The organism is Candidatus Methanoperedens sp., assembly GCA_027460525.1.
Taxonomy (GTDB): Archaea; Halobacteriota; Methanosarcinia; order Methanosarcinales; family Methanoperedenaceae; genus Methanoperedens.
Map to the genome: position 1 here is coordinate 54,296 of JAPZAS010000003.1, position 57,671 is coordinate 111,966.

Consider the following 57,671-nt stretch of genomic DNA (forward strand, 5'->3'; position numbering starts at 1 on the left):
CTGCCCTTCATAGGCGGGCGGTTTGCCAATCTTGAATATAAAGGCTTCAAACTCAGCACAGGCGCGCTTCACATGATACCCCACGGCTCACGAGGACCATTAGCACAGATGCTGCGCGAGGTGGGCGCTGATGTAACCATAATTGACTCGAGCCCGATGGCAGTCATCAGAAAAGAGACTGGGGAGAATATCGAGTTTCATGATTTCCGAAAAGAGCTTGGGTTTACAAAAAAGGTGAAACTTGGAGCTATACTTCTGTTTTCACGGAAATTCAAGCCAAAAAGCGATATCTCATTCAGGGATTGGATCTTAAAATTTTTTGATGATGAATTCCTGCTGAGGCTTGCAGACTCTTTCTGCGGCTGGTCTTTGAGCCTGCGGGCAAAAGAAGTCCCTGCGCGGGAGATGCTGGAAATAATCGACAGCATGTATCTGTACAAGGGCTCGGGAACCCCGCTCGGCGGCTGCGGTGCAGTGACCGGCGCACTTGCTGATGTTATTAAGTCAAACGGCGGAAGGATACACACTAAATCATGTGTTGATACGATAATCACCGATAAAGACCGTGCAAGTGGAGTCAGAGTGAATGGGAAAACAGTGGATGCTGACATTGTCATCAGTGATATCGGACACCTTGAGACGAGCAGGATGTATGAGTGCAGGGATAATGCGTATCTTGAGAAAATAAAAAAGGTCAGACCTTCGCAAGGAATAAAAATATGCCTTTCTTCGGATGAGCCGCTGATAGGTCACAGCGGCGTTTTTTTCACCCCTTTCACAGAGAGGATAAACGGCATCAACGAAGTGACAAACGCAGACCCGGCGCTTGCGCCGCCTGGGAAACACCTTATAATGTCGCATCAGGCTGTCATTTCAGGTAATCTGAATAGTGAGATCAATCTCGGGCTTCTTGACCTGAAGCGTCTCTTCCCGGATAAGAAGTACGAGGTGCTTTTAGTTCAATCCTATTCCAACGGATGGCCTGTGAACAGGGTTTCATCGGGATGGGACATCGGGAACAGGACGCCTGTCAGCAATCTTTATGTTGTGGGGGACGGCGCAAAAGGAAAAGGAGGGATTGAAGTGGAGGGAGTGGCTCTGGGTGTCAGGAATGCGATAAAGGAAATAGGGGTTTAATTTATCCCCCGCTAACGGCAGGCAGTATGGATATCTCGTCGGCATCCTTCACACCCGTAGAAAGACCGCTTAAATGCCTTATATCCTCGCCGTTCACGTACAGGTTCACAAACCGTCTTACTTCGCCTTTTTCAAGAATCCGCTTCTCAAAATCGGCACCGTACTGTTCGACCAGTTTATCCAGCACGGTCTTTACCGTTGTATTTCCAAGTTCCAGGGTAGTCTCGCGTGCATGGGTAACATTGCTCAATGCAGAAGAAAATCTTATTTTAACCATTTTGTATCACCTTTATGAATGTGCAAGAGGCAAAGCCTCTCTATGCTTATGAATCTCAAGTTTTGGCGCGGTGAGATGTTCAAACTCGCTCAGCATAGGTTTTATCACCGGCGGGCGCTGCAGCGATTTAAGCAGCGTGTCCTGGGCTTTAAGACCGTTCCCTGTAACATAGATAACCACCCGCTCATCTTTCTGAATATGCCCGCTTTTTATGAGGTTCTTTAAACCTGCAACTGTGGTGCCGCCCGCAGGCTCTGTGAAGATGCCCTCCGTTCTTGCGAGAAGATGGATAGCCTCGATGATTTCGGGGTCTGTGGGCGAAGCCGCATAGCCGCCCGAATCCAGGATTGTTTTCTTGGCATAGTAGCCGTCTGCAGGATTGCCTATGGCTAAGCTGTGCGCCACGGTCTCATAGTTCCTCACTGGCACGACTTCGCTTCCATGCTGGACTGCGCATGATATGGGTGAACAGTTAAGGGGCTGCGAGCCTGATATTTTTACGTCGGCACTCTCTACAAGACCCACGCGTTCAAGCTCTTTGTAGCCACGGGAAATAGCACACAGCAGCGCCCCGCTTGCCATGGGTACTACGACATGGTCAGGAACCTGCCAGTTCATCTTCTCGGCTGTTTCATACGCAAGCGTCTTTGAACCCTCTGTATAATACGGACGGATATTGATATTCACAAAAGCCCAGTCAGGATGGGAATCCGCCACCTCGCTTGCGAGGCGGTTGGCGTCATCATAAGTACCTTCTACCGCAATTACATTCGGACCGTAGATGAGCATCTGCACAATCTTGCCAAGCTCGATTGTGGCCGGGATGAAAATGTATGCAGGCAATCCTGCTTTCGCGGCATGCGCGCCCACGGCTGCTGCAAGGTTGCCCGTGCTTGCGCAACCCACGGCTTTCACATCGAATTCGATCGCCTTTGAAATCGCCACCGACGTTACCCTGTCCTTAAAGGAGTTGGTGGGATTCACCGATTCATCGAGAATATAGAGTTCATCCAGCCCGAGCACTGCGCCGAGGCGCTCTGCATGGTGAAGCGTATTGAAACCCGCTCCGAGGTCAATGCGCTTTTCTGTTTCAAGGGGCAGGAGGTCGGCATATCTCCATATGGATTTTGGACCTGATGCGATTTTTTCTTTGCTTATATGATCTGAAATATAATCCCAGTCGTAATTTACTTCAAGAGGACCGAAGCATTCATAACAGGTATTCTGGATAATGGCAGGGTACTCAGCGCCGCATTCCCTGCATTTCAATCCTATGACGTGGCTCATTAAACTTCACCAGAGCATAATAGAACATTACTGTATATAATATTTACCATACGGAGAGATAACTGTGGGTAATAAAAAATATGGGCATGCAAGTGAATAAAAGTAGAAAAGTATATTAAGAATAATAGTATAATAATAATTCATGACAACCACGATCAAAGTTTCGGATGAAACAAAACAGCTCCTCGATGTGCTTCAGGCAAAGATGACGCTGACCATACGCAAGAAAAAGACCCTTACCGAGCTTATCGACACCATAACCCGTATTGCAATGAAACATGAAGATGAGCTTTTACAGGCTGGAAAGCTACCTCCCCTTGAAAAAGACCCTGCTATGAAGCCTCCTATAGACTGGGGCATCAAAACCGATGCCAGCAAGGTGGATGAATACATCTACACAGAGGATTGAAAATGTCCGTGTTCATTGATACTGGTGCATTTCTGGCGTACAGGAATAAAAAGGATAAATATCATGAGATCGCAAGCAAGTTATTCAGGGATGCCCTGAATGGGAAATATGGGCAGATGTATGCTTCTGATTACATCTACGACGAGGCTCTGACGCTTGCACTTGTCAGGACAAAAAGCATATCGGTGGCAATGGATATCTCCGAAGTGATTCTATCCCCAAGGATAAAAATGGTTTTTGTTGATGCGGCGCTCTTAGGCAGAGCCACAAAAACAATCAAGCAGTATTCCGGCAGGAACCTGAGTTTTACGGATGCCGTATCTCTTGAAATCATGAATGAGTTTGACATTGAAAAATACCTCGGCTTTGATGCTCATTTTAATGGTATTGTTGGGCAGGTTTAACGCGGTTCCTGAATGCACAATATGCCGTATTTGGCGCGCCTGATTGTCTCTGAGGCAGTTTTCATTCGTTCCAGTTTTTATCCCCGCTCTCAACCCCGCCCCTCACATCCACAGCTATGCCTTTCTTGAATGAGAGCATTTCGAGTGCAGAGAGCATGGTTTTCCCTGTTGCTATAAGGCGGTCAGCCTCATCCACCAAAAGTACTTCCTCGCCAGCCCTGATGTCGGGGTCAACTGCCAGGACATGCCGCGCAAAGGCAGTCTTGCCCTTTGCTGCAAAGGGCGCTGCATCGCTGTTGACCACAACCCTTTGCCCGGGATATTTTATAAAAGCATGAAGCCTTCTTGCACCTTCAATACTCAAAGTCAGCATGCCGTCGTGAGCCCTGATTGTGGCAAGTCGATTGCCGTCAAGCAGAATCTGGCGAATTCTTTTTGTCGAGGAGAACCGGAATTCCACGTTATCGGGAAAGAGTGCTTCGCCAACGCCACGCCCGAACTGGTAGTCGGCTATGGTTCGTACGCGCTTCAGATGGTGTTGTTGGGACATTTGATGAAACATTTTTGTTACTCCGTAATAGAAGAATACGATTTACATTTATATCCGTAATATTCTTGAACAAATTATAAGTGTTTACGGGTGGATTATCTGTTCATGGAAGCAATCACCTCATCCCGCATGGCAGCTATCGATGCCAATTGCGAGTACCTCGGTATAAAACGCCTCCAGCTTATGGAAAACGCAGGGGCTGCCGTTGCCAATGCTGTAAAACAAAGGATAAGCTCGGGTAAAGTCGTGGTCATGGCAGGAAAAGGCAATAACGGAGGCGATGCCTTCGTGTCTGCGCGGCACCTTAGCAATTATGATGTCGCTGTAATTCTCATCGGAGGAAAAGAAGAGCTCAAAACACCCGAAGCTCTGCATAACTGGAACACGCTTGAGAAGACTTCTATCCCTTTAATTCAGGTCACGGATTCAACTGCATATGATATTGCCATGATAAAAAATGCCGACGTGATTATCGACGGGATTTTCGGAACAGGCATAAAAGGGAAAATACACGAGCCTGAATCCACGGCTATCGATATTATCAATGATTCGGATGCCTTTGTGATTTCAGTGGATGTCCCTTCAGGTTTCGACCCGGATGGGGGTGAATTTGAGAAATCCGTGCATGCTGACCTGACCCTGACCTTCCATAAAATGAAAGCAGGTATGGTTTCTCCTGAGGCGCGAAAATATACCGGCGAGATCCAGGTAGTAGATATCGGTATTCCTAAGGAAGCGGAATTTTTTGTTGGACCTGGCGATATCAAACCCTTTCTAAAAAGGCCGGCGACAATCCATAAAGGCGATGCAGGAAGGGTTCTTGTAATCGGGGGAGGGGCATATTCAGGTGCACCTGCTCTCGCTGCCCTCGGCGCGCTTCGCGCCGGTGCGGATATTACCACGGTTGCGGCGCCGAGGAACATTGCAGATATAATTGCTTCGTTTTCCCCCAATCTCATTGTTCGGGCGCTTTCAGGCGACAGGCTGGTGGAAGAAGATATCCCGGCTATTTCGGAGCTGGTAAAGAAACATGATGTGGTAGTCATGGGCATGGGTCTTGGAGCCTCGGAAGAGACGCTTGCAGCAGTCGAAAAAATAGTCCCGCTGTGCAAAAAAGCCGTGATCGATGCCGATGCACTCCAGCCGCAGCTGCTTCCCCTGCTCCACAGGAATATTATCGTTACACCTCATGCAGGTGAAATGAAAAGATTATCCGGCGTTGAAGTTCCCAAAGATGAAAAAGAAAAACTTGATTTCATCAGGAATTTTGCCAGAAATAACGAAGTCACGGTATTATTAAAAGGTGCTGTTGATACAATCTCAGACGGCGTAGAAGTTCGAGCCAACAGGACCGGGAATGCTGGCATGACGGTTGGCGGAACAGGCGATGTTCTTGCAGGTCTGAGCGGCGCCCTCTTTGCCAAACACGAAGCATTTGAAGCAGCGTGTGCTGGCGCATTCATTAACGGCGCGGCAGGGGATCTGGCTTTTGTGGAATTTGGATACGGGCTTCTTGCCACGGATGTTATTGATTATATACCTGCGGTGATGAAAGCATGAGGGAAATTCTTTCAGATATTGAACGCAACAGGATACGAATCGTAGTAAAGCACGATGAGGATGAGGCAGTTATAAGGTTAAGGCTGAATGAAGCCAGCGAATTAGCGGGGAAGCTTAATGAGCTGCTTTCGGATTTTGAAAAACGGAAAAAAGTCAGAATAGATTGAATATGTTTTCACATATCCAGAAGGACAGGGCAAGAATGGTTGATATAAGCGATAAAAAAGACGTGGCGCGGCGCGCAGTTGCTTGCGGTGAGATACAATTACAGCCCAAAACCATCGAGGCAATCAAAAGCAGGCAAATAGTGAAGGGGGAAGTGCTTGAAACTGCACGCATCGCTGCTGTCATGGCAGTCAAAAATACATCTTCTGTTATACCGATGTGTCATCAGATTCCCGTAACCAGCACAGATGTTCAATTTGAGATTGGCATTGAAGCCATCAGGGCAACAGTCGAAGTCAAATCGGTAGGCAAAACAGGGGTCGAGATGGAGGCACTTCATGGAGTGAGCGTGGCTCTGCTCACCATCTGGGACATGGTAAAATCAGCAGAAAAAGATGAAACGGGCAATTATCCTTTTACTGGAATAAAGGGCATCAGGGTTTTAGAAAAATCCAAAAATGAATAGGAGTAGGATTAGATGCCTAATAAAAACGATGGGTCGAAGGAGACTGAGGGTACTAAAGGCATTAGACATCTAATCCTACAACAATATTAATGATGGTTTTGATAGTATTTAATACTTACGCTAATATTAAAGAGTACAGATAATAATTATTATGATTATGATATGCACGTGCTTCGAGTGAGTTCACCTGCTATATTGGTGCGCATCATCTCCTTCACTTTTTCTATATCCCGGGTCTGCCCCAGCGCCCACATCAGTTTAACAAGCGCCACCTCGGAAAGCAGGTCTTCGCCCTCGATTGCACCTGCTTTTAATATATCCCTGCCCGTATCATATACACGGTCGCAAACCCTTCCATTGATGCATTGGGAGGTCATGACAACAGGTATCCCGGCATCTGTGGCATTCTTGATATGAGGAATCCAGTCAGTTGATACGTGACCGAGACCCGTGCCTTCTATCACGATGCCTTTATATCCCGAGCCTGAGTGAAACAATAGCGATTCACTGCTTGCCCCAGTGACGTATTTTATCAATGCGCATCTGGGTTCAAGTTTATCATGGAGCGCAAGCTTCTTCTCACCTCGCTTCACGTAAGAAGACAGTGTTTTTATTTCTCTTGATGGGTATTCCACCCGCCCTACAGGTCTTGCATTTATGGATTGGAAGGCATCCCTGCGTGAGGTGTGCATCTTCCGCACCTTTGTCCCCCTGTGGATATAACAGAAATCGTCGCTCGTTCCGCCGTGCATAACCACGCACACCTCGGCGATGTCGCTTGTTGCAACTGCTGCAGCACATATTGCGTTCATGGCATTGTCGCTGCTGGGTCTATCCGCGCTTCGCTGGGAACCTACAAGCACGATGGGAACCGGGGTCTCGATCATGAAGGAGAGCGCTGCAGTCGTGTACATCATGGTATCTGTGCCGTGGGTGACTATTATGCCATCTGCTCCTTTTTTTATCTCCTCATATACGGCGCGCGCAAGCTCGACCCAGTAGGAGGGGCGCATGTTCTCGCTTAGAATGCTGTATATCATGCGGCAATTATAATTCGCTATTTCCTCAAGTTCAGGGATTGCCCGCAGGATGTCCTCTGCCGAGAACTGCGAGGTCACAGCGCCTGTGCGGTAATCTATCCTGCTTGCAATGGTGCCGCCTGTTGAGAGTATGGAGATGCTGGGCAGTTTATTATTCCTTTCCTCGCACGGTTTGGAGAGCCGTTCTTGAACTTTTTTTTCTTGCTTTTTTTCAAGCAGGGTTATAGATGCTTTATCCTTTCTTATTCCGATGTTGTAACCATTTTTCAGTTTTAAAACAAGGCGGTCTGTCTGCGAAGGCATGAGAGTTCCTTCATACGTCGCGCCTTCACGTTCTACCCGGACTTTATCGTATACTTCTGCCTGCATGATATCTTTAGATTGCGGCGTATGATAAAAAACTATGCTAAATCCAAAATAACGAGTCAAATAAAACATAAACATTAATGAATATGTGTGATAACTGTAGGATATGGTTAGAGTAATCGGCATAGACCCCGGAACAAAAAGTTTTGATTTTTGCGGTCTGGAAGAAGATACCGTAATTCTCGATACCTCCATATCTACCATGGATATAATCAAAGATTCAGGGCTGCTCTCGGATATTATTATGAAAACTGGAGCAGATGTGGTGGTGGGACCATCCGGGTTTGGCATTCCGATTACAGATATAAAAGACATTGGGGAGAGGGAATTGTTCCTTATATCCCTGATTAAAAAAGAAGACCGGAAAAGCAACCTCGGTATGCGTGCATCTATAAACAGGATGAAGCAGAATAAACTTCCGGTCTTTTTTATTCCAGGCGTTATACATCTTCCCACCGTCCCAAATTATCGAAAAATAAATAAAATCGACATGGGAACAGCGGATAAGCTCTGCTGTGCTGCTCTCGGGATCCGGGATCAGGCATTAAGGTATAATAAAAATTACAGCGAGACATCATTCATATTGCTGGAAATGGGGTTTGGATATACTGCTGCTTTGGCGATAGCGGATGGGAAAATCGTGGACGGTATCGGTGGAAGTTCGGGCAATATCGGTTTTCTCTCACTTGGAGGCATGGATGCAGAGCTTGCTTATCTCCTGGGAGAATTTAATAAGGAACTCCTTTTTCGGGGAGGAGTGGAAGCGCTTGCAAAAGCGCCTGAAAAATTGGTGGAAAACATAGACGCGTTGAATGCATATATCGAAGGCGCAATTAAGGATATCCTGGCGCTTACGGTGTCTGTGAAACCTCAGGAAATCATAGTCTCAGGGAGGATTTCAAGAGTCAGGGGAGTTTTTGATGAATTAAAAAAGCGGATCGACTTCCCTGTACGAAAGCTCGAAGGCTTTGCGGTAAAAAACGTCAAGGAAGCAGCACAGGGGGCAGCGCTTATTGCGAACGGGCTTGCTGGCGGGAGATATTCAGAGCTTATTGATGCGATGCAGATAAGAAAGGCAGAGGGGACTTCTCTGGATTATATCTTATTGCCTGAAATCGAGGCACTGAAAAAAGAATACGGAGTTTGATTCATATTTTTTATTCCCCGAGGCATCTTTCCAGATCAGAAATGAAAAGCAAAACTGCCTCCTCGCTAAGATGAGGCATTATTATCAGCCTCATGGCTCTCGGATTACGCGTTATCGAGGTCATCCATCCTTTTTTGCGCAATTTTTTCCTCACCTCCTCAATATTGGGAACATCCAGGGCAACGACGTTCATAACAGGTTCAATTAAAGGCTCTATCCCGAACTCCCGCGTTCCCGCGACAAGCATGTCTGTCATCTTAATGCACCTGCCAACGATTTTCCTGTATCCTTCCCGGCCGAGATGCATCATCACTGCATAAGCTGCCGCCACTGCAGCACCGCTTCGCGTTCCTGTTAAAGAATGCTGCGCTCTTATTGTGAGATAAGGCGTATCGATCTCAAGAGGCAGAAGGCAGGATTCTTCTTTGAAAAGCAACCCTCCTGAAGGAATTGTGGACAAACCCATCTTATGAGGGTCTGCTGTTATCGATGCCACCCCTTTAACAGAAAAGTCAAAATCATATTTTTTATCAAGGAAAGGGATGACAAACCCTCCGAATGCTGCATCCACATGTAGAAACAGATTATTTGCCAGAGCGACTTGCGCAAGCTTATCTATCGGGTCGATCTGCCCGAACTCCGTCGAGCCTGCAATCCCCACAAGCGCTACGGTATTGTCGTCCATGAGAGCCTCTACCGAGTCCATATCAACTTTAAATTCGTGATCCAACGAGGCTTTCCTGAGTTCTATTCCAAGAAGATCTGCAATCTTATCGAACGAGAAATGGGCTGAAGCAGGGACAACCACATTGGGATGCTTTTTTTTACTCAGGTTCCTCGCCGTCCTGAGCGCCTGTATATTGGATTCTGTACCTCCTGTTGTTATATAACCGCAGGCAAACTCATCTCCAAGCAAACTTCCCATCATCTTTATTACATTTTGTTCAAGTTCTCTTGTTCCTGAGAACAGACCAAAGTCGCCCATGTTCGATCCGATGAACTGCATGTGAGCCTTTATCGCAATCGGATGTGGTCTTGTACACATTGCGGAGAGCACTTTATCATATGAAGTGTCTTTTTGCAGTGCATTGGAAAGCAATGCCAGCACTTCTTTCTCCGTGAGCCCTTTTTGATTCATGTGCTGAATACCAGAATACGGGTTAATAAAGGGTTCGGATTTTAATTTGTTATTCAAAAAGATTTTATATAACCTCTTACTTTATTAATATAAGGAATATAAGGCAGGAGTGACCGAGATGGCTAAGGATAATGAAATTGGAAATTACTACTGGATATTGTCTTTATTTGCTGGATTGTTTCTTGGAGCTTTTTTAATTTTAATAGCTGTGCTTACCTCTTCATTACCATTACCAATGGCACTTCTTATAATAATTGCTCTGGCTATGATGATACCAGAGTCTTATGATATATACCTCGCCTATCTGAATAAAGATAAGGATGGGAATCCTACAGGCATAGAGGGCCTTGGTAGGGTCTTAATGACATTCGGTCTTATACTTGTAGTTGGTGCTGCAGCGTTCTATATTACCACAATCTCGGCAACGAGTCTTGGAACATTGCCTACTAACTTTGGTTCGTTGGGCCCTCAGTTAATTTCATTAAATACTACTTCAAATACCACTTCACAGGTAGAAATGGATAAGATAATCGATATAGTCAGCAAAAATAATCAGGCTATAATCGATACAAACAAAGTTTTTGTTGACACTATCAAAACTATATTGACTGCATTAGTGGGGGGTATTACAACGATTATAGGATTCTATTTTGGAACTAAAGCAGCTGAGTGTAAAGCAAGTGAAAAGAAGGAACAACCTGCTAAGCCTGTTCTAAATGCTGTCACACCATCGGAAGGAAAAGCCGGTGAAACTGTGACACTGAGTGGTACTAATCTGGGTTCTTCACAGAATGGAAGTGTTGTTACGTTTGGGAAGAAAAATATATTGGAGAGTAAAGAATGGAGTGCAACCAGCATAAAGGTCGAAGTACCTCAAGGCTTAGCTCCAGGAGCAATTAAAGTAGCAGTGATAGTTAATGGAGTTACTTCGAATGAAGTACCGTTCACTGTCAAATGAGTGGTAAAATTTTTTATGGATACAATCCCATACTCACAAAATCATTCTTTTTCATGCGTCACCCAGTAAACAGCTTTATACCTCTCTGCAAAACCATAGATATTCTTAGCCATCACAGCCCTGCCGTACTCGATTAATTCGCCGCCCCTGTCAAGTATATACGTGTTCTCGCCAAGTTTTGTCACACTGAAGATTTCCCCCTTATCCTCGGTACCTATATGCAGCACATCTCCGATTTTTAGTTTCCTGAGGTCAGGTCGAACTGTTGTTTTTTCCACCATGATATCACTTTCATCTAACTTTTCAGTGTTGCGTAGTATTCATAAATAATAAACTTACCTGATTGTACATCCAATTCCCCTAAGAAGGGTTTCTACACCTTTCTGTACAGATGCGACATCGTCATCTTTAAAAATTGTGAGCCTATATGTAACACTTTGAATGTTTTGTTTGTCGTAAACGTCAATAATTTCAACAGAAACCACGCCATGCGCGGCGCTCACCACATTTTTTATAATCTCAGGGTCAGAACCTTTTGGTGTGAAAACTGAGATATCTCGTGTAACATTTTTTAAATTTGCAGCTTTCCATGAGAACAGTTCCTTTTCATTTAAAAGCCTGACATTCTCTATCAAAAGTTCTGTGGTCTTCCCGCTTCGCTCAAGAAAAACAGTCCTGGGTGTTACTTTCTTCACAATCCCGAGGTGCACCACCCCTGAATAAATATGCCTGAGAGCCCGCTCTCTACCTATCGAGTTCACAAGCTCTTCATGTTCTGCTATTTTAGTGCCGATAAGTTTTTCTGAGCGCCTAAGCGCCGACTCGGTATCCCCGAAATGCGCTGCTGCTTTTTTCATAATGCCGACAAAGCCCTCTACATCCTTGTTTCTGACGCTCTCAGCCATCAGGTTGCACTGGGCGATGTATGCCTTATGCACCTTCGCCACTTCCGGGTTCATCTGTATCATAGCGTATAGATAGGGATTCTGCGCCAGTATCCTTCCAACGAGGTCAAGCATAATATCGTACATTGGGCTCATGAATCTTCTTGAGTTTGCGACATCGAACTCAAGTTCCCTGAAAACCGAACCTATGGAGATATAGGCGAAATGCGTCAAACCCTGCACAACAGCCATCATTTTATCGTGCTGTACTGCATCCATTATCTCGATATGCGCACCGTTCCCCTCGTACAGGTTTCTGATTATGGGAAACCATTTTGAGCATCTCCCCTCAACAGGAGTGAAAATGACTGTCTGTCCCCTTATGTCAGGTATGGAAGGTCCGAACATGGGATGCGTCCCCAGAATCTCAACATCCAGAGGCGCATACTTAAGCATTGAGCCCATGGGTGCTGTTTTAATGGATGTGATATCCATTAGCAAACTCCTGGCAGACATTTTAGGAGCAATTTCCTTGATGGTGTTTTCTGTGTTATTTATCGGCACAGAAATCATGACGATATCGCTTGTCCTTATCTCATTATCGAGGTCATCTGCAAATTGAACTCCCAGTTGCACAGCAATATCTTTCCTTCTGTTGATACCCCAGATCACCACGTCAAAACCATGCTTTTTATAAAATTTTGCAAACCACCTGCCTGTCTCTCCTGTCCCGCCGATGATTAATATTTTCATATAAGTCTTTCCCTCACAGCTTTTTCCATAACATCCAGAGGCGGGGTCTTACCTGTCCAGATTTTGAATGCCTCAGCGCCCTGAAATACAAGCATCATCACGCCGTCAATTGTTTTTGCACCTGCTTTTTTAGCTTCGCAAAGCAGCATGGTATCGACCGGGTTATATACTATATCGAATACCACAAGTTTGCTGTGCATCATATCCGATGTTACCATGGTTTCAGATGTTTTTGGAGACATGCCAACAGCAGTCGAATTTATGAGAATATCGCAATTCTGGACAAGATTTTTAAGCTCATCAAGACCTGCACCTCTTGCTTTTCCGATTCTGCTTACATCCTCTGCAAGGGCAATTGCACGCTCTTTTGTCCTGTTTGCAATGGTCACACCTGCGCCGTCCGAGGCAAGCTGGAAGGCAATCGCCCTTGCAGCACCTCCTGCACCCAGCAGCAGCACCTTCTTCCCTTTGATTCCAATCCCATGGCTCTCCAATGCCATTTTAGCCCCTGTTCCGTCTGTGTTATATCCCACGATTCCCTTTTTAAAATCTATCGTGTTCACTGCTCCTATATGTTTTGCAAGTTCTGTGGGCCTGACCATGTCCAGGGCCTTCTCCTTCAATGGTATGGTGAGGTTTAGCCCCCCGAATCCTAGGGCGTATGCACCGTGTATCGCATCATGCAGGGCATCTTTACTCACCCTGAATGCATGATATTCACAATCCATCCCGAGAGCCTTGAAGGCTGCATTGTGCATAACCGGGGAGAGACTGTGCGATACCGGGTCTCCGAGAACGCCGAATAGCTTCATGCTATCTTAATTGATAGTGATGGTTAAAAGTATTTTGATTATAAATTAAGGCCAGATGCCGTAATATGCATTCAAAGCCAGAATAGCAATCCCTGCTGCTACTGCAATGGAAACTACGGTTTTTGGATCTATTAATGTGGCAGTCTCCTCAGCATCGTAGTATCTCATCAAACCCGCTGAGGACATGAGACCGCTGCCTTCTTTCTTTTTTGCCATGAGCGTTACTTATGTTGTTTATAGCATTTGAATGTATCGCAACTGGTGTGAAGCAACACCAGCTTTGCATTTTTTTAGTTATTGCATCAAACTTTATACGTTACGCCCTAAAGCATAAAGTTTAAATTCTAATGTGTCGTCTATTGATTGTATGATGCTCATTATGAGCATAATAAAAAGAAGGAATGATCGAGGTGACGATGCCTTTACAAAACCAGTATCAAAAGAAATTCACAACAGAGCAGGTATTAGTCTTGCTAAGTGTTCGTGAAAAATCGCTGCGTGAGATAATAGATAGCCTTGGTTGCAGCAAGTCAACAGCAGAGAATCTCATAACAATCCTGCTTGAGACAGATAAAATCCAGCGACGCAATGTAGGCAGTGAAAAGAAGCCGCTATGGATGTATTCATCCAAAGGGGCTACAGATGAAAAATAAAAGCAGTATTGTCTGCCCCAAAGTCAAGGAAATTGGGAATTAAGTGCAAAAGCATGAGTGTTAGAATTATTAAGTTATCCAAAGATGTTATTTAAAAATATATCCACTCTCGACAAGAGGAAAAAAGGCTTGATTTGTGGTATCATAATAGCCTTGATTTTCTCAGGGTTTGGCTTTGCCCAAACATTTGATAGTTCACAGATGCAGTGGACTGGGGGTGTATCAGGCAAGCTCGTGCGCGGCGAAGTGCTCACATATAATGGGTATTCTGTAGAAGTAATAGGATTTTCAGCACCTGTGGAGTCGTCAAAATACAAACAAGAACCTGAAGAACCTGTTGAGCCTTTCGTGGAGCTGAACATATCTAAAAATGGCAGTTTTATAAGCACTGTTGCTCTCCGGCTGGCAGAATCGTATGTTGTGCCTGATGGTAATTTGAGAGTTACAGCAACCGGACTCCCTGCTCAAAATGCACAAGAGTGGATTTTTGAAAGTTATGCTCCATGGGCGGTAATTGAACTGGATCCAAGAGGCACTCCAAGCCTTGCGGTATCGATACAGACAGACCACGATAAATACGTATCCTCATACACCACAGACATTGTTGCAACTGTAAACATAGAAAATACAGGCCCGGCTGATGCGGTTAATGTTGATATGGTCATTGACACAGAACTTCCAATAAATAGGGGCTCTCTAAAATATCATTATGATACAATCAAAAAAGGTGAATCCGTCACCGAGACCATTACATTCGCATCACCCATTCTCGCAGAACAAAGGATGTACAGCATATCAGCAAACGTCAGCGGATATGATGTTATGAATATTCCATACACGGCAACGTCCATAAAGAGCATTTCAATGGCATCCGAGCTTCCCGTGATGCTCTCCGTAAGGAAAAGCACTGTTGATAAGATGTATTTAAAGGATTACACTATCATTTCATTATCTGTAAAAAACAATGGAAGGCTCGATGCTAAAAATGTGAATATCACGGATTCTCTTCCAGGCGGTTTCATAGTCCTCGGAAACCAATCGCTGCACTGGGTTGCAGATATTCCTGTCAATGAGGAATGGGACTACCACTATCTGGTAAGACCTCTTGAGGCGAACAAAGAAGGTGTAATATTTCCCGCAGTCACTGCCGAGTTCGAAGTAAATAACGAATCTTATAGCGTGCTATCAAACCAGCCGAAGATTGTGGTATACGGACCAAAGATTGTCCTCACGAAAAAGACAGATGTTTCAGAGTTCAACCCTGGCGATACTGTGACCGTGACTGTGGTTGCGGAAAATACAGGAAGTACCCCTACAAGGGTGACCATAATGGACACATTGCCAAATAATGTGACTCTGGTCAGCGGCAGCACAACCAGTGGGGGATTTCTGGAAGCAACAAGGAACATGAGTTTCAGCTACACCCTTAGAATTTATTCCAAAGAGAGCATCACGCTTCCTGCTGCAAATGCTGAATACTATGAACTCGGATCCATAGGTAGAAAGATCAGCACGAGCAGTCAGGAAGTTGAAATACCGCTTAAATCCGCAAAGAAAACTCCTATACCTACTCCACAAATAACAATACCTACGCCTGTGCCTAATGTAACGCTGCCAGAGAAAACCCCCACGCCAACGCCTCAAATTACAACACCGGCCCCTACGCCTTCACCTGCTGTTACGGTTCCAACTGCAATTGAACTTCGCAAAATTGCAACTCTCCTTTTGAATACCATACTGGGTTGTAACAATACCTATATCAGCCGCTTTACATATACAGCCTGTGACTTTTTCAATCAGGGCTTCGGTGAACCTCAGACGAATCTCTCCATAAGAAAGAGTACGGTTGATAGCATGCTTTTAAAGGATTACACCAGCATTTCATTGTCAGTAATGAACAACGGAACGTACGATGCTAAGGATGTGAATATCATAGACTCTCTCCCAGGCGGTTTCATACTCCTCGGCAACCAATCGCTGCACTGGATTGTTGATATTCCTGCAGGTAGGGAAATGGAATACCGCTATCTGGTAAGACCCGAGGAGCCAAGCAAAGAAGGAATCATATTCCCCGCAGCTGTTGTAGAGTTCAAAATAAATAATAAATTATACAGCACGCTATCAAACCAGCCCAGGATTGTGGTTCAGGGACCAAGGGTTGTGCTCACGAAGCAGGCAGACGTATCTTTGGTCACGCCAGGAGATACTGTGACCGTGACTGTATTAGCTGAAAACACAGGAACTGCTTCCACGAGTATCGTTGTCTCGGACAGCCTGCCGGAAGGTGTAACTCTGTTCAGTGGCAGAACAACGTACGAGGGGGTTCTGGAAGCTAACATGAAGACGAGTTTCAACTACACTTTTAGAATAGATTCCATAAAAACCATTAAACTCCCTCCAGCAAACGCAGACTATTATGAATACGATACCACGGGAAGGAAGATCAGCACGATGAGTCAGGAACTTGAAATCCAGATTAAATCTCCAGCCACAATAATTGAAACTCCAGGCAAGGGAATAAGCGTATCGGAATTCCTTCCTTTGGGATATCTTTTGATTGCTCTGATGCTCATCAGCTTTGTCGTTTATAAGTTATGGAACTACAGAAAGGCAATAAAGGTAACTCCCGGGATAGCAGTGAAACATGAAGAGACACCTGCTATTCAAGAACAAAGAAAATATGACGAGGCAATAAAGTCTTATGATAAAGCTATAAAGGTGAACCCAGAAAATGCAGATGCCTGGTATAATAAAGGCTTTGCGCTATATGAACTGGGGAAATACGAAGAAGCAACACAGGCTTATGATACAGCCAGAAAAATAATCCACGAGATGCATAGATAATCCAGACCATGAGAATATGGCGTTTCCTTGACCGTGATATGATTGAGGGTTTTTACAGCGCAGCCCTCTTTGAATCCATTGCAAGGCATGTAGGTACCGGTTCTGCCCCTGAAACAATACTTTTCTGGCGCGTGAGCTCGCCTGTTGTGTATCTCGGCTATCATCAATGCGTGGTAGATGAGATTAATGCTGATTTTTGCGATCGCAACAATATCGGGATAGTACGCAGGATACTGGGAGGCGGGTGTGGTTTTTGCGATAAGAACCAGGTACTTTATTCAGTGATTGGAAGGGAAGGAGGTGTCATTCCGAATGATATTCAGGCTGCATACGCAAAAACCCTTGGAGGCGTTGTGAACGCGCTTGAAACTCTCGGTGCAGGCGGAGAAATCGAACCTGAGCGCAATGCGGTTTATTCAAAAGGTAAGAAGATATCCGGAAATGCGCAGGGGCGCTTTGGCGGCGCAGTTTTAATAAACGGAAGCCTGCTGCTGGATTTTGATTTCGAGCTTATGGATAAGGTGCTGAAAAATCCCACGAAGAACCTCCACCCCGTTAATTGTGCGAGGGAAGGGATGATAACCTTAAAGGAAATGGGAATTGCCGACCTCAGCGCTGTTAAAAAGGCGCTCAGGCAGGGTTTTGAAAAAGCGCTCGGAATAAGCTCTCGGGATGGCATGCTAACCGTGAGCGAAGCTGCCACTGCTGACCGCCTGCTGGATAAGTACATGCAGAAAGATTGGACTTACAGAATGGATATAAAACGTACACTCAGGAAAAAATTAACCGCAGATTCCGAGTCGCGCCTCTGAAGGGCGCAGACACGTCAACCGTTGCGCCAGTTGACGTCGCACAACCGTCACGTCGGTTGACGCCGTGCACACGTATGCCAGCGCACGGCATACGTGGACGCGTCCTCAAGGGACGCAACCCTTGACGTATGGCGCGAGCCATACGTGGATATCGCTACGCGATATGCCTGCGGGCATACGTAAACCTTTAAGAAAGGTTTATCAAACGAGGGGTATGCAAAGCATACCCCAACACCACGTAAATCGGGGTATCGGTTTACGTGGATTCGCGCTCCCGAAGGGGTAATCGGGACTCAGATAAACGCTGATGGCGATCTTACGAATGACTTAAGTATCAATGTACCAAAATCAGGATAGATGCAAGCAATTGAAGTATCTCATCTCATCAAAAAATTCGGCCCTCTCACTGCGCTCAATGATATTACTTTCTCCGTTCACGAGGGTGAGACCTTTGGTTTTTTGGGTCCCAATGGCGCAGGCAAGACCACTACCATCCGTATTTTGACCGGTATTTCAAGACCGACCTCTGGAACGGCAACCATTTTTGGGCATGATATTGAGCACGATACCATTGCCGCAAGGCAGTCCATGGGCATTGTATCCGAGCATTCCAACGTGTACGATGACCTGACCGCATGGCAGAACATGATGTTTTCCGCTGAACTCTACCATGTGGGACGGAGCGAGCGAGAAAAAAAGACAACCGAGCTGCTCATGACATTCGGGTTACACGAACGGCGCAACGACAAAGTGCACGGGTTTTCAAAGGGGATGAAACGGCGCCTGACGCTCGCGATGGGGCTGGTCAACAGCCCGCGCCTGCTGTTCCTGGATGAACCCACCTCAGGGCTCGATGTACAGAGCAACCTCATCATCAGGGATGTGGTCGCGGACCTCGTCCGCGAGGGTGTCACGGTTTTTTTGACGACGCACAATATTGAGGAGGCAAATGTCATGTGTGACCGGGTGGCGATCATCAATAAAGGAAATATCGCCGCAATCGATGCACCGGAATCCCTGAAAAAGACGATCCAGAGTGTGCAGTCGATCGAGCTCTCGTTTGACCACAGTTCTGCAGACCAGCTGGATGAGCTCAGCCGCCTTCCCATGGTGAATGACGTACACAAGGCAGGTGACAAGTTTAAGCTCTACACTGAAGCTCCATCTGAGGTTATCGATGCCGCTATGGCTTATGCCCACACGCACAACCTTAAAGTGATCAGTATCACGACTCTTGGCCCGAGCCTCGAGGATGTGTTCATCCGGTTAACCGGCCTGCAGCGGACAGGGGGTGCAGTCCATGCCATCGATTGACCGCGAGCTGTCCGCTGCATGGGCAATTGCCAGAAAGGATATGCGGATCTATTACCTCAAACCCAACATCATCGTTTCCGGCATCCTCTTCCCGCTCTTCATGTTCCTGGCATTTGCCATCGGGAAGAATGCCCCTCCAGGTACCCTGATCCCGGGGCTGATCGCGATCACCCTCCTGTTTTCTGCCTCATCAATCGAGCCGGTCTCGATACCCATTGAACGGCGGGTAAAAACCTTCGACCGCCTGCTCTCGGCACCGATCTCGCTGCATTCGCTGGTGTCGGGTGAGAGCCTGAGCGGATTTCTCTACAGTCTCGGCATCGCGTGTCTCCCGCTTTCCGTGGGTGTCATCATGTTCAGAACGCCTATTGTAAATGCACCTGTCCTGGTGATTGCCATGATACTCACGGCGTTCTGTTTTGCGACGCTTGGGACACTGTTCGCCGCATACCCCACCGAGAATGTGGGAGAGGTTATGTCGATGCTCAACACGGTCAGGCTGCCGCTTATCTTTATCTCAGGCGTTTTTATCCCGATATCGGCTATGCCCAAGATCGGTCAGGAGATCGCACTGATATCCCCCCTTACCTACGGAAATGACATGATCGAGTACGCCTATACCGGCAAATCGCTTTTTTCGCCGCTGCTGGATATCGTGGTGCTGGTGACCTTCATCCTGATCTTCCAGATCGCAGCAAATCGCCTTTACAAGAAGTTTAACGAATGAACGCTATGCCTACATTTGATTGCTACGATTACAGAAAATTCACCAATGCTATAGAAGGCTTTCTGTCTCTATGGAAAGCACATTTAACAGAATGAGGCCTCGGAGATTTCCTCGCTATTTCCTGTAAACCTCATCAGGTTCAAACAATTTCTCGGCGATTACCTTTCCTCCGATAGTGCGGTAAAAACACGACCTGTATCCTGTATGACAGGCGCCGCCTATCTGTTCAACCTTCAGCAGCACTGCATCGGTATCGCAGTCTATCAATATGTCGTGAACTATCTGTTCATGACCTGAGCTCTCCCCTTTTTTCCAGAGTTTACGCCTGCTCCTGCTCCAATAGAATGCCCTCCCTGTCTCGATGGTCTTTCCGAGGGCTTCCTTGTTCATGAATGCAACCATGAGCACCTCGCCTGTTTTGTAATCCTGGGCTATGGCTGTAATCAGACCATCTTCGAATTTTAGGTCGTTTATGTTCATAATATTCCTCCAGGATAGTTTCTTAATCTTAATAATTTAACCTGCGGTTAATATTTTCCCAAGATACCTTCCCAGGGCTCGCTCTCCCCTGTGTCCATTTTTCTTTGCAATACCAAGAAGCGCAGAATAAATTCCACTGCTGTACTGCGCCGCTTTCTTTTCTTTAAAGGCAAGCTCATCGGGCAGGATTTTCCTTGCTGCCAGCCTCAGTATGTATTTGCGCATCCCCTTGTGTACCTTAAGTTCAGGCGCAATCCCCAAAGCCAGTTCCACCACCTCTTTATCAAGGAAAGGAACGCGGAGCTCAACAGCATTTGCCATGGTCGCGGCATCATCGCGCTCAAGGTTATTCTCTGCAATATTCTCAAGGTCTTTCAGAAGCGCGTATTCAAGTTCGTTTGCATTCAAGGATTCATACCTTTTGTATCCTGCGAAGAGTTCATCCGCGCCCTGACCTGAAAGCATTACGCGAATTCCATCCTTGTGAGCGCCTTTTGATGCAAAAAATAGAGGCAGTGCAATACTTACCTTTAGTGGATCAAATGATTCGATTGCCTGTATTACATCTGGAATGGCAGCCTCTAATTCATCTGCCGTAAGTTCATGGACGTGCAGTTTGTCAGAAAGTCCAAGAAGTCTGGCTGCTCTTTTAGTATGTGTGATATCATGCGAGCCTTCCATGCCAACCGAATACAGCTCCGCTTCAGGACACAGCGCCGCAATCAGGGAGCTGTCCAGACCACCTGAGAATGCGATGGCGCATGGCGTGTAGTATCGTTTTTCCGAAGCTTGTTTTATTGCGTTAAATAGAGCCTCTGAGGCTATATTTTCATCAGCGAGTCCATCACCTGCAACGAAACCCGTTATCCTTTTTTCAATGAATCTGCCGGCGCCGTAAGTAAGCATGTGTCCTGGCTTGAGGGCGCGAATCTCAGTCATCCCGATTGCAGACAGCGCTTTTTTCTCGGATGCAAAGGCAAAGAGTTCACAATTTTTAGCATAAAAAAGTGGTTTTACGCCCACTGGATCGCGCACGAGACGCAGCTTTTCATCCTTAGCGTATGCGAATGCATAGTCACCATCCAGTTCGGGAATCGCGGCTTCTATGCCTTTTGTGCTAATCAGAGCAAAAAGCGCCTCGCTGTCCGAATCCGTTGTGATATGAAGCCTTTCCGCTATCTCATGAAAATTGTATATCTCCCCGTTGTATGTGAGCGCGCCGCCGTTTGTTAGAGGCTGGTGTTTATCGCCTGTGATTTTGAGCAGGACATTGCCGAGGGTGATATCGCCCAGAGAACATGTGCCTGAGCCGTCGGGTCCCCTGTGCTTGATTGCTTCCAGCATCTTTTTGACAAGAGCTTCCGAGTCTTTTCCTGCTGCGCCTGCTATTCCGCACATGGGAGTTAATTAGGGAGATGTTTAAAAAAGGATTCGGCTAAGATTCTTATTATAGTCCTCGATACGCTTCTTTTCTATGACGGACGTAATAAATGATTACAGTCTTTGTCTCAGTATCCACATGGTATATCACCCTGTAATCTCCAACTCGAATTCGATAAAGCCGTTCCGTGCCCCGAAGCTTGCAATATTGAGACGGGAAGGGATTAACGGCGAGAGATTCAATTTTTTTGAATATCCGAGGAATATATTGTTTGTCGATGTTCCGCAAGTCCCGCTCTGCCGACCGCTTCCATTGAATTTCAAAGGAGCCCATCTTTTCTCAATCTTTCTTTGAGTTCCTCTAAGGTTATCGTGGGCTCATCACGGCGTTCTGCAACAATCGTGATATCGTGGAGGTCTTCCAATAGCTCTTCGTATTCTTCGATTGGAAGGATTGCGGCAGTCTTTTTGCCTTTTTCGTTTACAATGTACTGGCTTTTGAATTTTTGCATGTTTTCCCTCTTTAGTAAATTTCTTAATGGTTTTTAAGGTAATCTGAAATTGCAAAGAGATTATGCTGTGCTAATTATTAGATAGATAAATTTCACATATTAAATACATTTGCCTATATCGGCTTGATAGCTCCGGGCATTTTTTTAACTAATGTTTCCGAGTCTTTTCCTGCCGCGCCTGCTATGCCGCACATGATGGGTTCTGATACCTCCATCATTGTTTAAAAACCAATCCTTAAATAATCCTCCCGACTAACAAACGCTTATGAACTTAAAAGAGCTAATTCCCATCCTCGAATCCATCGCGCCGACTCCGTTATTACAAACAATGGGCGTTGAATACATCCATACGACATATTAAACCAGAATAACAATTATGGGCACGGATTTTACTTATAAGCGTCTCCCCTGAAATCGACTCTATGGATCAGAATAAGCTTTTGCTCCCATATGACTTCATAAACTATCCTTAACTTCCCTTTACGTATCCGATACGTATTCTTCTCACCTTTTATCTTGGCAATATCAAGGGACTTTATAGGAACAGGCTCATCTTTTAAAACGAGGATTGCCTCTTTGAGGCGCTCTCTGTCACGTTTTTGCAGGGATGATATAAATTTCAAAGATTTGTCTTTGATATTTATCTCAAAGCTCATGCATCCAATACCTTTAGAAGTTCAGACTCTGAAGCTACTTTGTCCCTGCTCCGTATCGCTTTGAGGTCTTCAGCTTCAGGTTCTTCTTCTGGAATCAGCCTGTCGACAAGTTTTGAATAGAGATTCGTAAGCATATCAAGATCGGCGCGGATTCTTTTCAATTCAGTTACTGTTTCCATGTAATATTCTTTTAATACATTCAAATTTATAAGACTTTCTAAAACATATATATTGACTCATATTGATAAAAGTCGAAGCAACTAAAATGCGATACTAACCCTCATGCGCAAGCGTTGAGACGCCTTGTTTTTCCGAGGTCGTCCTATAATCCAAAGAAAAACCAACCCTTAAATAACCCTCTGACCAAACAACCCACCCATGAACCTCCGTGAACTCATCCCCATCCTCGAATCCATCGCGCCGCCCGCCTTAGCCGAAGACTTTGATGCCGGCAGAATCGGACTCGTTCTCGACCGGGGCGCCGACATCAGGAAAATCGCAGTTGCGCTTGACCCCACAGACCATGTGCTGAAAGAAGCGGCGCGCCTCGGTGCAAACCTGCTTGTCACCCACCACACGCTGATATTCGACCCTGTGAACCTCATCTCAAAGAGATTATCCGATCTATTAAAAATTGCTATCGATAGCGATATTTCCATCTACACCATGCACACCAACTACGACAAAGCTGAAGGCGGCGTGAATGACGTGCTCGCCGGGATTCTGGGCTTGCGCTGCATAATTCCGCTTGCTCTTGGCAGACTGGGCGAAATAAAGACGTGCAGCGCCCCGCAATTCGCCTCGTTCTTAGCAAAAAAGCTGGATACGCATGTGCAATTCATTGGAGACCGCGAAATTAAAAAAGTCATGGTGGTTGGCGGAAGTGGCTTTCGGAGAGAATACATCGACATAGCTCTCGAACACGGCGCCGATGCGCTTGTATCAGGGGAGCTGCGCCACGATGCGATAGACTATGCGGGAGAGCTGTGTCTTTTCGACGCTACACATTATGCCACAGAAGCGCCCGCAATGAAAAAATTGTGCGAGCGATTGCCGATAGAATCCGTTTTCATTGAGGATAAGCCTGTGGTAAGGTTAGGAACCGCAGATGAACGCAGATTATAGTTTTTTCGTCATATACGCACCCTCGCGCTCGTATCCGAACTTCCTGTAATAATCCCTCACTCCTATGCCGCTTGTTACCGCAATCTTGTCATATCCTGCAGAGCGTGACACCTCTTCAGCCGCCGCGAGAAGCTCCTCGCCGTATCCTCGGTGCTGCCACTGCGCCTCGCCTGCACTCTCGCCAGGCGGAACCATCGCGCCATAGACATGCAATTCTCGCACCAGCGCCGACCCGAGAAGCTCTTTCCTGTGAGGTGCGAAAGGGAAGCGCAGCCTGATAAATCCTACCAATATATCCTTCTCTATATCCTCGAATGAAATGAAATGCTCCCTGCCGCCGCAAGCCCTGTATTCTTCCTTTGTAAGCTCTATGTTCTCAGGCTCTACACCTTCTAACATCCTGTGCCCCACTTCGCGGCACCTGATGCAGTTGCACCTCCCTCCCATTTCCAGAAGCCGTTCTTTAGCAAGCTGCCTTATATTGCTTTTCTTTATCCCTGCCAGCACCTGGTATGCAGGGATATCACGCTGTATCCTCTGCAAACGTACCCATTTTGGTATAATGGATTTGATTCTTGCGAACAAATCCACTGCCTCAAGCACTTCAAGCGGCGCATAATTTCCAAGCTCCCACATCCCATGAAGCCTCGTTCCCTCTGTCACTAATGTTGGATATATCTTGAGATAATCCGGCATGAAACGCTCATCCTCGAACAATCTCCTGAACATGCGAAAATCCGATTCAGGCGCAGAGCCTGGAAGACCGGGCATCATGTGAAATCCCACTTTCAGCCCGCTGTCACGCAGCCTTGTATTGGCAGCCGCACTTTCTGCTACCGTATGCCCGCGCTGTATGCCTGCGAGGATGAAATCATACGTGCTCTGCACTCCTATCTCCACCTTTGTCGCCCCAAGGTCAAGAATGGTATCGATATGCTCTTTTTCTGTCCAGTCTGGTCTTGTCTCTATTGTAATCCCCACGTTCCTGATGCGTGCGCTCTCATTGCCCGACTGGACTTCCTCGATTGAATTGTAACTATTCCCCATTCGCCATTCAGTTCCGTAAAAATCATTCATCGCTTCAATAGCACGCTTCACGAACCACTCCTGATAGCACAGTGTACGGGACGTGAATGTCCCTCCCATCACGATAAGTTCAGCCTTTTCAATGGGATGCCCTATCTGCGAAAGCTGCTGCAAGCGTGAGAATACCTGCATGTAAGGGTCAAAATTATTCTGTGCTGCGCGGCGTGCTGCAGGCTCTGCACCCATATAACTTTGCGGTGAATGGAATTTTGAGTCAGGACCTCCCGGGCATGGGACACATAATCCATGCGGGCAAGGTGCAGGCGAAGTCATTGCCGCTATCACAGCCACGCCCGATATCGTCCTGACTGGTTTTAACTGGAGCAGCGGAAGGACAGCTTCTTTTTCATCCTTATCTTTTGCTGCTGCAAGTATCTGGGAATTGCTCAACAGAGATGAAAGTTTGTAGCGTATGCTGATGGCTTTTTTAGCAGCGTTCAATCCTTTTTCGCCGGTTACCTCTTTTCTAAGGAGCTGTTCGATTAGCTCTCTTGCTGCTGATTCAATTTCGTCCATTCTGGAATCAAAACAACGTGCACCGCAATAAACGTTACATCAAATCTTTTTCACCAGATCAAATAGTGCAAGCTTCGGGTCTTTTGCCTTGATTACGCCTGAAGCCAGCAGCACGCCTACAGCACCGAGCCGAAGTGCAGCCGCGACATCATCACCTGTGGAAATGCCCGCGCCGCAGAGCACTTTAACATGTGGATTGATAGCTTTCACTGCCCTGACCGAGCCGCGCACGATATCCGGGTTGGCTTTTGAAACAGGAATCCCTGAACCTATAAGTTCAGGAGGCTCAATGGCTACAAAATCAGGAGCTAATTCCGCTGCAGCCGAGGTAACGGCAATATTATTTGTGCATACGATTGTTTTCAATCCAGCCTTTTTTGCGGATTGTATAGCAGAGTCCACATCAGCTAATAGAAGTCGCCGTTCCGAGTGGTTTATAAGGGTTCCTCTGGCTCCGGCTGACTTAACGCAATCAGCGGTGATATGCCCTGTATAACTTCCAGCACCTGCGGCATCGATATGCTGGGCAAAGACGGGTATTTTTACCGAGAATGCAACCCTGTATATATCAGGTATCTGCGGACAGGCAATGATATCAACTCCTGAATCTTTGCTCACTTCCTCGCAGTATTTTGCCATACTGACCGCTTTCTCGCCCATGCTCTCTGGATAGGTCTTAAAATTCAATACTATCAGCGGTTTTTTCTTCATGTACTTTTATTTAAGCTGTATAGACTTCTTCGTGGGGATGCACAACTATGCCGTTTAGAGTTATCTCATAAGGATGAATATTCTTGCTGTGGTCCGATCCTCTCATCTTGAATATCTCAATACTGCGCGTTCTAACGCTGTCCGTCCGTTTATAGTACATCAAAATAGTCCCTTCGGTAACGAACATCTCCACTCCAAACCTGCTTGGATTGTTCTCATCGATTATTTCGCATGTCATAAGCGAAGTCAATCCCAGGATTTCCAGAGTTGTGCTTAATTTCAGGAGTTCCACCCTTATCTTTGACGGGTCCTGCAGATAAAAACCGATGGATGTGGTTCCATCCACGACCGCCCTTTTTGCTTTGATGTCGTCCTGTATCCCTATAATCTGATCCATCATCGAACGCATGTCAAATGGTCTTACGTCAACGTATTTTTCGTGCGATGGTATGCCGATTTTAGTGGAACATGCATCCAATATCGCAAGCTTGCCCTCCTCCTCCAAGGCTTCAAAATCCCATCCGAATTCCTTGACATTTTCCCTTATTTGGTCGGGACGTTCTTCCGTCGCTATATAAATACCATTTTCCCCGTATTTTGTAATCCCATTGTAAATATATTGGAGTGCAAATATAGTTTTGCCTGCGCCTGCTGCCCCAGATACGAGATACGTTCGGTTTCTCAGCAGTCCTCCGCCACATAATTCGTCAAAGCCTGTGATTCCAGTAGGAACGCGCTTTGTATCATCACTTTTAATATGCTTTTTTCCAGCCATTTCGAATCAACCTTACTAGATACTAATCTTTTACTGTATAAATACTTATTTATTACATCATATAATAATTATTATGATATAATCATGTATTCTAAATGTTTACAAAAAATATATGCCACCATAATACCTTTTCCATGCGGTGCTATTATGGTACTTCCTGACAAATTCAAATGTGTTATAACCAACTGGGACTATATATACGATCTTTGCAGGCATGTTGCAAACGATGTTAAAGAATCAGGGTATAAGCCTGATACGATTATCGCTCTGGCAAGGGGTGGCTGGTTTGCTGGCAGGGTGCTCTGCGATTTCCTTGGGCTTAATGACCTGACAAGCCTTAAAATCGAACATTATGTGGGCACTGCCAATGCAGGCACTGGACCTGCTATCAGATATCCCCTTGCAGACAAAGCCGTGGCAGGAAAGAAGGTATTGATAGTGGATGATATTACGGACACGGGTAAAAGTATCGCACATGCGAAAGAATATGTCCTCAAACAGAACCCCAAAGATGTGAGAACCGCAGTATTGCAGTATCTATACACATCCGAAATCAAACCTGATTACTGCGGCGAGGTTGTGCAGGAATGGGGCTGGATAGTATATCCCTGGAATTTTATCGAGGATATGATCGATATAATCTCACGCCTTATGGCAAAGGAAAAACTCGATGAGTGGGATATTGAAAAAATAAGGTCTGGATTATTAAAATATCATAATATCGACCCTATCAGCTTTGAGATTGCCCAGCCAGACCGGCTGGAGGAAATACTCAACGAGATGGCAAGAAGAGGGGCGGTCAGGTCAAAAACCATATACGGAAAAAAGACATGGGTATACGAAGGTGCATAATTATGCAGGCAGATATTGCAATAATCGGAGGCAGTGGGGTTTATGACACCTCCATGCTGGATAATGTGCAGGAAGTTGAAATAGACACACCTTTCGGGAAACCTTCGGACGCGATTACCATAGGGTCTTTCGGAGAAACGAATATAGCATTTCTCCCACGGCACGGCAAGGGACATCGCATATCCCCGAGCAAATTGAATTCCCGCGCCAATATTCTTGCCCTCAAGAAACTTGGCGTAAAAAGGATAATTTCAGCATCTGCAGTAGGAAGCCTGAAGCCTGAAATGAAGCCGCTTGATATAGTGATCCCTGACCAGATTTTCGACAGGACAAAGACTCGCGATAGTACATTCTTTGAAGACGGGATTGCCGTTCATATCGGTTTTGCAGATCCTTTCTGCCCTGAGATGTCATCCCTGATTGCAGAAATTACTGGTGAACTTGGATACTCTGTCCACAATAAGGGAACATATGTCTGCATGGAAGGACCACAGTTTTCAACCCGGGCAGAATCAAGAGTTTACCAGGACCTGGGATTTGACATAATCGGGATGACCGCGCTTCCGGAAGCAAAACTGGCGCGTGAAGCTGAGATATGCTACAGCATGATTGCAACAGTGACAGACTATGATGTCTGGCATGAGGAGGATGTCAATATTGAAACTGTAATCGCCAATGCGGTGAAGAACGAGGAGGCGGTTCGAAATATCATCAAGAAGACTATTCCGAGGATAAACCTCAAGCGGAATTGCATCTGTGCTAATGCATTAGCCGGGGCAATAATCACGTCGCCTGATAAAATCCCGGTAGAGTCGAAAAGGAAACTGAATGATCTGATAGGGAAATATTTATAATTTTCAGCTCAGAATAGTTATATGCTTTCAGGTAGATGAATGTCTGATGGTTAAAGAGTCTAAGGACAATCTGGATTTTTTAGCGAATATACGGGATATAACCATGATGGAGATAGGACGGGATGACGTAAATGTCTCGTTAACACCTGGTAAAATTATATTATGGTTCGGCAGGCAGGTAAGCGAATCACTGATACGCCAGGTAATTTTTGAAATATCAAGTATAGATTCATCCGTAAACCATGAACAGGAAGTAATATGCGACTTTAATGCCATCTCAGAGTATGAAAGCATGGGATATGTATTAACTTCTTATGCAAAAACCAAAGGCGGATACAGGGTGATTTTCAATATACCGTTTTCGAAGAGATTTGCGCTCGCCCATTTTGTGAAATCTATACTCAACCAGCTTCGGGAAAAGGATGTGAAAAAGACGCTTCACTGGGATGGGAGCCTTGACAGGATGCTTCTCATATACAACGAGTTAAAAAAGCTCGATGGCTGGGAGACAAAGCGGATTGAATATAAGGGAGAAGAAGAAAAGGTGGCTTAAATGAAAAACTCAAGGAAAGATGAAACAGAATGCGAGGCTACTGTTGTATCGATGAAACTTATCGCTGAGCATATAAAAAAAGTCGCATCAAAACTTGACACAGCCTCGGTAACATCTCTGGTAAACGTCATTATGAATTCGAAGAGAATATTCCTGATGGGGGCAGGAAGGTCGGGTTTAGCAGCAAGGGCTTTTGCAATGAGGCTGATGCATATGGGATTTAATGTTTATGTGGTGGGTGAGACAACAACGCCTGCTGTGGCGCCTGATGACCTGGTGATTGCAGTCTCAGGCTCTGGCGAAACGCCTTCTATTGCAAGTCTTGGAGCGATTGCGAAAAAGATTGGCTCAAAACTTGCAGTCATAACCTCTAATAAGGATTCTACCCTCGGCACTATTTCTGATATCGTTGTTATAATCCCAGGAAGAACTAAAGAGGACATTAATTATGAGGATTATCACGAACGGCGGATGATAGGATACCCCCAGCTTGCGCCTCTTGGGACTATTTTTGAGATATCTGCGCTGGTTTTTCTTGATGCTGTTATTTCGGAGCTGATGGTCAGGACAGGAGCCAGTGAAGCTGAATTGAAAAAACGGCATACCGTGTTTGAGTGATGCTTATGTTTTCAGAACGGGTAAAGAGTATTAACATCTCTGGTATCCGGAAGATGTTTGAAGGCGCGGGTCCGAATGCCATCAATCTTGGGTTGGGCCAGCCGGATTTCGACACACCGGAGCATATTAAAAAAGCGGCAGTTGATGCAATAAATAAAGGCTTCACCGGCTATACAGCGAATCTCGGGATTCCCGAGCTTCGGGAAGCCCTGTGCAGGAAGTTCAAGCGGGAGAACCATTTTAGTGTAAAACCTGATGAAATTATTGTCACATCAGGCGCCTCTGAAGCGCTTCATCTGGCGCTGCAATCGCTGGTGGATGACTGTGATGAGGTCCTGATACCTGACCCGGGTTTTGTATCCTACGCGCCATTAACAAAGATTGCGGGGGGAAGGGCGGTGGGCATACCTCTTGGCGAAGAGCTGACATTAACGCCGGAAGCCGTGAATGAATCCATTACTTCTAAAACCGTTGCATTGATTATTAATTCCCCTTCAAATCCCACAGGGACAGTCCAGACAAAAAAGGAGATTAAAGCGCTGGCAGGGATAGCAGAGGACAATGACATTACGATAATCTCAGACGAGGTCTATGAGCATTTCATCTACGAGGGCGAGCATGTAAGCCCTGCGCAGTTCACTGATAAAGTAATTACCATCAACGCCGTCTCAAAGACATACGCCATGACGGGCTGGCGCATCGGTTATGCCGCCGCGAGGAAGGAATATATCGAGCAGATGCTCAAGGTGCACCAGTACATTCAGGCATGCGCCAACTCAATAGCGCAGAAGGCGGCGCTGGCTGCGATTGAGGGGCCGCAGGGGTGCGTGAGCGAGATGCGCGAGAGTTTCAGGGCAAGAAGGGATATCCTGATGGAAGGATTTGCTTCAATGGGTGTAAAATGCGTTAAGCCGCAGGGGGCTTTCTATGCATTCCCCGAGGTTGCGGATGAGGATGCGCCGCGGAAATTGCTGGAAAAAGGCGTGATTGTTACTCCAGGCTTGGCTTTCGGGGAGAACGGGAAGGGGCATATCAGGATTTCATATGCGGTTTCGGAGGGGAATTTGAGGAAGGCGCTTGATATTATTAAAGAAGTCTTATAGAAAAAAGATGGATGAAAAAGAGAATACTTAACTATGAGTGGTATAAACAAACGGTACCTAGCCGTTATTCTTGCTCTTTTGCTTTCACTCATAATCAGAATCTATCTTTCACAGTTTAATGGATACAAGGTTGATGTCTTAGACTTTAAACTCTGGAGCCGTACAGTTTATTATAATGGCATTTCGAATTTTTATTCCAGTACATGGTCAGACTATCCGCCATTTTACATGTACATTCTCTGGATAGTTGGAGCTTTATACAAACTATTATTTTCTTTTTCCTTCAATATCGATACAACCCTTTTTACAATTCTGATAAAAGCTCCTGCGAATGTAGCGGATATTGCCACATCATTTTTAATATTTCTAGTTGTGAAAAAATATTCAGGGTTTAAAACAGCTTATCTAAGCATGATATTTTATGCTTTCAACCCGGCAATGATATACAATTCTGCAATATGGGGTCAGGTGGAATCCGTTAATACCTTATTCATTCTGCTTGCACTTGTGCTCATAGTCTCAAATAAACCCGAACTTGCCGGCGTTTCTATGGCTGTTGCTGTTTTAAGTAAACCCCTGAGCCTGGTAATCTTGCCCTTCTTTGCTGTTTTAATGATAAAAAACCAAAAGCCACTCAAGCTTGCAAAAACTTTTGCAGTATCTGCATTTGTATTTATAGCTCTGGCGCTGCCTTTCTATTTGAATACTTCCTTATATCAATTAATAAAAATATATACTTCTGGTTATGGCTATTATGCGTACAATTCCATGAATGCTTTCAATTCCTGGGCCTTATTGGGTTTCTGGAAACCGGATGATACCGTTTTCTTGTTCTTAAGCTATAGAATATGGGGTTACATTTTATTTGGCTTGTTATTCGTGTATACAGCGTATCGTGCCATTAAGAATAAAGATGATAAATTTATTTACATCGCCACAGCGGTTTTATTTTTCGGGTTTTTCATGTTTTTTACCCGCGTACATGAAAGGTATCTCTTCCCCATGTTTGCCCCGCTTGTTGTTGCAGCGAGCTTTGATCGGCGTTTGAATTATGTATACTGGATCATGACATTCACTTTTCTGTTCAACCTTCATTTCGTATTACAATATTTGAACAACGATCAATTCATTCCGGATGGTAATCCCTATGTGCTGCTTGCTTCTGGGATAAACTCTATCGTATTTATCTATACTCTGTACTGTTTCTTTACGAATCAAGTGAAATTGAATTTTAAACCATTGAAGATATTATTATCAAAAGTAAATTACAAAAAGGAGGATTCGAAGTGCTTATAGGGCTGCTTTTTATTATTTCAAGCTTTTTTTTTGGCTGGTTTCTGGGATCCAATGGAGGGTGGCAGAGGGCTGGTTTTGCGTTGATTACAGGGTTTGCGTTTTCAAGCTGGCTTACACTTATGCTGGCTCTGGTTAGAGGCAAGCTTGATGGCTTGACGGTTGGCCTTTCCATTCTGATTCTATGGTGTTTGATCCTAGTCTGCCGGTTAAAGACCATTGAACTCCCAAAAAAAGATGATGTAACTGGGGTTTTAGGGAGGTTAGGAGATATTAGGGAATTTAAAAACCGGTTCTTGGGCCGTGAGGATATTTTTAGTATTGCCAGCATTTTAACGGTACTCTCATTCATACTTTACATTAATATTTTTGATATGTTTGTTTTTAATAGTGATGGTTATCTTCTGGTAATGGAAGATACATGGGCTGACCAGGCAATACACATCGGTTTAATTGAATATCTTGCCCGGGATGGAAGCTTCGCTCTTAACTACCCAATGGTGGCAGGCGCCAAGCTCACCTATCCTTTCATTGCAGATTTTATTTCCTCTGTCTTATTAAAAACAGGTTTCAGTCTGCGAGGGTCAGTTGTAGTGCCAAACATATTACTAGGCATCGCTTTGGTGATTGGGGTTTATTCGCTTGCCCTTGCAGTGGGAAGAAAAAAGAACATTGCGGCAATCGCGGTTTTGCTCTTCTTCTTCAACGGAGGCCCCGGGTTCTACTATGTCCTCTCAGGTACCCTGAAGCCGATAATGAGAGACTACACCCATATCACAGAATATCAGCTTGTATTTGAAAATCTTATTGAACATTTTCTCATTTCCCAGCGTTCCATTCTCCTGGGGCTCGGATTATCGGTTGCAGTCTATATCTTGCTGGTGCGGGCGCTGGAAAATGAATCTAGAAGAGAGTTGTTCTTGGCTGGAAGCCTGGCCGGTCTTTTGCCCTTAATCCACAGTCACAGCTTCATTGCAGTTTCCATTGTATCCCTGTTCTTATTTTTGAGTAAACCCAGGATAAATTGGTTATATTTTATTTTACCTTTCATTCTCCTATCCGCTCCCCAGCTGCTGCGCATCGAACATCAGTCAGGCACCGGTTTCCTCCAGTTAAAACCCGGCTGGGTGCCAGAAAACGACGGTAAAAATCTTTTGGGGATAGCATGGTTCTGGCTGAAAAATACCGGTCTGCCGCTATTGCTCGCAATTGGAGGTTTTATCCTTGTTGACAGGAAAATAAAGCTTTTCTATATCCCGTTTGTAGCCATATTTCTAATCGCAAATGTTTTTTCCTTCCAGCCAAACCCCTATGACAATAATAAACTCTTCCTTCACTGGCTGCTAATAACGGACATCCTGGCTGCCATCTTTCTCTATAGGCTTTATCATTGGCGAGGGTGGAAAAAAAGTCAATCCTATCACATTGTACCCATTGTTCTGGTCTCCCTCTTACTGTTCGTCTCTGTTTTTTCAGGCTTTCTAACCAACCTCTGGGCTGCCTCTACAAACTACGGCCTTTACAGCGCCCAGGAGCTTGAGATGGGAGAATGGATTAAGAACAGCACTCCCCCAGATTCAATATTCCTTACAGGCTTTTCTAACCAGAACCCTGTGTTCTTGGCAGGCAGACAGATAGTCTTGGGCTCATGGTGGACTTCTAGCGGCCAATTCTTGGACAGCTCAAAATACGAAAAAGATGTCAGAAGAATATACGCATCAGGAGATTGCGAGCTATTGAAAAAATACAAAATAGATTACGTCCTCATAAGCCCCAAGGAATCCGACCTGAACCCGAACTATACAGCCTTTAAAACAAAAAACTTCCAGCCAGTTTACTCCAAAAAAGACACTACAATCTACAAAACCAAATGCTAGAAGATCCAGCCGCTCAACCATTTATGGGCATCTGTGAACTGCTGGGATACCGGGTATCCGGCTAATATCGGATAAAAATATACGAATAAAAGCACGACAGCGGCAAAATAAGCAATCACTATATATTTATATTTATTATCCTTATACCACAGTATATTCAAGCCGTACACAATTGCAAATATCATAAACGGGACATTCAGAAACATATGGTACAGGAATAAAATCCTCCCGATGAACATGTACGGAAGCAGTTGTAAAAGAAACGCAACGGTTATAAATCTGGCTGTACTGTCTTTTTCTTTTAGCCATCTCCATGCCACGAAAACTAAAAATGGTATGCTTGCCCACCAGATCGCAGGGTTTCCGATTGCCACGATATTGGATACCGTGTTATCAAATGGATTGCCAAGGTTGTATATCCAGACTGGCTTTAACATGAAAATCCAGCTCCACCAGGGAGAGCTGAACGGATGGGTTGCAGTGAGAGTTTCATGATATCTAAGCATATTCTCCGTGTATCTGAAAACCATACTCAGCCCGCTTCCTTCCCCGGGTATGCCCATGATGGGCGTGTAGGACAACGCATAAATAATGAAGCTGATAACCACGAACGAAATAAACATGAAAAATAACGGAGTTAGCAAAAAAGGTATGAGGAAGTTTTTTCTCAGGTGTTCTGCCTTTGTTAGTTCATCTTTTTTCAGCAGTAAAAATAAAACCATAACTGCCAGAACGCCAAAAAGTGCAGTCAATTTGACCGATATTGCCAGTCCAAAGAATATCCCTGATAGGAGAAGGGGAGCATCTGCATTCTTCCAACCCTCCTTGAAAAATTCTCCCCTGTAATAAATATAAAAAAAGTAAAACATGAGCAAGATGAAAGTTGACAATATAATATCTATCATCGAAATCCTGGAAAGCACAAAATGCATGCTTTCAAAGGCTAAAAGAAACGAGCAGGCAAATCCACCGAATCTGGTATTGAACATCCTTTTCCCGAAGATATACATCACAGGAATCATCACAGCGCCAAAAATCAGGGGTATTATTCTCCATCCGAAGGCGTCAAGGCCAAAAGTAAGGATTCCAGTCGCTATCAAAAGTTTCCCGAGCGGAGGATGAGTGTATTCGAAAGGCCTTATATGCATTAAATGCTCGTAAGCGGTTCTTGCAAAATATATCTCATCGAATATAGCTCCGGTAAGGTAAGAGGGAGGGTCTTCGACATTGTTCTGCTCATCTACCAGATTGGACAACGACCTGTTCCCTGTACCGCAATTACCTGAATCGCAAACTATGCTGTCTTTTGATATCGGTATTTTTCTGTAATTCCCGGTATATACCACGATTTCATCCAGATCGCCGCCAGGGGAGGCACCAACAAATCGCAGATATCTTGTAGTTGAATTCACCGGGATGCCCGACCAGGATAGTACAAAATTCTCTTTACTCAGATTGTATATTATATTCCAGTTATCCGGTGAACCTGAGTATATTTTATAATCGATTTTGGGCTGGATTCCCTGATACAGATAGATGTAATCTATATTGTATTCGTTCTTTAAATCGATGTAGAAACTTTCATTTGCCACCAAGGGCGTCCAGCCGCTCCTTGGCGTATTCAGTGAGCCTATATTCCAGATTCCAAGAGAGAAGAAAAACAATATCAATAGACTGCATAGCGCCACGTCTTTTTTATCGAAGTGAACTCTGGCCATCTCTTGCGAAGGTGTTTCGTTGGATTTTATTTTTTCACTTTGCTTTGGAGGCGGAGATTCTTTTTGAATCTGTGGTTGAAGAATTTTAGTCCGTTTTTTCTTTTTGCCCATATATCCTAAATCACAATACACGCAGCAATAATTAAATATATGCATAAATTATAGACTGCACGGTAAAAATTAATATGAAAATAAATGAGCTGCTGCCTAACACAAAGTATATATTTTCTTCCAGGTATTTTCTTGCAGCGGCTCTATCCGTTTTCTCTATTTCATCACTTTTTTCAGGAAATATAGGCTTTGTATATGCCATTTTTTTCACGCTTTTTCTCCCGGGTTTTGTATTTGTAAATCTTTTTTTTAAAGACCTCGAACAACTTGAAAAGCTTGTTCTGACTTTATTCCTGAGCGTTCTTTTCTCAACCCAACTGGTTTACTGGCTCTCCCAGCTTCTTGGCTATTCAAAGGTTTCCATTGTTCTTGCGGGTCTTATATTCGTTCCGGCTTTATTTTTTTTCCCGGTTAAGAAGCCGGATTTTCGTTTATTAAAACATCCAGCCATTCTCCTTGCGATTGGGATCTTTATCATTTTCTATATCATTCTCTCAGGTTCGGTCTGGGTCTTGCGGGGAAATGAGTTCCTTCTTTCCGGGTCTAACTGGCAGGATACCCCGATGCATCTTGGAATAATCGAGAGCCTGAACCAGGGCAACTTCCCTCCACAGATGCCTTATTACTCTGGAGTAAGGATGACCTACCATTATTTTGTGGACTTCCACACCGCGATAATCGAGAAAATGGCTGATACATTCAATCCCGGGCTTCTTGTCTACCTCAATAGTTTCTTTGCGGGTCTCTTTGCACTGGCAGTCTATGTCCTTGCAAATCATGTAACCCGTAGCACCAAGGCTTCTTGCTTTGCTGTCATAATCGGGGTTTTTGGCGGAGGTTTCAGCTACATCAGGTTTTTCGAGGCTTTCTTATCCAACAACTGGAGCAGGTTTTCCGACCTTTTCATGCAAAATTATGTTCAGGAGTGGAAAGGGTTTTTCCAGATAGTCCCGGTCTTTGAAGGGCTTCTCCAGTCAAGACCACAGATGATGGGCTTAACAGGTCTTGCACTTGCAGCATATTTCCTATATCTGGGTCTTACCGGGAAGGATGCAAGAAAAATGATACTGGCAGGGCTTATCACAGGTCTCCTCTTCCCTTTCCATGTGACTGCCTTTATCTCCATAGGATTACTTTTCATTATCCTGACCTTCTATTTCGCATATCAAAAAAAGTTCTGGCTTAAAGGATCTCTATTTTTCCTGCTTCCAGTTCTTCTATCACTCCCTTTCATTCTCGCCATCAGCACATCCCCACGTTTATCCCTTGACCCCGGCTGGTGGGCGCCTGACAAATCTCCTTCAGGCTTAACCCTGTTTTACCTGGGAAACCTCGGCATCCCTTTTATCATTTCTTTTTTCTTTCCGTTATTTCAAAAAGGGCACAGGTTCTTTTTATACTCATGGATTATCTCCATGTTCGTTGTTCCCAATATCATTTCCTTCACGCCTGAATCATTTGATATGAACACGTTCTTCCACTTCATGTGGATTCCTGTTGCAATAGCTGGCGGAATTTTCCTTGAAGGACTATATGGGAAAAAATTTCACATTATAGTGGTAATCTTAATCGTCTTTTCTGTTTTCACCCCTTTCCTTGATGCTGCCTGGAACCTCTCGGTAAAATATCCAGGCTACAGTCTTGCGCAATACAACGCCGGTATCTGGATCAGGGATAACACGCCGCAAGGCTCGGTCTTTCTCGAAGAGCCAGGCATCCATTCCCCTCCATCCCAGATTGGTGGAAGACTGGAGATAATGGGGTATGGTACCTGGGCTTACGGTCACGGGTATGATATCTGGACACGCGACGCGGACATAAAAAAAGCCTTTTCGGGGACTAAAGATGAAACATTGGATGTGGCTTCAAAATATAACGCAAGCTATGCTTATATCGGAAGCGAGGAGCAGGGGAGCCAGCCGGGTGTGAAAGAAAAGTTCGATCGTAATTTTGAGAATGTCTATTCTGACGATACCGGAAGTATCTGGATATACAGGCTGAATACTTCTACAAAATAGGAACCGCTACTCAAGAAGCGCTTTATCCACGACATCGATAATTTCCTTAATATCCCTTATAACCACATCCGCCTCCTCGCAAAGCAGCGGCGGGCATTTCCCTGTCTGCTGTATCGAAAGCACCCCCAGATCCGCTGCGCGCATCGCAAGCAGGTCATTGATCCCATCGCCTACCATAACCACTTTATCGTATTTCTTCTTCAATCTCTTCACAATCTCTTCCTTTTTCCTTGGCGTGGAAATCTCATGTACGCATTCAAGCGGGATACATACATTCTTAGCAAGAGGCTTCAGGTTCCGCATGCTGTCGCCGGATGCGATATATACCCCGATTCCCCGTTCGGTGAGAGCCTGAATCACTGAACAGGAATTGGAATAAATTTTCCCCCCGGTGCAGATGACGTAGGGAATGTTTTTCCTCTCCACATCGATAATCAACCCAACGCCCATATAAAAAATATCCTTGCACCGTTTTTTTACGGCAGCCATAACATCCTGTAAATCGGACATTGTAGCTCTTGTATCGTTTTCCACCACGGATATAGCAGTGGCTTTATTTATCTGGGATCTCGAACATCCCACTTCTATATCGATCTTATATTTCTTGATAAAATCCGAAATCAGCATCTGCGGCGGACAGCTAACGAGCTTATTTGAATCCACCTGCATTACCAGGATGGCGCAGTATGGTTTTTTCCCAACAAACTCGGTCGAAACTACTTCATCGAGATACTCTTTTGTCTTTATGTTTTTTGCCACGCGGTACATGCGAAGCAGTGTTCCTGCGCTATCAAACACCACGGCAATTTTCATAGTATACAAACGGCTTTTATGAGTATTTAGATTTTCTCAAGAAAAGTACATGTAAAATGTTTTGGTATTAAATTTCGCTTAAAGTAACTTTGCGCTCTTGGCGTGCTTTGCGGTGCATGATTTTCCACCGCAAAGTTCGCAAAGTACGCAAAGAATTTGCTTAACACCAAACTTTTTTACGGTTCCCAAGAAAAAAACTAATCCTTAAACAGCATCAATTAGAGATTTAAATCCCGAAGAGTTATTTATTAACCCTATTGATAATATAAATATGAACGAACTCACTAAAGTATCATTCACCAATCTGGAGAAAATCCTCTATCCGCTGTTGGGGTTGAAAAAATCTCAGGTCATTGAATACTATATCAGGATCGCCCCGCGGATGCTAAGGTTCCTGAATAACAGGGCCATAGTCATGAACAGGTACCCTGATGGTGTTGATAAAGAGGGATTCTATGAAAAGGATAGACCAATGGGCATACCGGACTGGGTTGAAACCTTCAAAAAATACTCGGAGACTGCACAGAGGGATATAAACTATATTGTATGCAATGATCTGGATACGCTTATCTGGATGGCGAATCTGGCATCCATTGAGATAAACATCACTCTTTCAAGGATCGATAATTACGATACACCTGACCTTGTGTTATTTGATATAGATCCTGAACCTCCCTGTTCCTTTGACGATGTCATGGATGTCGCCCTGTTATTGAAAGAAAAGCTGGATGAACTCAACTTCAGGTCATTTGTCAAAACCTCAGGGAAAAAGGGGCTGCATGTTGTCCTGCCCGTTATTAAAAGTTATAATTTCAAGCAGACCAGGGAATTCGTTCATCAATTCGGAAAGTTCCTGGCAAGAGAATCTGAGCTTGTTGTATCTGAGTTTCGAAACTCCAGAGACCCCGGAACTATCTTTATAGATTACCTGCAGAATACCCGGGGGAAGACCATGATAGCGCCCTATAGCCTGAGAGCGCAAGCGAAAGCAACAGTCTCCACACCCCTTGAATGGGAGGAACTTAAGAAAGGATTAAGACCTGAGGAGTTCAACATAAATACTATCCTGAAAAGGAAGAACGATCCATGGGAGGGGTTACTGGAAAGTAAACAGGCGCTGGAGGTGGAATAAAATGGCAAATGATCAAGACACCGCAAAACCGTCCAACAGGCCAATATGGAGCGGCAGTATCACGATCGGGCTCGTAAATGTGCCGGTCAAGCTCTATACCATGATCCGAGACCAGGCATTTTCATTCAGGTTCTTACACAATGAGGACGGACAGCCATTGAAATATGAAAGGGTATGCAGCAGGGATAATAAGGTCATCGATTGGAAAGACACGGTAAAGGGATATGAAATACGAAAGAATGAGTTCATAGTTTTCAAGAAAGAGGAACTGGACGCAATAAGACCTGAATCAGACCAGAGGATCAGGCTTGAAAAATTTATCAGTTTACTGTCTATAGATCCTATATATTTTGAAAAGTCATATGTCCTTGTCCCTGACAGGAGCGAGGAAGCCTACAGCCTCCTGATGACGGTTATCCAGCAAGAGGGAAAAGCAGGAATGGGGAAGATCACTTTGAGAACCAAGGAATATCCTGTAATTGTGTATGAATATAAAGGGGCTCTGGTATTGACAACTCTGCGTTATGCCAATGAGGTTACGAATCCCGGGGATCTGGAAGAACTCACGAAACTCAAAAAGCCACAAAAAAATGAACTGGAACTGGCGGAGAAGATCATTAAGGAACTAACCGGGGAATTTGATATAACAGAGTACAGGGATGGTTACAGGGAGAAGATGGAAAAGCTCATAGAAATGAAGATGAAAGGTGAGGTTGTTGTCGCTCAAGTACCCAAGAAAGAGGAAGTCAAAGAATTGATGGTGGCACTTCAAGAAACTATTAAACAGCTTGCGAAATGAAACAATATAAACCAATGCTTGCCCGCCCGGCAGAAGAGCCGTTTTCTTCTGATAACTGGGTTTTTGAAGTAAAATGGGATGGCATAAGGGCTATCAGTTACATTGGAGAAAAACTCAGTATCAGGAGCCGGAACCAGAAGGAGCTGATAGATAATTTCCCGGAGCTTTCCGAACTGAACGACCTGACCCGAGATACGGTTCTGGACGGGGAAATAGTTGTTATGAAGGATGGAAAACCTGACTTCCAGACACTCATCCAGAGGATGCAAAACACCAAACCGGGTGATATCAAATATATGTCCATCAAATTCCCTGCTACTTATATAATATTTGATATTCTGGAAAAGGATGGGGAGGAGCTGGTGGATATCCCTCTTTTGGAGAGAAAGAGGATATTGAAAAATTCTGTAAAAGAAGGAAAATTTGTCGTCCTGTCTTTATTTGTTGAAGAGACAGGAGTTGCTTATTATCGGGCCGCCCTGGAAAAAGGCCTTGAGGGTATAATGGCCAAAAAGAAGCAAAGTTCATACGAACCTGGAAAAAGGAGCAATAACTGGCTGAAAATAAAGCAGGTAAAGACATGTGATTGTGTCATTTTCGGTTATACCAGGGGTGAAGGTAATAGGGAGAAAACCTTCGGAGCATTGATCCTGGGATTGTATGATGCGGCAGGGCCGGTCTTTATTGGCAAAGTCGGTACAGGTTTTTCACAGGAAGATATGGAAGATATGAAACAGTCCCTGGATAAACTTAAGGTGGAAGAAGAAACACTTCCTGGAGTGGATATGGATAGAGAGATTACCTGGTTAAGACCCGCTGTTGTGTGTGAAGTGGGTTATCAGTCCATAACAGATGACGGTAAGCTCCGTATTCCAGTACTCAAAAGATTCAGGGAAGATAAGGATCCTTTTGAATGTACCATTGACCAGATACGACCTTCTCTTTCGGATTACGCCGCAAAGCGGGATTTTAGCAGGACAACTGAGCCTCCAATGTCGAAGGAAATGGGTTCCGGGAAATCCTTTGTGGTCCAGGAGCATCATGCCCGCAGGCTCCATTACGATTTAAGACTGGAAAAGGATGGGGTGCTTAAGAGCTGGGCAGTCCCTAAAGGGATTCCGGGAAAAAGCGATGACCGTAGGCTTGCTGTACAGGTAGAAGACCATCCGCTGGAATACGGTAAATTTGAAGGGACTATCCCTGAAGGACAGTACGGCGCCGGGACTGTGAAAATATGGGATAAAGGTTTATACGAATCCATTGCCTGGGGGGAGAACAAGATTGAGTTTGTAGTCGAGGGAGAAAAGATGAGAGGTCGGTATGTGCTTGTAAAGTTCAAGAAAGCAGGTGAGAACAACTGGCTATTATTCAAAGGGAGTGATTGAGATGGAAAAAATGCATATAGGCACTATGGGATGGAGTTACGATTTCTGGATAGGGAATTTTTATCCTGAGGGTTCAGAAAACCTGCTAACCGAATACGCAAAGAATTTTAGCACTGTTGAAATCAACAACACATTTTATCGAATACCATCTAGAGATACTGTAAGGAACTGGAAAGAAGAGGTACCGCAAAATTTTATTTTTTCAGCTAAGTTTCCAAGGAAAATTACGCATATCAAAATGCTGCAGGATTGCGAAGAAGAGCTTCCGGTCTTTATTGAACATATGTCATTGCTGGGAAATAAACTCGGGCCCATGCTTATTCAATTACCACCCGGCTTTGCGCCTGAGAAGTCTGGAATATTGAAGGATTTCCTGACTGGTCTCCCAAAAGGACACAGGTTTGCAGTGGAAATCAAGAATAAAAAGTGGCTGGGTGATAAATTCTATGACCTGCTGAGAGATAATGGGGTCGCACTTGTGTTGATAGACCATCCATGGATGCCCGAGATGAGCACGATAACCGCCGATTTCACCTACATCAGATGGGAAGGGGACAGGAATAAAATAAAGGGAACCCTTGGAAAAGTTGAAAGAGATCGAAGTGAGGATATAAAAAATTGGGGAATGAAGGTCAAAGGGTTTTTCGAGGATTCTGTGGAAGTTTTTGGTTATTTCAGTAAAAGTTATTCGGGTTATCCACCTGGAGACGTGAGGATGTTGCTGGATATTTTATAAAAAAAGAGGGTATCTGCGTTTAACAAATGGATAGGATAGGACGATTTTTGGTTAGAATAGCGTTCGCAGATACCACCAATTATTATAATGATTATTCCCGTATTTAAATCCTTTCCTCAGCAAGAATGTCAGCCATTCTTGCCAGTTCTTCTGGCGGCAAGGTTTCAGGTCTTCTGTCAATAAGATCAGCGGGGAGTTTCTTTAATAGGCTGGCTGTTTCCTTGATTTCAAGGATGCCTGCGTTATTAATTATAGCATTCCTGAGCTTTTTCCTCCTCTGGGAAAAAACCGCACGTATAAATTTCATGAAAAAATCCTCATCTTTCACTTTATACGGCGCAGGTCGGGGTACAAGCTTTACTATAGCAGATCTTACTTTTGGTGGAGTGATAAATGCGCTACCCGGCACAGCTTCTAGTATTTCAACATCAGCATAATACTGCACCGATATCGAAAGCCTGCTGTAATCCTTGCTGTTGTGTAATGCAACCATTCTCTTTGCAAATTCGTACTGGTACATCAGAATCCCGAGTTCGAATTTGTGTTGCAGGAGTTTGAAAGTAACAGGAGAAGAAATAGAGTAGGGGAGATTGGATACTACTTTATTGAAATGAGGGAATTCTATTTTAAGGGCATCCCCTATTATAACATCAACATTTTCCCACCTGTTAAGAGAGGCGGCAAGTTGGGCATCCGCTTCAACTGCTATCACCCTGCCCGCCTTTGCTGCGAGTTTTTCCGTTAGATTGCCAAAACCAGCGCCTATTTCCAGGACAGTGTCCTGTTTATTTAATTTCCCGTATTCGATTATCCTGTTTATAATCCGTGCATCTGCCAGAAAATGCTGGTCTTTCTTATACCATTTCATTATCTTTTAGGCGGCATTGGAGTTGTGAAAACACGGTATTTTATATTATCGTCCTTTAATTCTTCCAGAACTCTGTTAGCAATCAGCTTCTCTGGCGTATGAAGACCTTTCACCCGCTCAACCAGGTCTTTAAAAGTTGCAAATACTTTCTTCTTTTTTTCTTCTATTATTCCCCACATGAGTTTTTTCCCTATTCCTGGGAGTAACTCAAGCATGTGCAAGCGGGTTGTTATTGGGTAGGCCTCGTTGAAGAAGGACAGAAACAGATTTTCATTTGCAAGCACTATTTTCTCTACCATGGTAGGAAGCTCCATCTGGGCGCCGTGGGTTAATTCATTATACATGATACGCCGCTTGACATGGTCAATCACAGGACGGTCCCCCTCACCTATATAAACCTTGTCCTGGGTTTTTGGTGCCACGTTCTCTTTCGGTATCATCTCCATGAGAACAAAATGTTTCTCTCCCACGCCTTGAACGAGAGGTTTCTTCTGGTACATAGGGCGTGTATCGTCCGAACGCCCATAAGGTAAATAATCCAGAATATAGGCTATATCTTCTTTTTCCAGTTTTTTCCCTAAGGTTATCATTAAATACCACTCTGTTGAAGGTCTCCTTGCTCAACTATTAATATAATTAGAATGGATGTTTATATAGCTTCAGGTATACTTAGCTACCAGATCAAGAATTTGTTTAAGTTCTGTTTCGCTAAGGGTATAACGTTCTTTTGCATAAATCGACCTTAATTCATCATTGGACATAGGAAGAACGTCTGCAATTCTGACAGCTATCTCTGGTTTCATTTTTTCAAGCTTCAGGAGCTCGTTCATTAATTCCCTTGATTTTGTTGCTTCAAGCTTGGAAAATGATTCAGCATGGGCCATTGCTTTTCGAAGCTCGTATCCCAGCTCCTTGTTCTCTGTTTCTCTCTCTTTTTTTACCTGATCGAGCAGCTCCCGAACCTCGCCAAGAGTCAATATTTCTTCACTGATAACCTGCTTCACTATCATAAGGCGACACCTCCGTTATTCCCACCGGTTATTTCTGCGGGGTCAAATGCTCGGGCAGAACAATAACTTCTTTAACAAGCCCAATGTCTCTGACTTTAACAATATAGGCTCTACCCCGCTGGCCTACAACTTTTCCTGTCCTTCCCTGGAACTTCGGGTGCGGCATCCCATCCTGGATACCCGGGTCAAGATCGATGTTTACAATATCCCCTTCGGAGAATTCCTGCGTCGACCGGCTTATCGGAGACAGTCCCTTCTCTCTAACTGTTTTCTTGAGTTTATATCTTGATTTCCTTCTTGTTCCGTGGGTTTTTGCCATAATTTCCTCCGAGTTTATTAACCTACCTTAATTACTTCAAGTTCTATAATCTTTGCCTCACTTCCTGTAAGCGATGACAAGCTGGGCACAGTACGCCCTCCATCGCCAGAAACCAGTTCCTTTACATAGAGTCCTCCTTCGCAATTTACTTTAATCACGGCGGTATTTGTATCAAATGATTCAAGCTCTGCTTGGTGTACAAGCCTCGCTCGTTCAAGGTCAGCACGCCGATGAAGCACTCTGGTGGGTGTTTTCTGTTTGATGAGGATTCCGCTTAATATGTCAAGGGATGATTTAAGTTTTTCCTCGGTTGTATTGTGTTCTATCTTAAAACGGTACACCTTATCGGCTTTCATGGATTTTAGCTGTTCAACGTTTTCGCTTTCAACGAATTTGAGCCCCAGAACCTCGATTTTTCCTTCCGCTTTGCTGTTGATCTCCCTGCCGAGCACGTCTAAATCTATGCTCCTCATATGCGGCTTCTTCGCCTCGACCACGAATGGCCTGCCTTCGCCCAGCATCAGCGCATCTATGTCCTCGCGCCCGGCGCCGTGAAAAGCAGTATCCTCGCTCCGCGCGGCCGCCATAAGATGGGGTTTGATAAGTTCATCCACGGACTCCTGATACATCTTGCCTGTGTTGCCGCAGCGCTCGCAACCCATGCCAGCGCACTCCCTGCACGGCCACCTGGTCTGGGGAATTCCACGGACAAGTTTCCGATACCTGCCGTATATGTATAACGAATTTATTTCAAGTTCAACCGTATCATTTTCAAGATCAAGAAGTGCTACAATTTGAGGTTTTTTGAGGTTTGCCCGCTTGCCTGTTGTTTTCTCAACCCTTTTTCCCACCTCGCGATTCAGTTCGGTTTTAAGCGGTTCGGCAAACGTAGTTTCGCTTTCAGCCCAGACGATTTCCTCGTTCTCGGATAATAGGCCTGTCATCTTTGTACCAACAAGAAAATTGTCATACTCATAATCAGAAAGCGCTTCTACCGCTTTCTCAGCCCACAAATCAAGATTTTTAAACAGGTTATTACATACCCAGCATTTGCTCCCGGAGCTTTTTGAAAGTTCCTCCTGCAGCTCTTTATCTTTTTCTGCACCTGCCTGCATGGCAAGCACAAGCCATAGAGCTTTTCCACGCTGGTCGTTTGATAATCCTGTGGAGAGTTTTGCGAACTGCCTTCCGAGGCAGTGGTCGCAGATAGTACCTTCTTTTATGATTTTTCTCGCCGTGTCAAGAATTGTCATCGGCTCTGAATATGTGCGGTGTTCTAAATATGTTTCTCTACTCTATCCATTTCATTATGCAACAAAACGATGCAGTGGTCTGCATGCAAAGAGATAGGACCTACACTCACTATTTCATGCTCGTACCCGCCTATTATTTTCTCTTCCTCGTCAGTTAAGCCCTCATGGTCACCTAGCACGAATAAAAGTTCATCGTGAGCTTCGAATTTTTTCCCACGAAAGTCTATTCCATCTTCACGCAGATAGATTATTTTTTTATCAGTCCCCGTATTTAAATGCGAGGTCTTCAACTCAGCTAACAAGTCACCAAAATCTCCTTTCCTTATGCTCACTCCCGGGGTGGATTCTGTCCAGAAATCCTGTGCATTTTTCTCAAGCGCCTTTTTTATAAGCGAGGCTGCACTTCGCTCGTCAGGGCTTAAGTATCTGACTGAGCTTCCATCGAAGCGAATGAGCTTCGGTTGATTACCTCCTTTGAGGACAAGGTGCACGCGGACATCTCTTCTCAAGTCGTGGGAGAGAAAGAGTGCGGCATTAACACATCTGCACAAAATGTCCATGCGCCCTGCAGCACCGGGGAGGTCGTTCAGTGAAAAAGATGCGGTTGCGGCCTTGTGACCGATGATGACAAAGGATTTCATGGGAGTGAGAAATGCTCCCGGCATATTAAAAGATAGCTTAAGGATTTAAGCAGTAATCTATAAACATTAAATAGTATAAGTAATATTAATTAGTTCACTATATACAGGGAACTGAGATATGGGATTTTATGACAGGATTTTGGGGAAAAAGAAAACCCCTTCCATCAGCCGCATGGGAGATACTGCTCGGGATAATGCCAAGATTAGCTCCGAGGATGTTCCCGTATTGGTCAATAAGGGCGATTCACTGGTTGAGAGCAGCATGTATGCTGAAGCCATACAGTGTTATGATAAAGCACTTAAAATAAACCCAAAATTAACAGAGGTATGGAATAACAAAGGGCTTGCCCTTGCCAGAACAGGCAGATATGCAGAAGCCATAAAATGCTATGATAAAGCAATCGAACTCAAACCTGACGATGAAGAAGTGATATACAATAAAGCTATGGCACTGGCACAGCTCGGGAAATTCCCGGATGCCATTAAATATTATGATAAACTGCTTGAAATGAATCCTAAAGATGCGGCTGCATGGTGTAGCAAGGGTGATATGTTATTCGAAAGCGGCAACTTTGAAGAAGCGCTTCGTGTTTATGATAAAGCCATCGAGATAAATCCGAAGGATGAAGCTGTCTGGAATAACAGAGGATTAACCCTTGTTAAACTCAATCGTTTATCCGAGGCAATAGAATCGTATGATAAAGCCATTGAGATAAATCCAACAGTTGAAAAAATATGGAGTAATAAAGGGACTGCATTAGTAAGAATGAAGCAGGCAGAAGAAAAAGTCGATTTACAAAAAATCGCATCCTCCATGCCAGGGGAAGAGAAAACCGAATCGTTTATTGAAACCAATCCTGAACAACCAGCCATTGAACCTGAAATCAAACCAGAGGCATCGTTGGAGAAGCCGGATTTAATCATAGAAAAAATTGAAGAACCAGAACTTATTGAAACCAAGCCAGTAGAACAGCCAGTTATTGAGTCTGGTAAAAACGAAGCTAAACCTGAAACTTCTGAGGATAAACCAGATTCAGAAAAGCAGGAAATTTCTAAAGAATCACTGGAACATCTGGTTATTGGAAATACCATGTATTCTATGGGGAGGTACGAAGATGCAATCGATTCTTTCGATAAATCCCTGCAGGTAGACCCTGGAAATGCAATTGCATGGAACAATAAAGCGCTTGCGCTTATTAAATCAGGAAAATTTGATGAAGCTGTGGTTTGCTATGATAAAGCCATTCAAATCGATCCAAACGATTATGTATTTTTGAACAATAAAGGTAATGCGCTTTATAAAGAAGGGAATATTAAAGAAGCCATGAAATGTTATGACTTAGCTTTTAAGTTAAATCCTGAAAGCGGTAACGCAAAAAGGGGTATGGAAATGTGTTTGAAATTCTTAAAAAAATCTGCAAAAAGGAGAAATAGATGATTATCATAATTATGGTCACCGAGTTAACTTTATATAACAACAAAACCAATACTTCTAAAGGTTAGGAAAATGGCCAATGGAAAAAAAAGTTCTTTAGTGGCAACGTTAACAAAAGAAGTTTCGTCTGCAGTTCCAATTTTAAAAGAAACGCAGAATAGAACCACGGGGATAGAAATTCTTGACAGGACTTTGGGGGGCGGGTTGCCATCGGGTTCTGTTGCATACATATACGCCGATGCCAAATCCATGGCAGAAGTGTTCCTATACCAATTCTCACAGGCCCGCAAAACCTATTATTTCACAAATGGAAGGCGCCCCATGTATGTATTGCATGACATCGAGGGGTTCGGATTTAAAACCAAGGATATCATATTTGTGGATATCTATAGCGAATATTATTTCACATCCCATGGGGAAATGGTTGACAATACAGGGAATGAGTTTGTGGATGCCAAGATTGTGGAATTCACGGAATATAACCTGAAAAAAATAATGGCAGAAGAAGAAGAGGATATAAATATAATTTTCGATTCGTTTTCTTTTTATCTGAACCTGAACATTAATCCCGGCGCAATAAAGCGGCTGATAAATATGATTTATGAGGCAACAAAGACACTCAATTGTTTAGCCTTTTTATACGGTCTCAAGGATACGCACCAGAAGAATCTTGAAAATGAAATCCTGAAATCGTGCGATGTGATTTTTGACGTCGAGCTTGATAAAAGTTCGGATAAGATTTCTAACCGGCTGTCAATACCAAAGATAAGGGGCAGAGTACCGACAGTAGAAATGATACGGTTCAAGGTAGGCGATGGTGTCCAGATAGATACCACCAAAGATATCGCCTGAGAGTCTGTTTAAACGAAGCATGTATTTTTTCATTTTTCAAACCATAACAGACATAAACTGATGGGGATATATAACTCTAAAAGTTCGGAGAATTATCCTTGGATGACGTAATAATAAAAATCAAAGGCATGATGTGTGGCCACTGCGAAAAAACAGTGAGTGATGCTGCACTGAGTGTAAAAGGAGTGACAAAGGCATCTTCGGATTTTAAGAAGGGTGAGGTAAAGGTTTCCTTTGACACCTCAATAACAGACCTTGAAACCATAAAGAAAGCCATTATGGCATCAAGCTATGAAGTGATCGAAGATGGGGAAGCCTGCCCGATACCGATTAAGCCTGTGATTATTATACCAGAGGCAAAAGTATCGCAAGTGGCAGGGTTGAAAAAAACCTCGATTAATATTACGGGTATGACCTGCGCCTCATGCGCCCAGAATATTGAGAAGGCATTGAACAGGATAGAGGGCGTAGTAAAAGCGTCCGTCAATTTCTCATTCGAAAAAGCAAGCATCGAGTATGACTCTGCGCTGGTGAATCGAGCAGCGTTTGAGAATGCCATCACATCTCTTGGATACGGCGTGGCTAAAAGCGAGACAATGCTTAAAATCGGGGGCATGCACTGTGCAGCATGCGCCTCCAATATCGAAAAAGCACTGTTGAAGACCAGAGGTATAACCTCAACAAGCGTGAGCTTTCCGCTTGAGCAGGCAAGGATAGTTTACGACCCGGAGATTATTGCAGTTTCAGATATAAAAAAAGTAATCCAGGGTGTGGGCTATACTGCTTCTGAAAAAATCGGAAAAGGCGATGCAGACAGGGAGCAGAGAGCCCGCGAAGAGGAAATAAAACGGCAGAAAATAAATTTTATCATCGCCCTTGTGCTTGCAATTCCCATTTCACTTGGCGACATGGGACGCAACCTTGGCTGGGGATTTGTGCCCGGATTTTTGAAAAACGATTATCTGCTTTTCATCCTTGCAACAATAGTGATGCTTTTCCCGGGGCGCCAGTTCTTTGAAGGCACGTATAAAGGCCTGAAACACGGCGTCACGGACATGAACCTCCTGATAGCCACGGGAACAGGAGCAGCCTATGTAATCAGTGTTGCAGGCACTTTCCTTGACCTCGGCGGGGCATATAAGCACACGTACTACGATACTGCTGCGCTGCTTATTATGTTCATCGTACTCGGAAGGTACCTTGAGGCGCTCACAAAAGGAAGGACATCGGAAGCAATAAGGAAGCTCATGGGGCTTGCGGCAAAGACCGCGCGCATCCTTGTTAACGGCGAGGAGAAGGAGATTCCTGTGGAGGATGTCAAGGTCCATGATATAGTCGTGGTAAGACCCGGCGAGAAAATACCTGTGGACGGCGGGGTGATAGAGGGTTTGACTGCAGTGGATGAGTCCATGATTACAGGTGAGAGCATACCTGTTGAGAAAAGCACAGGTTCAGAAGTTATCGGTGCAACCATTAACAAGACAGGCATGATAAGGTTCGAAGCTACAAAGGTGGGCAGGGACACCGCCCTTGCCCAGATAATCAAACTGGTTGAAGACGCTCAGACCCAGAAGGCGCCCATACAGAAACTCGCGGATATAGTTGCGGGACATTTTATTCTCGCAGTGCATGCGCTTGCTCTATTTACTTTCTTTTTCTGGTTCTTTATCGGATTTGAATATTTCAATGTCCCGGCCACTTTCGGTATGGCTACCTCTCCATTCCTTTTCTCGCTGCTGATATCCATCACCGTTCTCATAATCTCATGCCCGTGTGCGGTCGGTCTTGCAACGCCGACGGCTATCATGGTGGGTACAGGCAAGGGAGCCGAGAACGGCATACTGATAAAAGGCGGTGAGGCACTTGAGAGGGCGCAGAAGCTGGATACCATCGTGTTTGACAAGACAGGCACCCTTACAAAAGGCGAGCCTGAGCTTACCGATGTTATTGCTGTAAAAGGCACCGAGGACGAAGTGCTTGGGCTTGCAGCCGTTGCAGAGAAGGGTTCTGAGCATCCCCTTGCCGAGGCTATACTCAAAGGAGCAAAGGAGCGAGGCATAGAAGTTCCTGATGCAGAGGGGTTCAGGGCGATACCTGGACGCGGCGTGGAAGTGAAATACCAGGGAAAAAGAGTCCTCATAGGTACAAGAAAACTTTTGATAGAAAACGGGTTTGATATAACGTCTTTGAACGGCAGGATGGAAGAGCTTGAACATGATGGAAAGACTGTCATGCTGGTATCAAAAGGCAGCGAGCTGACAGGCATAATCGCCGTGGCTGATACGCTGAAGGAAACATCCCCGGATGCCGTACGAACCCTTCATGAGATGGGATTCACGGTTGCCATGATTACAGGTGATAATAAGAGGACGGCGAATGCTATTGCAAAACAGGTTGGGATTGACAGGGTGCTTTCAGAGGTGCTTCCGGAGGACAAGGCTATCGAGATTAAGAAACTCCAGGCAGAAGGCAGAAAGGTGGCTATGGTGGGGGACGGCATCAACGACGCCCCTGCGCTCATGCAGTCCGATGTTGGCATCGCAATAGGGAGCGGCACCGATGTTGCGATTGAGTCTGCCCAGATAGTGCTCATAAGGAACGATTTGCGGGACGTAGCCGCTGCCATACAGTTGAGCAGGCTTACGCTAAATAAGATAAAGCAGAACCTTTTCTGGGCATTCTTCTATAACTCGGTTGGTATCCCGATAGCAGCAGGTATTCTGTATCCTTTCACACACCCGCCGTTCCTGCTTAATCCCGCAATTGCAGCCGCAGCAATGGCTACAAGCTCGGTTTCTGTTACCACGAACACGCTTTTAATGAAGCGCATCAAGTTAAAGAGGTGATATTAATGGAGAAAAAGGAGGGTTACTACAGCGTGCTTGCAAGCCTTGCCACGTCGTTTGTTATTGTGCTTATATTCTATGTACTTGCAGCGGCAAAAGTACGGGAGAATCCCATGTACACGAGCGTGGATGTGTACGGTGGCATGGTGTTCGTGTTCATACTCTCGATGATAGTGTCCGCTTCGATATGGCCTGGGATTATTGAGAAAAGGTTGAAGCACATTCATTTTTGAGAGTTTCAATCCTTGTTTTAGTGGATGCACCTCGTGAATATAAATATGCTCGAAGGGATTGGTGTTAAGTATAGCTGCAGTCGCGCTTGGCCATCCGGTCAAGAAAAACAGTGTTTCTGAGAGAAAAGATATTTCGCTGCTCGTTTTCCGTGAGAAATTCCAGGCATGCTGGTGAGCAGCTTGCCGGGTTATACATCCTAATGATTCATATATGGTAATAATGATAATTATTGTTATATATATAAGGATAAATATTATATATTATAAAATTTATAAACTCGGTGTTAACGATTGAATCGGATAATACATGTCGTTAACTTAAGGAGGAATAAAATGATGGTATCACCTTATTGCGAGAAACATGACATGGCACTAAGACTCCTGACGCAATCGCATCGCGAAAGACGTCACGAAGATGATTGTGAAAGCGTCCAATGCGAGCAGGGTGCGGTTTTATTCAAAGGATGGAACTGGTATAAAGCAGATCCATCCAGGATGTGTTATGAAACAACGACATGCCCAAGCGGGTATGTTCGGGAGTATCATGGACTCTTGCAGATGTCTTTATGTGGATGAGAATATACGTTCCCCAGCTAACGCGATTGGTCTTCGTCCTATACATTCTCGCATTATTCGGAAGTTTTAAAAATTTAATACAGGGGTAAAAAGAAAACAATGAACAATATAAAAATGGCAATAGGAATGCTGGTTTTGATGAGTATCATCACCAGCAATGTAAATGCATCTTATCCAAATCCTCCATTTGTCAGATTTAATATATCTAACTACACAGAAACAGATACACAGAGTAGATTTAGTTATGATAGTGCAACAGATGGGATTAAACATAGCGGTGTTTTTACAACAGGCTCAAGGTCTCATGCAGAATTAACACAAACTATCACAATTACAAAAGCTCAACATAGAATAATATCAATTGGAGATACGGGCACACATAATGATAAAAGTGACCTTAGAATCTATATAAATGGAGTGTTATCGTGGGAAGATTATGATTCGGGGACACCAACAACAGAAAATTTATATTTCCCTGTTGGTACTTATCCATTTGAAATACAATTTTATGTTAGTGAAGATGGCATAAATGATGCTTCTGCTATCTTTAGAATTACTGATTATTCAGACCCAATTTACGTTCCCTCTAACCCTTCCGGTTATGTCTTAGATAATCAAGGACATCCAATCCCAGATGCAACAGTCGTTTATTGGGATGCTACAATCTCAATTCAAGCAATAAGTGACGCAACTGGATATTATCATATAACTGTCCCATCAGATGGGACTTTCAATTATACTGCGTCAAAAGTAAATTACAACGGAACCGTCCAATCTGATTCTTTCTCGAATAGCGGAAGTGGGCTGACTAATATTACTCTAAATTCGACAGTAGGAGCAACACCACCATCAACTTTCGCTGCATCAGGTCATGTATATTATGAGGGCGTAGATGGGAAAACCTATCCCTTGCCACATGCTTTAGTTAAAATCAATGAAACTCTATATAATTATACCAATCTTTCCGGTGCGTATTCAATTCCCAATGTACCGAATGGAGTTTACACTTTAAATGTTAGTCACGCTGATTTTACTACAGATAGCAAAACAATATCGAACGCAACGCCAATTAATGATTTTGTTTTAAAATTCTCTCAAGGGTTTAGGTTTGTGCAATTAACTGATGTACATATAGGACCTAACCCATATTTATGTGGCTGGAATAACTCAGAATCATTAGCATGCTCGTTACTATCTTCCATAACGTCTATTTATAAATTCAACGCTGTAATTGACGATGTTATATCCCATAAACCCGATTTTGTATTGATAACAGGCGATTTAGTCGAATGGAACAGTGCTTCTCAATATACTGATTTTATCACGAGCATCTCGAAATTCAAAGAAAATAATATTAAAGTATATATAGTTCCTGGGAATCATGATAGACGCGGGAAAGAGAATCCACGAAATATATTTGAAACTGCATGTCCGGAGATTCTAGGGTATGACTGTTTCAATAATCTGAATAATTATAGAAACTATATTATTAGTGATGATATTAGTGGTGTGTATAAGCATAAAGACGGTGATTATTTCGACAACAATAGTTTCCGTTTCATAGGTCTTGATTCTGGATACGATACTTCTTCACTTAGCACAGTATTGTTTGAACCAACGGGTTCTGGATTATCACCTGAACAAAGAAACTTCACAAGAGATAATATCCTGAACGGAAAAACAATTATTTTTATGCATCATCCTGCAATTGATGATACATGTTTATTTTTTTCGTGCAATGTTATCAGTGAAAACAGGGATCAATTTATTAATTTAACGTATAATAAAAAAGTGAAGCTGGTTCTCACGGGTCATACCCACAAATCTAAAATTTTTAATAAAGATGGTGACAGTTACGGCAACTGCTATGATCGTTCTGGTACGGTTAGTAACGGTAACATTATCTCCTCATGCATAATTTTAGAAAATCCATTATTTGTCCAGACAAGAAGCGCTACCAAAGATGATAACACTCCTTATGGATACCTAATTGTAGATTCAGGTATAGATAAGGATATAAAAAATAAAATAAAATTAACAGATGTAAAGATGACCGGCATAAACAGCACGCCCGTAAATTACGTCTATCTGCACTCTCCCGCCGACCTGCACATCTTTGATGAATCTGGCAGGCATACAGGGTTGAGCGCTACCGGGAATATAGAAAATAACATACCCGGCTCATATTACTTTGAAGAATACAAGCTGGGCAACATAACCTTACCTGCTTTTGCACTCTTATACAATACCAGTTTAAACTACAGCATTAAAATCGTATCAAACTTCAGCAGGGAAAATATAACTTCTAACCAATCAGTGTTCAATTTCACAATCGAGAGCAAGGCAGAAAACTCTACCACAACCATAAATTACAATAATGTTTCCATAAACAGGAATTCAATAGCCTACCTACAATTAAACATCACTCAGACAAATTATACCATGCAGATCGACCTGAACAATAAAAGCATAATTGACACCACAAAGCAGCCCGGTACAGTAAAAACTGATTATGCGCCTACAGCTATCATATTATCTCCGGCTGACGGCTCAACGTGGGATCAGGGACAACCGGTAACGTTTAACGGCAGCGGTATTGACAGAGAGGATGGAACTTTGAATAAACTGACCTGGATCTCGGACAGAGACGATGTGATTGGTCATGGAAACTTTAGTATCGCAAATCTTTCTGCCGGTGTTCACAACCTAACCCTTCTGGTCAATGATAGCGCAGGTCAGGTTAATATATCAAATGTAGTCATAACAATCAGGGATACAGAGCCTCCAGTTCTTAAAATAGAATATCCACCTGAGAACAAAATATTTAATAAGCAAAATATAATTGTAAGAGGTATAGCCTATGATGACAGCGGTATTTTAAACGTAACCGTAAACGGGTTCGAAGCAGGCCAGGAGAATTGGGATGTAATCTTATCACTGAACGAAGGTCGGAATATAATCAATGTTACGGCAATAGACAACTATGGGTTTGGTACCATAGCTAATAGAACGGTTTATTACAACGGCTCCTTAGCCAACGACACAGAACCTCCTTCGGCTATAACAAACTTAACTCATAAAACTGGTTACGACAGTTTAAACCGTGCATGGATAAACTGGACGTGGGACAATCCCAAAGATGCAGACTTTAGCTACGTAATGATATACCTGGATAGTATACTTATGGAGAACACTTCCGGGTCATATTACAATATTACAGGGCTTTCCAGCAACGCTAACTATACTATAACTATTCAAAGCGCTGACATTGTGGATAATATCAACCTTACAGATGTCAAGGATACTGCAAGAACACCTCCAACCACCAAAGCATCCCCAGAAGCAGCCATCGGGTTTGACACTACCTCGAAGGATTTCAAGGTATACAACAACGAGACTGGGATCGAGGCAAACTACGTAACCTTGCCCTCAAAGGATAAGAAAGAGGCGAACAAAGATAGCGAAAAAGGCTGGGAACTGAGGCAGTACACGCTAGAAGATCAAGCCAACAACTCCCTTGTGCTCGTTTTGAAGCATAAGAAGGAGGGGAAGGAAGCTGCGGTCGAAATCATTAGCATGCAGTACAACGATGAAGCAATTATAGCAGCGTCAAAGAACAATGTACAGGCGGACTACTCTGATGAGAAGGGTATGCTCAAAGAATTGGAGCAAAAGATTGAAGTTCAGAAGCTCTTCGATGCCGAGGCAAAGTACAACGCCAATACAAATAAAACTGAAATAACGATGAATATTGAAGGTAAAAAGCATCAGAAAGAGACCAGAGCGGGTATTGTGATATTAGAGCTATTGACTGATAAGGGCGGCTTGGAGCTAAGATACTAGCTGGAAGACATGTCGTTAACATAAAGAGGAATAAAATGATGGTATCACCTTATTGCGAGAAACATGACATGGCAATAAGACTCCTGACGCAATCGCATCGCGAAAGACGTCACGAAGATTGTGAAAGCGTCCAATGCGAGCAGGGTGCGGTTTTATTCAAAGGATGGAACTGGTATAAAGCAGATCCATTCGGGATGTGTTATGAGCATACTTGGCATTTCTGAAGATCAGAGCTTAGGCGGGGGGTATGCGTTCAGATTCGTTTACCCTGCTATTTATAATACAAATTTGAGCCAGTGGCATCCAATCTCAACAGGTTCGAGGAACTTTATATCTGACTATCTTTATGTGGGCATTGCTGCGGCACCAATGAAAGTAAGGGTCATCTTGGAAAGTACAATACATCAATCCAAAAGGAAAGGCTATATTTGAGGGATTTATGCGAGAGATCAATAGAGACGTAATATCGGTTTTTCTTTTGGCAATAGTGCTTCTGGTGCTGTTGTCGGGGCAGGCATCAGCAAATTCAGTATGGACAGAATACTATCATGATAATAAAAATACGGGACGCGGTGCAAATGCTTTTTATGTTGAACCTTCACTTGAAATAGAAGCACTGGATGTAATTAATGCCCAACCAGGAGGTAAATTCACTTTAACACCGACGATAAGAAATACTGTCGTAACCGCTGAAGGTTCAACTGTAAATGTTTCAACCAATGCCTCGGTATTTGGTAGAGATATTAATAATGATACATTTGTTGGAAACCTCTTAGGAAATGGATCGTCAAAGTCAGCAGCTTACAATATTACGGTTCCTCTAACAGTAGGCGAACATCAAATCAATATTTCTGCTAACAGAATCAACCGTGATTTAAACAAACCAAATGATAAGACTGTAATGGCATCTGCGGGCTTCCTCTCAGGCTGGAACTACAGAAAGCAAAAGACAATCAACGGCACATCCGCTGGTGCGCAGACAAATTACC

General features: G+C 44.2%; 58 protein-coding genes (2 of these 58 running past the window's edge). 32 read left to right on the plus strand and 26 right to left on the minus strand.

Features of this window, described 5'->3' with window-relative positions:
- On the plus strand, positions 1–1,137 hold the 3' portion of the coding sequence (locus O8C68_00750; protein MCZ7394329.1) for an NAD(P)/FAD-dependent oxidoreductase. The gene continues 93 nt to the left of window position 1, outside the view; the window shows 1,137 of its 1,230 coding nt (coding positions 94–1,230); the start codon falls outside the window, past its left edge; its stop codon occupies positions 1,135–1,137.
- Position 1,138: 1 nt separating this feature from the next.
- On the opposite strand, the gene O8C68_00755 is transcribed toward O8C68_00750, so the two are convergent.
- Together O8C68_00755 and thrC are read right to left on the minus strand one after the other, a co-directional pair.
- Positions 1,139–1,414: a MoaD family protein gene (locus O8C68_00755; protein ID MCZ7394330.1), complete on the minus strand. Its 276-nt coding sequence runs from the start codon at positions 1,412–1,414 to the stop codon at positions 1,139–1,141.
- Between the two features lie 12 nt (positions 1,415–1,426).
- On the minus strand, positions 1,427–2,701 hold the full coding sequence (thrC, locus tag O8C68_00760; GenBank protein MCZ7394331.1) for a threonine synthase: 1,275 nt from the start codon (positions 2,699–2,701) through the stop codon (positions 1,427–1,429).
- A gap of 142 nt (positions 2,702–2,843) precedes the next feature.
- On the opposite strand from thrC, the gene O8C68_00765 reads away from it, so the two are divergent.
- Entirely contained in the window at positions 2,844–3,110 is a 267-nt protein-coding gene (locus O8C68_00765; GenBank protein ID MCZ7394332.1) for a hypothetical protein, read from the plus strand.
- A 2-nt stretch (positions 3,111–3,112) separates the two neighbouring features.
- Complete coding sequence (locus tag O8C68_00770) at positions 3,113–3,514, plus strand: PIN domain-containing protein (protein MCZ7394333.1); 402 nt, start codon at positions 3,113–3,115, stop codon at positions 3,512–3,514.
- A gap of 61 nt (positions 3,515–3,575) precedes the next feature.
- Here the strand turns inward: O8C68_00770 and O8C68_00775 are convergent, their stop codons facing one another.
- Positions 3,576–4,064 (minus strand): pseudouridine synthase, encoded by a 489-nt coding sequence (locus O8C68_00775; protein ID MCZ7394334.1) that lies wholly within the window; start codon positions 4,062–4,064, stop codon positions 3,576–3,578.
- Positions 4,065–4,169: 105 nt separating this feature from the next.
- Here O8C68_00775 and O8C68_00780 point away from each other — a divergent pair, with 105 nt between their 5' ends.
- The 3 genes from O8C68_00780 to moaC are packed head-to-tail and all read left to right on the plus strand — an operon-like array spanning position 4,170 to position 6,255.
- The gene (locus O8C68_00780; GenBank protein MCZ7394335.1) at positions 4,170–5,624 is read left to right on the plus strand and encodes an NAD(P)H-hydrate dehydratase; all 1,455 of its coding nucleotides are present in this window, start codon (positions 4,170–4,172) and stop codon (positions 5,622–5,624) included.
- Complete coding sequence (locus O8C68_00785) at positions 5,621–5,791, plus strand: hypothetical protein (protein MCZ7394336.1); 171 nt, start codon at positions 5,621–5,623, stop codon at positions 5,789–5,791. Before O8C68_00780 ends, O8C68_00785 begins: the two co-directional genes overlap by 4 nt.
- Positions 5,792–5,793: 2 nt before the next feature.
- Positions 5,794–6,255, plus strand: a complete 462-nt coding sequence (moaC, locus tag O8C68_00790; GenBank protein ID MCZ7394337.1) for a cyclic pyranopterin monophosphate synthase MoaC — start codon at positions 5,794–5,796, stop codon at positions 6,253–6,255.
- Between the two features lie 155 nt (positions 6,256–6,410).
- On the opposite strand, the gene gatD is transcribed toward moaC, so the two are convergent.
- On the minus strand, positions 6,411–7,664 hold the full coding sequence (gatD, locus tag O8C68_00795) for a Glu-tRNA(Gln) amidotransferase subunit GatD (GenBank protein MCZ7394338.1): 1,254 nt from the start codon (positions 7,662–7,664) through the stop codon (positions 6,411–6,413).
- A 103-nt stretch (positions 7,665–7,767) separates the two neighbouring features.
- Between gatD and O8C68_00800 the strand changes: the two genes are divergently transcribed.
- A complete protein-coding gene (locus O8C68_00800; GenBank protein ID MCZ7394339.1) occupies positions 7,768–8,808 on the plus strand; it encodes a DUF1464 family protein in 1,041 nt (346 codons plus the stop codon).
- A gap of 10 nt (positions 8,809–8,818) precedes the next feature.
- Here the strand turns inward: O8C68_00800 and mfnA are convergent, their stop codons facing one another.
- The gene (mfnA, locus tag O8C68_00805) at positions 8,819–9,946 is read right to left on the minus strand and encodes a tyrosine decarboxylase MfnA (GenBank protein MCZ7394340.1); all 1,128 of its coding nucleotides are present in this window, start codon (positions 9,944–9,946) and stop codon (positions 8,819–8,821) included.
- A 118-nt stretch (positions 9,947–10,064) separates the two neighbouring features.
- Here mfnA and O8C68_00810 point away from each other — a divergent pair, with 118 nt between their 5' ends.
- The gene (locus O8C68_00810; GenBank protein ID MCZ7394341.1) at positions 10,065–10,904 is read left to right on the plus strand and encodes an IPT/TIG domain-containing protein; all 840 of its coding nucleotides are present in this window, start codon (positions 10,065–10,067) and stop codon (positions 10,902–10,904) included.
- 41 nt (positions 10,905–10,945) lie between these two features.
- Here O8C68_00810 and O8C68_00815 read toward each other — a convergent pair whose 3' ends face one another.
- Genes O8C68_00815 through O8C68_00830 form a run of 4 tightly spaced genes read right to left on the minus strand, consistent with a single transcriptional unit; the run spans position 10,946 to position 13,569 of the window.
- Entirely contained in the window at positions 10,946–11,185 is a 240-nt protein-coding gene (locus O8C68_00815) for a hypothetical protein (GenBank protein ID MCZ7394342.1), read from the minus strand.
- A 54-nt stretch (positions 11,186–11,239) separates the two neighbouring features.
- Positions 11,240–12,541, minus strand: a complete 1,302-nt coding sequence (locus tag O8C68_00820; GenBank protein MCZ7394343.1) for a prephenate dehydrogenase — start codon at positions 12,539–12,541, stop codon at positions 11,240–11,242.
- Positions 12,538–13,353 (minus strand): shikimate dehydrogenase, encoded by an 816-nt coding sequence (aroE, locus tag O8C68_00825; protein MCZ7394344.1) that lies wholly within the window; start codon positions 13,351–13,353, stop codon positions 12,538–12,540. Before aroE ends, O8C68_00820 begins: the two co-directional genes overlap by 4 nt.
- Before the next feature lie 45 nt (positions 13,354–13,398).
- The gene (locus O8C68_00830; protein ID MCZ7394345.1) at positions 13,399–13,569 is read right to left on the minus strand and encodes a preprotein translocase subunit Sec61beta; all 171 of its coding nucleotides are present in this window, start codon (positions 13,567–13,569) and stop codon (positions 13,399–13,401) included.
- Positions 13,570–13,754: 185 nt separating this feature from the next.
- On the opposite strand from O8C68_00830, the gene O8C68_00835 reads away from it, so the two are divergent.
- From O8C68_00835 to O8C68_00855, 5 genes are all read left to right on the plus strand, one after another.
- Positions 13,755–14,006: a hypothetical protein gene (locus O8C68_00835; GenBank protein MCZ7394346.1), complete on the plus strand. Its 252-nt coding sequence runs from the start codon at positions 13,755–13,757 to the stop codon at positions 14,004–14,006.
- Between the two features lie 84 nt (positions 14,007–14,090).
- A complete protein-coding gene (locus tag O8C68_00840; GenBank protein ID MCZ7394347.1) occupies positions 14,091–16,850 on the plus strand; it encodes a tetratricopeptide repeat protein in 2,760 nt (919 codons plus the stop codon).
- Positions 16,851–16,858: 8 nt separating this feature from the next.
- Positions 16,859–17,662, plus strand: coding sequence for a biotin/lipoate A/B protein ligase family protein (locus tag O8C68_00845; protein MCZ7394348.1), 804 nt, complete (start codon positions 16,859–16,861; stop codon positions 17,660–17,662).
- 357 nt (positions 17,663–18,019) lie between these two features.
- Positions 18,020–18,976 (plus strand): ATP-binding cassette domain-containing protein, encoded by a 957-nt coding sequence (locus O8C68_00850; GenBank protein MCZ7394349.1) that lies wholly within the window; start codon positions 18,020–18,022, stop codon positions 18,974–18,976.
- On the plus strand, positions 18,963–19,703 hold the full coding sequence (locus O8C68_00855; protein ID MCZ7394350.1) for an ABC transporter permease: 741 nt from the start codon (positions 18,963–18,965) through the stop codon (positions 19,701–19,703). Before O8C68_00850 ends, O8C68_00855 begins: the two co-directional genes overlap by 14 nt.
- Before the next feature lie 114 nt (positions 19,704–19,817).
- On the opposite strand, the gene hisI is transcribed toward O8C68_00855, so the two are convergent.
- The 6 genes from hisI to O8C68_00885 form a co-directional block, all read right to left on the minus strand.
- Entirely contained in the window at positions 19,818–20,186 is a 369-nt protein-coding gene (hisI, locus tag O8C68_00860; GenBank protein MCZ7394351.1) for a phosphoribosyl-AMP cyclohydrolase, read from the minus strand.
- A 33-nt stretch (positions 20,187–20,219) separates the two neighbouring features.
- Positions 20,220–21,581, minus strand: coding sequence for an asparagine synthetase B (locus tag O8C68_00865; protein ID MCZ7394352.1), 1,362 nt, complete (start codon positions 21,579–21,581; stop codon positions 20,220–20,222).
- Positions 21,582–21,710: 129 nt separating this feature from the next.
- On the minus strand, positions 21,711–21,887 hold the full coding sequence (locus O8C68_00870) for a hypothetical protein (protein ID MCZ7394353.1): 177 nt from the start codon (positions 21,885–21,887) through the stop codon (positions 21,711–21,713).
- A complete protein-coding gene (locus O8C68_00875) occupies positions 21,884–22,075 on the minus strand; it encodes a hypothetical protein (GenBank protein MCZ7394354.1) in 192 nt (63 codons plus the stop codon). Before O8C68_00875 ends, O8C68_00870 begins: the two co-directional genes overlap by 4 nt.
- A gap of 389 nt (positions 22,076–22,464) precedes the next feature.
- On the minus strand, positions 22,465–22,731 hold the full coding sequence (locus O8C68_00880) for a type II toxin-antitoxin system RelE/ParE family toxin (GenBank protein ID MCZ7394355.1): 267 nt from the start codon (positions 22,729–22,731) through the stop codon (positions 22,465–22,467).
- A complete protein-coding gene (locus tag O8C68_00885) occupies positions 22,728–22,910 on the minus strand; it encodes a hypothetical protein (GenBank protein ID MCZ7394356.1) in 183 nt (60 codons plus the stop codon). The genes O8C68_00880 and O8C68_00885 overlap by 4 nt, the downstream gene beginning before the upstream one ends.
- 199 nt (positions 22,911–23,109) lie before the next feature.
- Between O8C68_00885 and O8C68_00890 the strand changes: the two genes are divergently transcribed.
- Positions 23,110–23,856: a Nif3-like dinuclear metal center hexameric protein gene (locus O8C68_00890; GenBank protein ID MCZ7394357.1), complete on the plus strand. Its 747-nt coding sequence runs from the start codon at positions 23,110–23,112 to the stop codon at positions 23,854–23,856.
- On the opposite strand, the gene O8C68_00895 is transcribed toward O8C68_00890, so the two are convergent.
- From O8C68_00895 to O8C68_00905, 3 genes are read right to left on the minus strand one after another with little or no spacing between them, the layout of a single operon-like run.
- A complete protein-coding gene (locus O8C68_00895; GenBank protein MCZ7394358.1) occupies positions 23,851–25,458 on the minus strand; it encodes a tRNA uridine(34) 5-carboxymethylaminomethyl modification radical SAM/GNAT enzyme Elp3 in 1,608 nt (535 codons plus the stop codon). The two genes, O8C68_00890 and O8C68_00895, sit on opposite strands and share 6 nt — an antisense overlap.
- A 39-nt stretch (positions 25,459–25,497) precedes the next feature.
- Complete coding sequence (tpiA, locus tag O8C68_00900; protein ID MCZ7394359.1) at positions 25,498–26,169, minus strand: triose-phosphate isomerase; 672 nt, start codon at positions 26,167–26,169, stop codon at positions 25,498–25,500.
- Positions 26,170–26,179: 10 nt separating this feature from the next.
- On the minus strand, positions 26,180–26,944 hold the full coding sequence (locus O8C68_00905; GenBank protein ID MCZ7394360.1) for a circadian clock protein KaiC: 765 nt from the start codon (positions 26,942–26,944) through the stop codon (positions 26,180–26,182).
- A gap of 147 nt (positions 26,945–27,091) precedes the next feature.
- On the opposite strand from O8C68_00905, the gene O8C68_00910 reads away from it, so the two are divergent.
- The 7 genes from O8C68_00910 (at position 27,092) to O8C68_00940 (ending at position 34,094) form a co-directional block, all read left to right on the plus strand.
- Positions 27,092–27,796 carry a phosphoribosyltransferase gene (locus tag O8C68_00910; GenBank protein MCZ7394361.1) on the plus strand — a complete coding sequence of 235 codons (705 nt, stop codon included), beginning with the start codon at positions 27,092–27,094 and terminating at the stop codon, positions 27,794–27,796.
- Positions 27,797–27,798: 2 nt separating this feature from the next.
- Positions 27,799–28,650, plus strand: a complete 852-nt coding sequence (gene mtnP, locus O8C68_00915) for an S-methyl-5'-thioadenosine phosphorylase (GenBank protein ID MCZ7394362.1) — start codon at positions 27,799–27,801, stop codon at positions 28,648–28,650.
- Positions 28,651–28,696: 46 nt separating this feature from the next.
- Complete coding sequence (locus O8C68_00920) at positions 28,697–29,203, plus strand: hypothetical protein (GenBank protein ID MCZ7394363.1); 507 nt, start codon at positions 28,697–28,699, stop codon at positions 29,201–29,203.
- Positions 29,204–29,821: a 6-phospho-3-hexuloisomerase gene (gene hxlB / locus O8C68_00925; GenBank protein ID MCZ7394364.1), complete on the plus strand. Its 618-nt coding sequence runs from the start codon at positions 29,204–29,206 to the stop codon at positions 29,819–29,821.
- Positions 29,821–30,924, plus strand: a complete 1,104-nt coding sequence (locus O8C68_00930; protein ID MCZ7394365.1) for a pyridoxal phosphate-dependent aminotransferase — start codon at positions 29,821–29,823, stop codon at positions 30,922–30,924. Before hxlB ends, O8C68_00930 begins: the two co-directional genes overlap by 1 nt.
- Before the next feature lie 33 nt (positions 30,925–30,957).
- Positions 30,958–32,220: a hypothetical protein gene (locus O8C68_00935; protein ID MCZ7394366.1), complete on the plus strand. Its 1,263-nt coding sequence runs from the start codon at positions 30,958–30,960 to the stop codon at positions 32,218–32,220.
- 407 nt (positions 32,221–32,627) lie between these two features.
- Positions 32,628–34,094 carry a hypothetical protein gene (locus tag O8C68_00940; GenBank protein ID MCZ7394367.1) on the plus strand — a complete coding sequence of 489 codons (1,467 nt, stop codon included), beginning with the start codon at positions 32,628–32,630 and terminating at the stop codon, positions 34,092–34,094.
- On the opposite strand, the gene O8C68_00945 is transcribed toward O8C68_00940, so the two are convergent.
- Positions 34,091–35,923 carry a phospholipid carrier-dependent glycosyltransferase gene (locus O8C68_00945; GenBank protein ID MCZ7394368.1) on the minus strand — a complete coding sequence of 611 codons (1,833 nt, stop codon included), beginning with the start codon at positions 35,921–35,923 and terminating at the stop codon, positions 34,091–34,093. The two genes, O8C68_00940 and O8C68_00945, sit on opposite strands and share 4 nt — an antisense overlap.
- A gap of 74 nt (positions 35,924–35,997) precedes the next feature.
- Between O8C68_00945 and O8C68_00950 the strand changes: the two genes are divergently transcribed.
- On the plus strand, positions 35,998–37,941 hold the full coding sequence (locus O8C68_00950; protein MCZ7394369.1) for a hypothetical protein: 1,944 nt from the start codon (positions 35,998–36,000) through the stop codon (positions 37,939–37,941).
- Between the two features lie 6 nt (positions 37,942–37,947).
- On the opposite strand, the gene O8C68_00955 is transcribed toward O8C68_00950, so the two are convergent.
- On the minus strand, positions 37,948–38,754 hold the full coding sequence (locus O8C68_00955; GenBank protein ID MCZ7394370.1) for an HAD family hydrolase: 807 nt from the start codon (positions 38,752–38,754) through the stop codon (positions 37,948–37,950).
- 271 nt (positions 38,755–39,025) lie between these two features.
- Here O8C68_00955 and ligD (O8C68_00960) point away from each other — a divergent pair, with 271 nt between their 5' ends.
- Genes ligD (O8C68_00960) through O8C68_00975 form a run of 4 tightly spaced genes read left to right on the plus strand, consistent with a single transcriptional unit; the run spans position 39,026 to position 42,806 of the window.
- On the plus strand, positions 39,026–39,886 hold the full coding sequence (gene ligD, locus O8C68_00960; GenBank protein MCZ7394371.1) for a non-homologous end-joining DNA ligase: 861 nt from the start codon (positions 39,026–39,028) through the stop codon (positions 39,884–39,886).
- 1 nt (position 39,887) lies between these two features.
- On the plus strand, positions 39,888–40,685 hold the full coding sequence (locus O8C68_00965) for a Ku protein (protein MCZ7394372.1): 798 nt from the start codon (positions 39,888–39,890) through the stop codon (positions 40,683–40,685).
- Entirely contained in the window at positions 40,682–42,070 is a 1,389-nt protein-coding gene (gene ligD / locus O8C68_00970) for a non-homologous end-joining DNA ligase (protein ID MCZ7394373.1), read from the plus strand. The genes O8C68_00965 and ligD (O8C68_00970) overlap by 4 nt, the downstream gene beginning before the upstream one ends.
- 1 nt (position 42,071) lies before the next feature.
- Positions 42,072–42,806, plus strand: a complete 735-nt coding sequence (locus tag O8C68_00975; protein ID MCZ7394374.1) for a DUF72 domain-containing protein — start codon at positions 42,072–42,074, stop codon at positions 42,804–42,806.
- 103 nt (positions 42,807–42,909) lie between these two features.
- Here O8C68_00975 and rsmA read toward each other — a convergent pair whose 3' ends face one another.
- From rsmA to trmY, 6 genes are all read right to left on the minus strand, one after another.
- Positions 42,910–43,674 carry a 16S rRNA (adenine(1518)-N(6)/adenine(1519)-N(6))-dimethyltransferase RsmA gene (rsmA, locus tag O8C68_00980; GenBank protein MCZ7394375.1) on the minus strand — a complete coding sequence of 255 codons (765 nt, stop codon included), beginning with the start codon at positions 43,672–43,674 and terminating at the stop codon, positions 42,910–42,912.
- Complete coding sequence (locus O8C68_00985) at positions 43,674–44,264, minus strand: DUF655 domain-containing protein (protein ID MCZ7394376.1); 591 nt, start codon at positions 44,262–44,264, stop codon at positions 43,674–43,676. The genes rsmA and O8C68_00985 overlap by 1 nt, the downstream gene beginning before the upstream one ends.
- Before the next feature lie 69 nt (positions 44,265–44,333).
- On the minus strand, positions 44,334–44,684 hold the full coding sequence (locus O8C68_00990) for an RNA polymerase Rpb4 family protein (protein MCZ7394377.1): 351 nt from the start codon (positions 44,682–44,684) through the stop codon (positions 44,334–44,336).
- A 28-nt stretch (positions 44,685–44,712) separates the two neighbouring features.
- On the minus strand, positions 44,713–45,003 hold the full coding sequence (locus O8C68_00995; protein ID MCZ7394378.1) for a 50S ribosomal protein L21e: 291 nt from the start codon (positions 45,001–45,003) through the stop codon (positions 44,713–44,715).
- A 17-nt stretch (positions 45,004–45,020) separates the two neighbouring features.
- Positions 45,021–46,256, minus strand: coding sequence for a tRNA pseudouridine(54/55) synthase Pus10 (locus tag O8C68_01000; GenBank protein MCZ7394379.1), 1,236 nt, complete (start codon positions 46,254–46,256; stop codon positions 45,021–45,023).
- Positions 46,257–46,279: 23 nt separating this feature from the next.
- Positions 46,280–46,897 carry a tRNA (pseudouridine(54)-N(1))-methyltransferase TrmY gene (trmY, locus tag O8C68_01005; protein MCZ7394380.1) on the minus strand — a complete coding sequence of 206 codons (618 nt, stop codon included), beginning with the start codon at positions 46,895–46,897 and terminating at the stop codon, positions 46,280–46,282.
- Positions 46,898–47,015: 118 nt separating this feature from the next.
- Between trmY and O8C68_01010 the strand changes: the two genes are divergently transcribed.
- From O8C68_01010 to O8C68_01035, 6 genes are all read left to right on the plus strand, one after another.
- Positions 47,016–48,335, plus strand: a complete 1,320-nt coding sequence (locus O8C68_01010) for a tetratricopeptide repeat protein (protein MCZ7394381.1) — start codon at positions 47,016–47,018, stop codon at positions 48,333–48,335.
- A 96-nt stretch (positions 48,336–48,431) separates the two neighbouring features.
- Entirely contained in the window at positions 48,432–49,184 is a 753-nt protein-coding gene (locus O8C68_01015; protein ID MCZ7394382.1) for a recombinase RecA, read from the plus strand.
- A gap of 98 nt (positions 49,185–49,282) precedes the next feature.
- Entirely contained in the window at positions 49,283–52,030 is a 2,748-nt protein-coding gene (locus O8C68_01020; GenBank protein ID MCZ7394383.1) for a heavy metal translocating P-type ATPase, read from the plus strand.
- A 5-nt stretch (positions 52,031–52,035) separates the two neighbouring features.
- On the plus strand, positions 52,036–52,263 hold the full coding sequence (locus O8C68_01025; protein MCZ7394384.1) for a hypothetical protein: 228 nt from the start codon (positions 52,036–52,038) through the stop codon (positions 52,261–52,263).
- A gap of 675 nt (positions 52,264–52,938) precedes the next feature.
- Positions 52,939–56,682 (plus strand): metallophosphoesterase, encoded by a 3,744-nt coding sequence (locus O8C68_01030; protein ID MCZ7394385.1) that lies wholly within the window; start codon positions 52,939–52,941, stop codon positions 56,680–56,682.
- 439 nt (positions 56,683–57,121) lie between these two features.
- Positions 57,122–57,671 carry the 5' end (the start) of a DUF2341 domain-containing protein gene (locus O8C68_01035; protein MCZ7394386.1) on the plus strand. It continues 4,841 nt past the right edge of the window, so 550 of the gene's 5,391 nt are visible here — the first part of the coding sequence; the start codon lies at positions 57,122–57,124; its stop codon lies beyond the right edge, outside the window.

Bases quoted from the DNA above. Each gene is read 5' to 3' on its own strand.
- O8C68_00755 (MCZ7394330.1), bottom strand. From the start codon at position 1,414: ATGGTTAAAATAAGATTTTCTTCTGCATTGAGCAATGTTACCCATGCA.
- thrC (MCZ7394331.1), bottom strand. From the start codon at position 2,701: ATGAGCCACGTCATAGGATTGAAATGCAGGGAATGCGGCGCTGAGTAC.
- O8C68_00765 (MCZ7394332.1), top strand. From the start codon at position 2,844: ATGACAACCACGATCAAAGTTTCGGATGAAACAAAACAGCTCCTCGAT.
- O8C68_00770 (MCZ7394333.1), top strand. From the start codon at position 3,113: ATGTCCGTGTTCATTGATACTGGTGCATTTCTGGCGTACAGGAATAAA.
- O8C68_00775 (MCZ7394334.1), bottom strand. From the start codon at position 4,064: ATGTCCCAACAACACCATCTGAAGCGCGTACGAACCATAGCCGACTAC.
- O8C68_00780 (MCZ7394335.1), top strand. From the start codon at position 4,170: ATGGAAGCAATCACCTCATCCCGCATGGCAGCTATCGATGCCAATTGC.
- O8C68_00785 (MCZ7394336.1), top strand. From the start codon at position 5,621: ATGAGGGAAATTCTTTCAGATATTGAACGCAACAGGATACGAATCGTA.
- moaC (MCZ7394337.1), top strand. From the start codon at position 5,794: ATGTTTTCACATATCCAGAAGGACAGGGCAAGAATGGTTGATATAAGC.
- gatD (MCZ7394338.1), bottom strand. From the start codon at position 7,664: ATGCAGGCAGAAGTATACGATAAAGTCCGGGTAGAACGTGAAGGCGCG.
- O8C68_00800 (MCZ7394339.1), top strand. From the start codon at position 7,768: ATGGTTAGAGTAATCGGCATAGACCCCGGAACAAAAAGTTTTGATTTT.
- mfnA (MCZ7394340.1), bottom strand. From the start codon at position 9,946: ATGAATCAAAAAGGGCTCACGGAGAAAGAAGTGCTGGCATTGCTTTCC.
- O8C68_00810 (MCZ7394341.1), top strand. From the start codon at position 10,065: ATGGCTAAGGATAATGAAATTGGAAATTACTACTGGATATTGTCTTTA.
- O8C68_00815 (MCZ7394342.1), bottom strand. From the start codon at position 11,185: ATGGTGGAAAAAACAACAGTTCGACCTGACCTCAGGAAACTAAAAATC.
- O8C68_00820 (MCZ7394343.1), bottom strand. From the start codon at position 12,541: ATGAAAATATTAATCATCGGCGGGACAGGAGAGACAGGCAGGTGGTTT.
- aroE (MCZ7394344.1), bottom strand. From the start codon at position 13,353: ATGAAGCTATTCGGCGTTCTCGGAGACCCGGTATCGCACAGTCTCTCC.
- O8C68_00830 (MCZ7394345.1), bottom strand. From the start codon at position 13,569: ATGGCAAAAAAGAAAGAAGGCAGCGGTCTCATGTCCTCAGCGGGTTTG.
- O8C68_00835 (MCZ7394346.1), top strand. From the start codon at position 13,755: ATGATCGAGGTGACGATGCCTTTACAAAACCAGTATCAAAAGAAATTC.
- O8C68_00840 (MCZ7394347.1), top strand. From the start codon at position 14,091: ATGTTATTTAAAAATATATCCACTCTCGACAAGAGGAAAAAAGGCTTG.
- O8C68_00845 (MCZ7394348.1), top strand. From the start codon at position 16,859: ATGAGAATATGGCGTTTCCTTGACCGTGATATGATTGAGGGTTTTTAC.
- O8C68_00850 (MCZ7394349.1), top strand. From the start codon at position 18,020: ATGCAAGCAATTGAAGTATCTCATCTCATCAAAAAATTCGGCCCTCTC.
- O8C68_00855 (MCZ7394350.1), top strand. From the start codon at position 18,963: ATGCCATCGATTGACCGCGAGCTGTCCGCTGCATGGGCAATTGCCAGA.
- O8C68_00865 (MCZ7394352.1), bottom strand. From the start codon at position 21,581: ATGTGCGGAATAGCAGGCGCAGCAGGAAAAGACTCGGAAGCTCTTGTC.
- O8C68_00875 (MCZ7394354.1), bottom strand. From the start codon at position 22,075: ATGCAAAAATTCAAAAGCCAGTACATTGTAAACGAAAAAGGCAAAAAG.
- O8C68_00880 (MCZ7394355.1), bottom strand. From the start codon at position 22,731: ATGAGCTTTGAGATAAATATCAAAGACAAATCTTTGAAATTTATATCA.
- O8C68_00885 (MCZ7394356.1), bottom strand. From the start codon at position 22,910: ATGGAAACAGTAACTGAATTGAAAAGAATCCGCGCCGATCTTGATATG.
- O8C68_00890 (MCZ7394357.1), top strand. From the start codon at position 23,110: ATGAACCTCCGTGAACTCATCCCCATCCTCGAATCCATCGCGCCGCCC.
- O8C68_00895 (MCZ7394358.1), bottom strand. From the start codon at position 25,458: ATGGACGAAATTGAATCAGCAGCAAGAGAGCTAATCGAACAGCTCCTT.
- tpiA (MCZ7394359.1), bottom strand. From the start codon at position 26,169: ATGAAGAAAAAACCGCTGATAGTATTGAATTTTAAGACCTATCCAGAG.
- O8C68_00905 (MCZ7394360.1), bottom strand. From the start codon at position 26,944: ATGGCTGGAAAAAAGCATATTAAAAGTGATGATACAAAGCGCGTTCCT.
- O8C68_00910 (MCZ7394361.1), top strand. From the start codon at position 27,092: ATGGTACTTCCTGACAAATTCAAATGTGTTATAACCAACTGGGACTAT.
- mtnP (MCZ7394362.1), top strand. From the start codon at position 27,799: ATGCAGGCAGATATTGCAATAATCGGAGGCAGTGGGGTTTATGACACC.
- O8C68_00920 (MCZ7394363.1), top strand. From the start codon at position 28,697: ATGGTTAAAGAGTCTAAGGACAATCTGGATTTTTTAGCGAATATACGG.
- hxlB (MCZ7394364.1), top strand. From the start codon at position 29,204: ATGAAAAACTCAAGGAAAGATGAAACAGAATGCGAGGCTACTGTTGTA.
- O8C68_00930 (MCZ7394365.1), top strand. From the start codon at position 29,821: ATGCTTATGTTTTCAGAACGGGTAAAGAGTATTAACATCTCTGGTATC.
- O8C68_00935 (MCZ7394366.1), top strand. From the start codon at position 30,958: ATGAGTGGTATAAACAAACGGTACCTAGCCGTTATTCTTGCTCTTTTG.
- O8C68_00940 (MCZ7394367.1), top strand. From the start codon at position 32,628: ATGGAAGATACATGGGCTGACCAGGCAATACACATCGGTTTAATTGAA.
- O8C68_00945 (MCZ7394368.1), bottom strand. From the start codon at position 35,923: ATGGGCAAAAAGAAAAAACGGACTAAAATTCTTCAACCACAGATTCAA.
- O8C68_00950 (MCZ7394369.1), top strand. From the start codon at position 35,998: ATGAAAATAAATGAGCTGCTGCCTAACACAAAGTATATATTTTCTTCC.
- O8C68_00955 (MCZ7394370.1), bottom strand. From the start codon at position 38,754: ATGAAAATTGCCGTGGTGTTTGATAGCGCAGGAACACTGCTTCGCATG.
- ligD (MCZ7394371.1), top strand. From the start codon at position 39,026: ATGAACGAACTCACTAAAGTATCATTCACCAATCTGGAGAAAATCCTC.
- O8C68_00965 (MCZ7394372.1), top strand. From the start codon at position 39,888: ATGGCAAATGATCAAGACACCGCAAAACCGTCCAACAGGCCAATATGG.
- ligD (MCZ7394373.1), top strand. From the start codon at position 40,682: ATGAAACAATATAAACCAATGCTTGCCCGCCCGGCAGAAGAGCCGTTT.
- O8C68_00975 (MCZ7394374.1), top strand. From the start codon at position 42,072: ATGGAAAAAATGCATATAGGCACTATGGGATGGAGTTACGATTTCTGG.
- rsmA (MCZ7394375.1), bottom strand. From the start codon at position 43,674: ATGAAATGGTATAAGAAAGACCAGCATTTTCTGGCAGATGCACGGATT.
- O8C68_00985 (MCZ7394376.1), bottom strand. From the start codon at position 44,264: ATGATAACCTTAGGGAAAAAACTGGAAAAAGAAGATATAGCCTATATT.
- O8C68_00990 (MCZ7394377.1), bottom strand. From the start codon at position 44,684: ATGATAGTGAAGCAGGTTATCAGTGAAGAAATATTGACTCTTGGCGAG.
- O8C68_00995 (MCZ7394378.1), bottom strand. From the start codon at position 45,003: ATGGCAAAAACCCACGGAACAAGAAGGAAATCAAGATATAAACTCAAG.
- O8C68_01000 (MCZ7394379.1), bottom strand. From the start codon at position 46,256: ATGACAATTCTTGACACGGCGAGAAAAATCATAAAAGAAGGTACTATC.
- trmY (MCZ7394380.1), bottom strand. From the start codon at position 46,897: ATGAAATCCTTTGTCATCATCGGTCACAAGGCCGCAACCGCATCTTTT.
- O8C68_01010 (MCZ7394381.1), top strand. From the start codon at position 47,016: ATGGGATTTTATGACAGGATTTTGGGGAAAAAGAAAACCCCTTCCATC.
- O8C68_01025 (MCZ7394384.1), top strand. From the start codon at position 52,036: ATGGAGAAAAAGGAGGGTTACTACAGCGTGCTTGCAAGCCTTGCCACG.
- O8C68_01030 (MCZ7394385.1), top strand. From the start codon at position 52,939: ATGAACAATATAAAAATGGCAATAGGAATGCTGGTTTTGATGAGTATC.